The 57,671-nt window shown below is 68.6% G+C and carries 48 protein-coding genes (1 of these 48 only partly in view); 24 read left to right on the top strand and 24 right to left on the bottom strand.

Annotation, left to right across the window (positions count from 1 at the left end; genetic code table 11):
* On the bottom strand, positions 1-628 hold the 5' portion of the coding sequence (locus MARPU_RS17465) for a hypothetical protein (protein WP_005224431.1). It extends 71 nt beyond the left edge of the window; only the first 628 of its 699 coding nucleotides appear in the window; its start codon is at positions 626-628; the stop codon falls past the left edge of the window.
* Between the two features lie 170 nt (positions 629-798).
* Between MARPU_RS17465 and MARPU_RS04215 the strand changes: the two genes are divergently transcribed.
* Entirely contained in the window at positions 799-2,280 is a 1,482-nt protein-coding gene (locus MARPU_RS04215) for a lipopolysaccharide biosynthesis protein (protein ID WP_005224430.1), read from the top strand.
* 31 nt (positions 2,281-2,311) lie between these two features.
* On the opposite strand, the gene MARPU_RS04210 is transcribed toward MARPU_RS04215, so the two are convergent.
* Positions 2,312-2,938, bottom strand: coding sequence for a DUF2076 domain-containing protein (locus tag MARPU_RS04210; RefSeq protein ID WP_005224429.1), 627 nt, complete (start codon positions 2,936-2,938; stop codon positions 2,312-2,314).
* Positions 2,939-3,093: 155 nt separating this feature from the next.
* On the opposite strand from MARPU_RS04210, the gene nhaR reads away from it, so the two are divergent.
* Together nhaR and MARPU_RS04200 are read left to right on the top strand one after the other, a co-directional pair.
* The gene (gene nhaR / locus MARPU_RS04205; protein ID WP_005224428.1) at positions 3,094-4,011 is read left to right on the top strand and encodes a transcriptional activator NhaR; all 918 of its coding nucleotides are present in this window, start codon (positions 3,094-3,096) and stop codon (positions 4,009-4,011) included.
* Positions 4,012-4,546: 535 nt separating this feature from the next.
* Positions 4,547-4,978, top strand: a complete 432-nt coding sequence (locus tag MARPU_RS04200) for an FUN14 domain-containing protein (RefSeq protein ID WP_005224427.1) — start codon at positions 4,547-4,549, stop codon at positions 4,976-4,978.
* A gap of 44 nt (positions 4,979-5,022) precedes the next feature.
* Here the strand turns inward: MARPU_RS04200 and MARPU_RS04195 are convergent, their stop codons facing one another.
* The 6 genes from MARPU_RS04195 to MARPU_RS04170 form a co-directional block, all read right to left on the bottom strand.
* Positions 5,023-6,069 (bottom strand): SAM-dependent methyltransferase, encoded by a 1,047-nt coding sequence (locus MARPU_RS04195; RefSeq protein ID WP_005224426.1) that lies wholly within the window; start codon positions 6,067-6,069, stop codon positions 5,023-5,025.
* Between the two features lie 81 nt (positions 6,070-6,150).
* A complete protein-coding gene (locus MARPU_RS04190) occupies positions 6,151-6,729 on the bottom strand; it encodes an L-threonylcarbamoyladenylate synthase (RefSeq protein WP_005224425.1) in 579 nt (192 codons plus the stop codon).
* Complete coding sequence (gene topA, locus MARPU_RS04185) at positions 6,726-9,029, bottom strand: type I DNA topoisomerase (RefSeq protein ID WP_005224424.1); 2,304 nt, start codon at positions 9,027-9,029, stop codon at positions 6,726-6,728. Before topA ends, MARPU_RS04190 begins: the two co-directional genes overlap by 4 nt.
* Positions 9,030-9,295: 266 nt before the next feature.
* A complete protein-coding gene (locus MARPU_RS04180) occupies positions 9,296-9,784 on the bottom strand; it encodes a DUF494 family protein (RefSeq protein ID WP_005224423.1) in 489 nt (162 codons plus the stop codon).
* A gap of 94 nt (positions 9,785-9,878) precedes the next feature.
* Complete coding sequence (gene dprA, locus MARPU_RS04175) at positions 9,879-11,018, bottom strand: DNA-processing protein DprA (RefSeq protein WP_005224422.1); 1,140 nt, start codon at positions 11,016-11,018, stop codon at positions 9,879-9,881.
* An 11-nt stretch (positions 11,019-11,029) separates the two neighbouring features.
* Positions 11,030-12,241 (bottom strand): LysM peptidoglycan-binding domain-containing protein, encoded by a 1,212-nt coding sequence (locus tag MARPU_RS04170; protein WP_005224421.1) that lies wholly within the window; start codon positions 12,239-12,241, stop codon positions 11,030-11,032.
* A gap of 121 nt (positions 12,242-12,362) precedes the next feature.
* Between MARPU_RS04170 and def the strand changes: the two genes are divergently transcribed.
* From def to MARPU_RS04130, 8 genes are all read left to right on the top strand, one after another.
* Entirely contained in the window at positions 12,363-12,899 is a 537-nt protein-coding gene (gene def / locus MARPU_RS04165; RefSeq protein ID WP_005224420.1) for a peptide deformylase, read from the top strand.
* Positions 12,900-12,955: 56 nt separating this feature from the next.
* The gene (gene fmt, locus MARPU_RS04160; protein ID WP_005224419.1) at positions 12,956-13,894 is read left to right on the top strand and encodes a methionyl-tRNA formyltransferase; all 939 of its coding nucleotides are present in this window, start codon (positions 12,956-12,958) and stop codon (positions 13,892-13,894) included.
* Positions 13,887-15,230, top strand: coding sequence for a 16S rRNA (cytosine(967)-C(5))-methyltransferase RsmB (rsmB, locus tag MARPU_RS04155; RefSeq protein ID WP_005224418.1), 1,344 nt, complete (start codon positions 13,887-13,889; stop codon positions 15,228-15,230). Before fmt ends, rsmB begins: the two co-directional genes overlap by 8 nt.
* Positions 15,227-15,802 (top strand): DUF4390 domain-containing protein, encoded by a 576-nt coding sequence (locus tag MARPU_RS04150; protein WP_005224417.1) that lies wholly within the window; start codon positions 15,227-15,229, stop codon positions 15,800-15,802. The genes rsmB and MARPU_RS04150 overlap by 4 nt, the downstream gene beginning before the upstream one ends.
* Positions 15,784-17,991, top strand: coding sequence for a sensor histidine kinase (locus MARPU_RS04145; RefSeq protein ID WP_005224416.1), 2,208 nt, complete (start codon positions 15,784-15,786; stop codon positions 17,989-17,991). Before MARPU_RS04150 ends, MARPU_RS04145 begins: the two co-directional genes overlap by 19 nt.
* The gene (locus MARPU_RS04140) at positions 17,988-19,355 is read left to right on the top strand and encodes a sigma-54-dependent transcriptional regulator (RefSeq protein WP_005224415.1); all 1,368 of its coding nucleotides are present in this window, start codon (positions 17,988-17,990) and stop codon (positions 19,353-19,355) included. Before MARPU_RS04145 ends, MARPU_RS04140 begins: the two co-directional genes overlap by 4 nt.
* 232 nt (positions 19,356-19,587) lie before the next feature.
* Positions 19,588-20,961, top strand: a complete 1,374-nt coding sequence (gene trkA / locus MARPU_RS04135) for a Trk system potassium transporter TrkA (RefSeq protein ID WP_005224414.1) — start codon at positions 19,588-19,590, stop codon at positions 20,959-20,961.
* Positions 20,962-20,968: 7 nt separating this feature from the next.
* Positions 20,969-22,420, top strand: a complete 1,452-nt coding sequence (locus MARPU_RS04130) for a TrkH family potassium uptake protein (RefSeq protein WP_025275099.1) — start codon at positions 20,969-20,971, stop codon at positions 22,418-22,420.
* A 3-nt stretch (positions 22,421-22,423) separates the two neighbouring features.
* On the opposite strand, the gene MARPU_RS16500 is transcribed toward MARPU_RS04130, so the two are convergent.
* Positions 22,424-25,006, bottom strand: coding sequence for a PAS domain S-box protein (locus MARPU_RS16500; RefSeq protein WP_005224412.1), 2,583 nt, complete (start codon positions 25,004-25,006; stop codon positions 22,424-22,426).
* Positions 25,007-25,336: 330 nt separating this feature from the next.
* Here MARPU_RS16500 and MARPU_RS04120 point away from each other — a divergent pair, with 330 nt between their 5' ends.
* The 3 genes from MARPU_RS04120 (at position 25,337) to MARPU_RS04110 (ending at position 30,371) form a co-directional block, all read left to right on the top strand.
* A complete protein-coding gene (locus MARPU_RS04120; protein ID WP_005224411.1) occupies positions 25,337-26,983 on the top strand; it encodes a methyl-accepting chemotaxis protein in 1,647 nt (548 codons plus the stop codon).
* Positions 26,984-27,050: 67 nt separating this feature from the next.
* Positions 27,051-27,491, top strand: coding sequence for a response regulator (locus MARPU_RS04115; RefSeq protein WP_005224410.1), 441 nt, complete (start codon positions 27,051-27,053; stop codon positions 27,489-27,491).
* A gap of 6 nt (positions 27,492-27,497) precedes the next feature.
* Entirely contained in the window at positions 27,498-30,371 is a 2,874-nt protein-coding gene (locus MARPU_RS04110) for an EAL domain-containing protein (RefSeq protein ID WP_005224409.1), read from the top strand.
* Positions 30,372-30,386: 15 nt separating this feature from the next.
* On the opposite strand, the gene mobB is transcribed toward MARPU_RS04110, so the two are convergent.
* Entirely contained in the window at positions 30,387-30,920 is a 534-nt protein-coding gene (mobB, locus tag MARPU_RS04105) for a molybdopterin-guanine dinucleotide biosynthesis protein B (RefSeq protein ID WP_005224408.1), read from the bottom strand.
* A 165-nt stretch (positions 30,921-31,085) separates the two neighbouring features.
* On the opposite strand from mobB, the gene ettA reads away from it, so the two are divergent.
* The 3 genes from ettA (at position 31,086) to MARPU_RS04090 (ending at position 34,410) form a co-directional block, all read left to right on the top strand.
* Positions 31,086-32,753, top strand: a complete 1,668-nt coding sequence (gene ettA, locus MARPU_RS04100; RefSeq protein WP_025275097.1) for an energy-dependent translational throttle protein EttA — start codon at positions 31,086-31,088, stop codon at positions 32,751-32,753.
* Positions 32,754-32,851: 98 nt separating this feature from the next.
* Positions 32,852-33,730 (top strand): ATP-binding protein, encoded by an 879-nt coding sequence (locus MARPU_RS04095; RefSeq protein WP_005224406.1) that lies wholly within the window; start codon positions 32,852-32,854, stop codon positions 33,728-33,730.
* 68 nt (positions 33,731-33,798) lie between these two features.
* The gene (locus MARPU_RS04090) at positions 33,799-34,410 is read left to right on the top strand and encodes a hypothetical protein (protein ID WP_005224405.1); all 612 of its coding nucleotides are present in this window, start codon (positions 33,799-33,801) and stop codon (positions 34,408-34,410) included.
* Between the two features lie 46 nt (positions 34,411-34,456).
* On the opposite strand, the gene MARPU_RS04085 is transcribed toward MARPU_RS04090, so the two are convergent.
* Genes MARPU_RS04085 through MARPU_RS04075 form a run of 3 tightly spaced genes read right to left on the bottom strand, consistent with a single transcriptional unit; the run spans position 34,457 to position 37,152 of the window.
* On the bottom strand, positions 34,457-35,467 hold the full coding sequence (locus MARPU_RS04085) for a S49 family peptidase (protein ID WP_005224404.1): 1,011 nt from the start codon (positions 35,465-35,467) through the stop codon (positions 34,457-34,459).
* A gap of 21 nt (positions 35,468-35,488) precedes the next feature.
* Positions 35,489-36,154: an HAD-IA family hydrolase gene (locus MARPU_RS04080; protein WP_005224403.1), complete on the bottom strand. Its 666-nt coding sequence runs from the start codon at positions 36,152-36,154 to the stop codon at positions 35,489-35,491.
* Positions 36,151-37,152: an RluA family pseudouridine synthase gene (locus MARPU_RS04075; protein ID WP_005224402.1), complete on the bottom strand. Its 1,002-nt coding sequence runs from the start codon at positions 37,150-37,152 to the stop codon at positions 36,151-36,153. Before MARPU_RS04075 ends, MARPU_RS04080 begins: the two co-directional genes overlap by 4 nt.
* 582 nt (positions 37,153-37,734) lie before the next feature.
* On the opposite strand from MARPU_RS04075, the gene rne reads away from it, so the two are divergent.
* The 4 genes from rne to MARPU_RS04055 all read left to right on the top strand — a co-directional run bounded on the left by rne (position 37,735) and on the right by MARPU_RS04055 (position 44,050).
* The gene (gene rne / locus MARPU_RS16990) at positions 37,735-40,761 is read left to right on the top strand and encodes a ribonuclease E (RefSeq protein ID WP_005224401.1); all 3,027 of its coding nucleotides are present in this window, start codon (positions 37,735-37,737) and stop codon (positions 40,759-40,761) included.
* A 145-nt stretch (positions 40,762-40,906) separates the two neighbouring features.
* Complete coding sequence (locus MARPU_RS04065) at positions 40,907-42,136, top strand: sulfotransferase (RefSeq protein WP_005224400.1); 1,230 nt, start codon at positions 40,907-40,909, stop codon at positions 42,134-42,136.
* Positions 42,130-43,296, top strand: a complete 1,167-nt coding sequence (locus MARPU_RS04060; protein WP_005224399.1) for a glycosyltransferase — start codon at positions 42,130-42,132, stop codon at positions 43,294-43,296. Before MARPU_RS04065 ends, MARPU_RS04060 begins: the two co-directional genes overlap by 7 nt.
* A gap of 37 nt (positions 43,297-43,333) precedes the next feature.
* Entirely contained in the window at positions 43,334-44,050 is a 717-nt protein-coding gene (locus MARPU_RS04055) for a DUF2334 domain-containing protein (RefSeq protein WP_005224398.1), read from the top strand.
* Here MARPU_RS04055 and MARPU_RS04050 read toward each other — a convergent pair.
* Both MARPU_RS04050 and MARPU_RS04045 read right to left on the bottom strand, forming a co-directional pair.
* Positions 44,031-44,519, bottom strand: a complete 489-nt coding sequence (locus MARPU_RS04050; RefSeq protein WP_005224397.1) for a low molecular weight protein-tyrosine-phosphatase — start codon at positions 44,517-44,519, stop codon at positions 44,031-44,033. The two genes, MARPU_RS04055 and MARPU_RS04050, sit on opposite strands and share 20 nt — an antisense overlap.
* A gap of 61 nt (positions 44,520-44,580) precedes the next feature.
* Entirely contained in the window at positions 44,581-44,964 is a 384-nt protein-coding gene (locus tag MARPU_RS04045; RefSeq protein WP_005224396.1) for a hypothetical protein, read from the bottom strand.
* Positions 44,965-45,128: 164 nt separating this feature from the next.
* Between MARPU_RS04045 and MARPU_RS04040 the strand changes: the two genes are divergently transcribed.
* Complete coding sequence (locus MARPU_RS04040) at positions 45,129-45,449, top strand: hypothetical protein (protein ID WP_005224395.1); 321 nt, start codon at positions 45,129-45,131, stop codon at positions 45,447-45,449.
* Positions 45,450-45,459: 10 nt separating this feature from the next.
* On the opposite strand, the gene kdsB is transcribed toward MARPU_RS04040, so the two are convergent.
* The 6 genes from kdsB to MARPU_RS04010 all read right to left on the bottom strand — a co-directional run bounded on the left by kdsB (position 45,460) and on the right by MARPU_RS04010 (position 52,705).
* Entirely contained in the window at positions 45,460-46,230 is a 771-nt protein-coding gene (gene kdsB, locus MARPU_RS04035; protein ID WP_005224394.1) for a 3-deoxy-manno-octulosonate cytidylyltransferase, read from the bottom strand.
* Positions 46,223-47,215 carry a tetraacyldisaccharide 4'-kinase gene (gene lpxK, locus MARPU_RS04030; protein ID WP_005224393.1) on the bottom strand — a complete coding sequence of 331 codons (993 nt, stop codon included), beginning with the start codon at positions 47,213-47,215 and terminating at the stop codon, positions 46,223-46,225. Before lpxK ends, kdsB begins: the two co-directional genes overlap by 8 nt.
* Entirely contained in the window at positions 47,215-48,996 is a 1,782-nt protein-coding gene (msbA, locus tag MARPU_RS04025) for a lipid A export permease/ATP-binding protein MsbA (RefSeq protein ID WP_005224392.1), read from the bottom strand. The genes lpxK and msbA overlap by 1 nt, the downstream gene beginning before the upstream one ends.
* Positions 48,993-49,421: an ExbD/TolR family protein gene (locus MARPU_RS04020; RefSeq protein WP_005224391.1), complete on the bottom strand. Its 429-nt coding sequence runs from the start codon at positions 49,419-49,421 to the stop codon at positions 48,993-48,995. The genes msbA and MARPU_RS04020 overlap by 4 nt, the downstream gene beginning before the upstream one ends.
* Positions 49,418-50,047, bottom strand: coding sequence for a MotA/TolQ/ExbB proton channel family protein (locus MARPU_RS04015; RefSeq protein WP_005224390.1), 630 nt, complete (start codon positions 50,045-50,047; stop codon positions 49,418-49,420). The genes MARPU_RS04020 and MARPU_RS04015 overlap by 4 nt, the downstream gene beginning before the upstream one ends.
* 237 nt (positions 50,048-50,284) lie before the next feature.
* Positions 50,285-52,705 (bottom strand): DNA internalization-related competence protein ComEC/Rec2, encoded by a 2,421-nt coding sequence (locus MARPU_RS04010; protein ID WP_232229495.1) that lies wholly within the window; start codon positions 52,703-52,705, stop codon positions 50,285-50,287.
* A 123-nt stretch (positions 52,706-52,828) separates the two neighbouring features.
* Between MARPU_RS04010 and MARPU_RS04005 the strand changes: the two genes are divergently transcribed.
* Entirely contained in the window at positions 52,829-53,347 is a 519-nt protein-coding gene (locus MARPU_RS04005) for a DUF2062 domain-containing protein (RefSeq protein WP_005224388.1), read from the top strand.
* On the opposite strand, the gene lolD is transcribed toward MARPU_RS04005, so the two are convergent.
* Positions 53,302-54,000 carry a lipoprotein-releasing ABC transporter ATP-binding protein LolD gene (gene lolD / locus MARPU_RS04000; protein WP_005224387.1) on the bottom strand — a complete coding sequence of 233 codons (699 nt, stop codon included), beginning with the start codon at positions 53,998-54,000 and terminating at the stop codon, positions 53,302-53,304. The genes MARPU_RS04005 and lolD overlap by 46 nt on opposite strands.
* Positions 53,993-55,243 (bottom strand): lipoprotein-releasing ABC transporter permease subunit, encoded by a 1,251-nt coding sequence (locus tag MARPU_RS03995; protein WP_005224386.1) that lies wholly within the window; start codon positions 55,241-55,243, stop codon positions 53,993-53,995. The genes lolD and MARPU_RS03995 overlap by 8 nt, the downstream gene beginning before the upstream one ends.
* Before the next feature lie 740 nt (positions 55,244-55,983).
* On the opposite strand from MARPU_RS03995, the gene MARPU_RS03990 reads away from it, so the two are divergent.
* Complete coding sequence (locus MARPU_RS03990; protein WP_005224385.1) at positions 55,984-57,018, top strand: agmatine deiminase family protein; 1,035 nt, start codon at positions 55,984-55,986, stop codon at positions 57,016-57,018.
* A 10-nt stretch (positions 57,019-57,028) separates the two neighbouring features.
* Here the strand turns inward: MARPU_RS03990 and MARPU_RS03985 are convergent, their stop codons facing one another.
* Positions 57,029-57,610: a putative molybdenum carrier protein gene (locus MARPU_RS03985; RefSeq protein ID WP_005224384.1), complete on the bottom strand. Its 582-nt coding sequence runs from the start codon at positions 57,608-57,610 to the stop codon at positions 57,029-57,031.
* Between the last annotated feature and the right edge of the window lie 61 nt (positions 57,611-57,671).

The following is a 57,671-nucleotide window of genomic DNA, read 5'->3' as shown; positions in this document are numbered from 1 at the left end:
ACCCGCGCACTCCGAGCGCGAAACAGACCGCGCCGAACAGGGTCAGGGACTGCTCGGTCCAGTGCAGCGACACCGGCTTGGTTTCGGTCATGGCCAGCGAGGGCAGGATCAATATCACCGCCAGATCGATCGCAAGCAGCAACCCTACGCCCCAGTGTCGCAACCGCAGCGCGCTCGTCAGCAACAGAGCGCTCAGCATCAGCTTACCGATCGAGGCCAGCGCCAGCAGCGGCAGGAACCAGCCACGCGCCATCCCCAACAGCTCGACCCGCGCCACGGCGACAGCAGCAATCAGCGTCACGATCCCCAGGGCCAGGCGCCAGGGGTGGCGTAATGGTGGTCGCACCGTCGACCACAGCGCCACTGCCAACAACGCGAACCCCGGCCCCAGCAGGGGAAAGAGCGCCGCGGCCAGCCAGGGGATGTCCATCCCCTGGGTCACCACCAACAGCTTCCAGCTCGCCTTGACCACTCCCGCAGCAAAGACCAGCACGGCACCGAGCCGGGCCATGGCCAGCTGCGTGTCGTCGCGGTCGCGGACATAGCCGGTCAGCCACCACAGGGCCAGACCGGTGACGGCCACCGGCAGCAGGTTGTAGAGCGCAAGGGCGAGAGAGAAATCGTACATCCAGGTATCCACCGCTTGAAATCATGGTTATTGCACCATGATCCGGCCTCGATCGCACCGTTCAGGATTCACGAAAACCAACAGGGATCCAGACAGCAGCCCCTGACATCGCGGACCAACGACAGGGTTTAGAATATGCGCCCTGCCCGCACAAGCCGAGAGCATCGATCTTGAACCCACTGAAACGACTCGCCTCGCAGACCGCCATCTACGGCGTCAGCAGCGTCCTCGGGCGCTTCCTCAACTATCTGCTGGTGCCATTGCTGACCTACAGCTTCGCGCCCCAGTCCTACGGCGTGGTCGCCGAATTCTACGCCTACATGGGCTTTCTCGCAGTGGTGCTCACCTTCGGGCTGGAGACCGGCTACTTCCGCTTCCGCAACAGCGACGCCTGGGCACCCGAGCGGGTCTACGGCACCGTGGTGCAGACCTTGCTCGTCGGCAACCTGCTGTTCCTGCTCGGCGCGCTGCTGGCGAGCGAGCCGCTGGCGGCGCTGCTGCGCCACCCCGAACACCCCGAGTACATCTGGTGGTGCGCGGCCATCCTCACCACCGACGCGCTCGGCGCGGCGGCCTTTGCGCGACTGCGCGCCGAGGAGCGCGCGGCGCGCTTCGCCGCGATCAAGCTGCTCGAGATCGGCGCCAACATCGGGCTGACGGTGTTCTTCGTCGGTCTCTGCCGTCCCGCCTTCGAGCAGGATCCCAACTCGTTCCTGGGGGCGCTGTGGGACCCGGCGATCGGCATCGGCTACGTCTTCATCGCCAACCTCATTGCCAGCCTGATCAAGCTCGGGTTGCTTGCACCACAGCTGCGCGACGGTCTCGGCGGCTTCCAGGGGACCTTGTTCCGCAGTCTGATCCGCTACTCGGCGCCGATGGTGGTGATCGGGCTGGCGGGGATCGTCAACGAGATGCTCGATCGCGCCGCGCTCAAGTACCTGCTGCCCTATGACGACGCCACCAACCTCGCCCAGCTCGGCATCTACAGCGCCTGCTACAAGCTCTCGATCCTGATGGCGCTGTTCATCCAGGCCTTTCGCTATGCCGGCGAACCCTTTTTCTTCGCCTATGCCCGCGAGCGCGACGCCCGCGCGGTCTACGCCCTGGTGCTCAACTGGTTCGTGATCTGTTGCGTGCTCATCTTCCTCGTGGTGTCGCTGTTCCTGGAGCTGTTCGGTCTCTTCGTCGGCCCCGAATACCGGGCGGGACTCGACGTGGTGCCGATCCTGCTGATCGCCGGCATGCTGCTCGGGGTCTATGTCAACCTCTCGATCTGGTACAAGCTCACCGACCGTACCCTGCTTGGCGCCGGGGTGTCACTGATCGGCGCCGCGATCACGGTGGTGCTGCTGTGGTGGTGGGTACCGATCCACGGCTATGTCGGCGCGGCCTGGGCGCACCTGGTGTGTTATGCGAGCATGGTGGTGCTGTCCTACCTGCTCGGACGCCGTTATTACCCGGTGCCCTACGAGATCGGACGGGTACTCGGCTATCTCGCCCTCGGCATCGGACTTTATCTACTCGCGCAATGGCTGACGACGAAGGCGAACGGGTCGTCGCTGACGGTGGGCGGGGCCGCCCTGGTGGGATTCATCGCGGTGGTGGCGGCGACCGACGGTCGCCGCCTGCTGCGCCGGTCGGTGCGGGGCTGACGGCCCCCGGCACCGACCGGCGCGGACGGCCTCAGAACTCCTCGCCGCCGAAGTCACCGAAGTCGCCGAAGCCCTCGTCCTCGGGCATCGCCTCCATCGGATCCTGCATCATCTCCGGCTCGGCCGGCATCTCCGGCTCAGCGGGGAGGTCGGCGGCCTCGGCATCGTCGGCGAACATGCCGGCGATGGCGTTACCGAGCAACACGCCGCCGGCCACGCCCATGGCGGTCTGCGCCGCACCGGCGAGGAAGCCACCGCCGCCACCGGCCTGACCCTGCTGGAAGGGCGCGGCCCCCGGTCCCTGGGGCTGCGCGCCACGCCCGGCACCCCAGCCACTACCGCTCGAGCGCCGCGCCTGCTGCTGCGGGGCCTGCTGCTGCGAACCGGCACCGAACAGACCGCCAAGGAAACCACCACCGCCCTGCTGCGGACGCTCGGCGAGCTGCTTCTCGAGATCTTCGACCCGCCCCTGCAGGTTCTTCAGCGCGTGCTCTTGCACCAGCACCGCCTGGGCCATCAGATAGGGGGCTGCCGGCTGACGGGAAATCATGTCATGGATCAGCTTCTCCGCCTCGGGGTCACGCTGACCGGACTGGGTCTCGGCCTGCTGCAGGCGCTGGAACAGCCCTTCGATTGCGGTTTGGTCCTGTGCATTCATCTTGCGGATTACCTCATGATGTTCGTTCGGTGGTCACGCACCGTCGCGCGACGATACCTTCCACTGTCAGTGACAACAGAGTGTAAGACAAGGTTTCGATCAATATAATTCGAATCTTTTCTAGATCTGATATCGAAAAAAACGAACAAAAGGCGATGCGTGGCAGTAACTACAACCATCTCTATTATTTCTGGATGGTCGCCAAGGAGGGTGGCGTAGTCCGCGCCGCCGAGGCGCTGCATCTCACCCCGCAGACCATCAGCGGCCAGCTACGGGTGCTCGAGGACCAGCTCGGCACCCGGCTGTTCGACCGTCGCGGACGCGGGCTGACGCTAACCGAAACCGGCCGCCTGGCCTTCAACTTTGCCGACGAGATCTTCCGCCTCGGCGCGGAGATGGAGGAAGCATTGCAGGGGCGGACCAGCGGCCGACCGCTGCAGTTCACCGTCGGGGTGGTCGACGTGGTACCGAAGATGGTCGCCTACCGGCTGCTCGAGCCCGCGCTGCACCTCGCCGAGCCAGTGCGCATCCACTGTCGCGAGGGCAAGCTCGAGGCCCTGCTCGCCGACATCGCGGTGCACAAACTCGACATGGTGCTCGCCGACACCCCATTGGCCGGGGCGCTCAATGTCCGCGCCTTCAACCACCCGCTCGGCGAGTGCGGCATCACCTTCTTCGCCGCCCCGGCACTGGCCAAGCGTTATCGCACGGGCTTCCCGCAATCGCTGCACCAGGCGCCGATGCTGATCCCGGCGCTCAACACCGCGCTGCGCGGCGCGCTGATGCAGTGGCTCGACCAGCTCGACATCCGTCCACGGGTCGTCGGCGAGTTCGAGGACCGAGCGCTGATGCAGGCCTTCGGCCAGGCCGGGGTCGGGGTCTTCGTCTCGCCCAGCGTGATCGCCGAGGAGACCCGGCGTCAGCACGGGGTCGAGACGATCGGCGCGACCGAGGCGGTGCGCGAACGCTACTACGCGATCTCCGCCGAGCGCCGCCTGCGCCACCCCGCTGTCGTCGCCGTCAGCCAGGCCGCGCGACTGGAACTCTTCCAGGCGGAGACCGAGGGCGGCTGAGGCCAGCGGCCAAAAGGTTGAACCGCAAAGGTTGAACCGCAAAGTCACAAAGGACGCCAAGGGGAGGAAAGTCTTCAGCCCCGAGTGAGAGCAAAGCACAGCGTACCCACCGGAGGTGAGCGGCGAGGTTCGTCGGTAGGCGTCGACGTCGATGTCGCCGCCAACCCGGCACACGACCGTCCTTTCCTTCGCGCCCTTTGCGGCTTTCATGTCGCACCACAAAGTCGCAAAGGACGCCAAGGGGGAGAAAAGTCTTCAGCCCCGAGTGAGAGCAAAGCACAGCGTGCGCACCGGAGGTGAGCGGCGAGGTTCGTCCGTAGGCGGCGACGTCGATGTTACCGCCAACCCGGCATACCGCTGTTCTCTCCTTCGCGATCTTGGCGGCTTTGCGGTTCGACGCTCTCCAGCGATCTGGCGGCTGGCAGCTGGCAGCTGGCAGCTGGCAGCTGATCGCCGGAGGCCACCGACTGGCAGCCGACCACCGTTCCCCGGATAATGTTTCGGTTTCCGCTGACCGCATTGACCGAGACCCCGCATGTCCGACCCGACCCGTTCGTCCCGCACTGGCCGCCTGCGCGTGCTCCCCTTGCTGCCACTGCTCTGGGGGGCCGGGAACGCTCGGGCGCAGCCCCCGACCGAGCAGTTCGGCACCGAGGCCGGCGAGCTGTTCGACCAGAGCTTCTTTCTCACCCTGGGCTTTTCTTTCATGGTCGGGCTGGCGCTCGGCTTCGCGCTCAAATTCGCCTTCAAGGTGGCACTGGTGGTAGGCGGAGTGATCCTGATCGCCCTGGTCGGGCTGCAGTCGATCGGCGTGGTGGAGATCAACTGGGCCGGACTCGAGGGGCACTACGACACCTGGAGCGCCTGGACCCGTGCGCATACACAGGCGCTCTTCGATCTGCTCGCAGCCAACCTCTCGGGCACGGCGGCCTTCCTCGCCGGGCTCGCCGCCGGACTCAAGCTCTGAGGCAGCGCTCTCCCGCCCGCGCCCGAGCGTGACGATTCAGGGTCTCACGCCGGGCGCTCGAACAGATAGTGCCCGACGTACCACTCCTGACCATCGCGGAAGGCGAACAGCTCGGCGCAGGCCATGAAGAACAGTCGCCAGCGCCGCCACCACAGCGGCGCATCCGCCGTCCCGTAGGTCTGCTCGAGCAGCGGCCAGACTCGCTCGCGCGCGCCATCCATGCGCGCCAGCCAGGCCTCCAGGGTGTGGGCATAGTGCAGCCCGTTCCAGCGCCAGCGATCGATCAGGCGCAGCCGGTCCTGAAAGTACAGCGGCAGGTCGTCGCTCGGCATCAACCCGCCGGCGAAGAAGTAATGGGTCATCCAGTCGCTCGGGCCGTCGTCCTCGAAGAAGTAGGGATGATGGCGGTGACAGAAGATGTGCATCAGCATCCGTCCGCCCGGCTGTAGCCAATCGTGGATGCGTCCGAGCAGCCGACGGTGGTTGCGCATATGCTCGAACATCTCCAGCGAGACCACGCGGTCATAGCGCCCGTCGGGCTGGAAGTCGTTCATGTCGGCGGTGACCACCTCGAGCCCGTCGAGCCCGAGCCGGTCGCGCTCGGCCTCGATGAAGCGGCGTTGGGCATGAGAGTTGGAGACGGCGGTGATACGACAGCCCGGCAGGCGCTCGGCCAGATAGAGGCTGAAGGCGCCCCAGCCGCAGCCGAGTTCGAGTACGCGCTGACCATCACGGATATCGGCGCGCTCCAGGGTCGCCGCGAGCGCGACCTCCTCGGCCCGCTCGAGCCGGTCGACACCCTCGGGCCAGTAGCAGCAGCTGTACTTGCGCCGCGGTCCGAGCACGGTGGCGAAGAAGGCCGCCGGCAGCTCGTAATGCTGCTCGTTGGCGCGTTGCGGCACCTCGGCGATGGCCGAGTCATCCATCCTCGCGATCAGCGCCCGCTGTTGCGCCAGGGCCGCCTCGCAATCATCCCACGGCAGGCTCGCCAGGCGCTGACGCAGCAGCGCGCGAATACCGCCGCGCGTCACCCCATCCGGCACCAGCCCCTGCTCGACCCAACGAATCGCCGTCGCTGTGGCACTGAACATCCACGCCTCCCCACCCGAAGTCTTCCGACCATCTCGGTGAGATATCGGCGTGAGCGCCGAACAACAAGCCCTGTCGGCGGATCAACCGCGCAGGACGCGACCGCTGGCGGCATCGCGAATCACCGATGGACGATCAGCGCCACCACAGGCGCCATGGAGGAGGTGGTCGGGGCCGTCGCCGGCGAGCGCCAGGCGCAGCGAGCGTGCGGTTCGGGCCGGCGGTCGGTCGGCACGATTGGCGCTGGTCGAGACGATGGCGCCACCATAGGCACGACACAGCGCCGCGGCCAGCGGATGGGCGGTGACCCGCACCGCCAGGGTGGAGAAGCGACCGGTGAGCCAGTCGGGGGTGCTCGGGCGCGCCGGCAGCAACCAGGTGTTGGGCCCGGGCCAGCTCGCCCGGACCTTAGCCATGCGCGTGGCCTCGAGCGACTCGACATAGGGCGCGAGCTGGGCGTAGTCGGCGGCGATCAGGATCAGCCCCTTGGCCGGGTCACGCTGCTTGATCTCGAGGATGCGAGAGACCGCCCCGCGGTCGCGCGGATCGCAGCCGAGCCCGTAGACGGCCTCGGTGGGATAGCCCACCACCGCCCCGGCACGCAGCCAGGCGGCAGCGAGCCGCACCCGATGACGCTGGGCAGGGACAAGCGCCGCGCTCACCCGCCCTCGTCCCCGCCGCCGGACTGCTCGACCGGGGCACGATAGCCGCACTCTTTCTGCGGACAGACCTTGGAGGCGCCCTTGGTCTTGGTCACCTTGAGGGTGAGTATCGGCCAGCCACAGCGCGGACAGGGCTCGTCGAGCGGCTGGTCCCAGACCGCATAGTCGCACTTGGGATAGGTCGAGCAGGAGTAGAAGATCTTGCCACGGCGCGATTTCTTCTTCTGCAGAGTCCCCTTGCCGCACTTGGGACAGGGCACGCCGGTATCCTCGGGCTTCTCCAGCGGCTCGATATGACGGCACTTGGGATAGGCGCTGCAGCCGATGAACTTACCGTAGCGCCCACGCTTGATCTCCAGCGGCGAGCCGCACTCGGGACAACTGCGCCCCTCGACCACCTCGGGGGCCTCGGTCTCGCTCTGGTCGGGATTGAGGTCGCGGGTATAGTCGCAGTCCGGGTAGTTGGTACAGCCGATGAAACGGCCATTGCGCCCGAGCCGGATCGAGAGCTGACCACCGCACTTGGGACAGACCTCGTCGATGCGCTCCTGAGTGACGTCGCTGCGCTTGACGTTGGCCTGGGTGTGATCGACCTGCTCCTTGAAGGGCTGCCAGAAACGTTCGAGCAGCGGAATCCAATCGACCTCGCCGCGCGAGATGGCGTCGAGGTCATCCTCGAGCCGGGCGGTGAAGTCGTAGTCGACATAGGAGGTGAAGTACTCGGTGAGGAAGCGGTTGACCACCCGACCGACGTCGGTCGGCAGGAAGCGCTTCTTGTCGAGCACCACGTACTCACGATCCTGCAGGGTGGAGATGATGGTGGCATAGGTCGAGGGACGACCGATGCCGAACTCCTCCAGCGCCTTGACCAGCGAGGCCTCGGTGTAGCGCGGCGGCGGCTCGGTGAAGTGCTGTTCGGGACGGATCGCGAGCAGGTTCACCCGGTCGCCCTCCTGCATCTCCGGGAGCATTCGTTCCTCGTCGTCGTCGCCGCCCTTGGCGTCGTCGCGCCCTTCGAGATAGACCCGCATGAAGCCCGGCTCGGCCACCATCGAGCCGGTGGCGCGGAACAGGTTGCCGTCCCCGGCGCTGAGATCGACCGCCACCTGGTTGATCAGCGCATGGGCCATCTGGCAGGCCAGGGTGCGCTTCCAGATCAGTTCGTAGAGACGCTGTTGTTCTTGGTTGAGGTGCGCCTTGAGCGAGGCCGGGTCGCGCAGCACCGAGGTCGGGCGCACCGCCTCGTGGGCCTCCTGGGCGTTCTTCGACTTGGTCTTGAAAAAGCGCGGCTGCGGCGGCAGGTGATCGGCGCCATAGCGATCGGCGACGCACTGACGGATCTCCTCGAGCGCCTCCTGGGCGAGGTTGACCGAGTCGGTACGCATGTAGGTAATCAGACCGACGGCACCGGCGCCGACGTCGACACCCTCGTAGAGCTGCTGAGCCACGCGCATGGTGCGCTGGGCGGTGAAGCCGAGCTTGCGCGCGGCCTCCTGCTGCAGGGTGGATGTGGTGAAGGGCGGCGCCGGGTGACGCTTGCGCTGCTTGCGCTTGACCGACTCGACCACCAGGGTGCCGGCGGCGGCCTGCTCGAGCTGCTGGCGTACCGCCTCGGCGCGCTCGCCGTCGGTGATCGAGAACTGTTCGAGTTTGGCCCCTTCGAGCTGGATCAGCTTGGCGACAAAGCGCTTGGCGTCCTTGTCGGCGTCGGCCTCGATGCTCCAGTACTCCTGGCGCTCGAAGCGCTCGATCTCGGCCTCACGCTCGCAGATCAGGCGCAGCGCCGGGCTCTGCACCCGTCCCGCTGAGAGACCCCGACGGATCTTCTTCCACAGCAAGGGGGACAGATTGAAGCCGACCAGATAATCGAGCGCACGCCGGGCCTGCTGCGCATTGACCATGTCGAGCGAGAGTTCGCGCGGATTGGCCACCGCCTCCTGCACCGCGCGCTTGGTGATCTCGTTGAACACCACCCGGTGCACCGCCCGTTCGCCGAGCTGGCGACGCCCCTTGAGCAGTTCAAAGAGATGCCAGGAGATCGCCTCGCCCTCGCGATCGGGGTCAGTGGCCAGATACAGCGCCTCGGCCCCCTTGAGCTTCTTGGCGATGGTCTGGACGTGTTTCTCGTTGCGCTCGATCACCTGGTACTTCATCGCGAAGCCGTGCTCGGGATCGACCGCCCCCTCCTTGGGCACCAGATCGCGGACATGGCCGTAGGAGGCGACCACGTCGAAGTCCGGGCCGAGGTATTTCTTGATGGTCTTTGCCTTCGCAGGTGATTCGACGATAACGAGATTCATCTGTGGTCTTGGTCGGCCATGTGGGTGTGACTGAAGCCTGCCGGGACAGCGGTCATTGGGTCAAGGCGGTGGACGTGACGCCGGCACCGCCACGCGAGAGCACGACGGGACGGCGCAAACGGACACGGGCGGCGCGGAGATCCACCGACGCAGGGACCAGGTCCGGCGCGGAATGCGGGCAGTTTAGCGGTGCGCTCGGAGTCCCCACAAGGGGCCAGAGCGCACGCACCGATCGGCACCGGGCCCGCCCCGGTGCGCGGCGCGTCTCAGTGCAGGTAGGCCTGCCCCCCGTCGTAGACCATCTCCTCCATCTGACTGAAGGCGTCCTCCTGACCGGGTCGGTTCAGCAAGACCAGCAAGACGACCCACTTGACCTCATCGGCCGTCACCTGCGACAGATGAGTCGCCAACAACCGGTCGATCACCAGCTCCCGGCCGAGCGGATCGAGGATTCCGTTCTGCTCCAGCGCCAGCAGGAAACCACGTGCCTCGGCACTGAGCTTGGCACACTCCCGCTCGGCATAGACACGAAGCGAATCGGCGGCGTACCCCAGATCCTGCGGGACATACTGCGGGGCCTCGACCTCGTCGGCCAACTCGTCGAGCCAGCGCAGCGCCTGCTCGATCTCGTCGCTGTTGAAGCCCGCCTCGGAGAGTTCATCCTCAAGCACATGCGGGTCGATGGGGGCGCGCTCCCCACCGTCCATATAATTCTCGTAGAGATAGATCAGAACATCGACCATGTTTTCGAACATCAGCCAACCTCGTGGGCGGCGCCAGCCGGGCGACTGGCGGAAAGCGGCGCCAGGATGCGCCCAGGGGATCGTCACTGGCCTCGCGACGCGTCGCTTACACCGACGGCGGCGCGTCACCGCGCGCGGCGCCGTCGCGACGACAATAGCGACCACCCGGCAGCGATGATACATGAGCGTCCAGTTCCAGGACCAACAAGGTCGAGAGGATCTGCTGCGCCGCCAACCCGGTGCGGGCACTCAGCTCGTCGGGGGCGACCGGGTCGCGCCCCATCGCCTCGAGCACCCGCGCTGCGGTGTCATCGAGCCCCGGCGGCAGCAAGTCGGGCGAGGTCGATGCCTCGCGCGGTTGTTCGAGCAAGGCGCGCAATTGCGGCGCAAGCTCGGCGAGCACCTCGCGCGCATCCTCGAGCAATCGCGCGCCATCGCGGATCAGTGCGTGACAGCCGCGCGCCAACGGATTGCGCACCGAACCGGGCACCGCGAACACCTCTCGCCCCTGCTCGAGAGCGAGTCGCGCGGTGATCAAGGAGCCGCTCTTGAGCGCCGCTTCGGTGACCAGTACGCCCAGCGACAGACCACTGATCAGACGGTTGCGTCTGGGGAAGTTGCGCGCCAGCGGCTCGACCCCGGGCGGGAACTCGCTGACCAGGGCGCCGTTGTCGGCGATGCGATGGGCCAGCTCGCGATGCGCGGCCGGATAGACCCGATCGGGGCCGGTGCCGAGCACCGCGATGGTGCGCCCGCGCTCGAGCGCGCCGAGATGGGCGGCGGCATCGACCCCGGAGGCCAACCCACTGGTCACCACCAGCCCGTATCCGGCCAGCTCGCGAGCGAAGGCATGGGTGAGTTCGGCGCCGCCCGGGGTCGGGTTGCGACTGCCGACGATGGCGATCTGGGGTTCGGCGAGCAGCGCCGGATCGCCACGCACATAGAGCAGCGGCGGGGCGTCGTCGAGCTGGGCGAGGCGCGGCGGGTAGCGCGGATCATTGCCGGTGAGCACCCAGGCCCCCGGCTGCTCGGCCCAGCGCAGCACCCGCTCGATCGGCTCGCGCGCCGGATTGGCGAGCGCCACGACCGTCTCCGGGCGCAGTCCGGCGGCGGTGAGTTGGCGCGCGGGCTGGGCGAGGATCGCCGCAGGATCGCCGTAGCGTTCGAGCAACTGGGCGGCAGTCCGTGGACCGATCCCCGGGGCATTGACCAGGGTCAGCCAGGACTCGAGCGCCTCGTGCGTCACCGCGACCCCGTTCAGGCCGGCGGCGGGGCGACCCGGTCACCGACCGCCATGGCGCGGTAGGCCTCGAGTACCAGCGCAAAGCTAACCCTATCGAAGACGCGGAATACCATCACCACGCCAGCCCGTTCATAGGGTCGGAGATAGGTGTCGCGGTCACGACGCATGTCGGCGTGCAGCGGCATGCCGTCCTCTCCGGGCGGATCGGCGCGCCACCCCTCGAAGGAGAAATCGCCGAACCAGAACTCGCTGTCGAGCGGCGAGTCATCGCGCCAGTTCCAATCGAAGCCACCCCGACGCACTTGGTCGGGCGCAGTCTCGCCGCCGATGAAGACCTCGAGCACATGACCGGCCTTGATACCGTCACGCTCCCCCTTGTTCAGGATCACGACATCGAACTGACCGATCTGCGACACCCCCTTGAGCACCGAGAGGATGCGACCACGGACCCCGGCGGGACCCGGCTCGGGGTAGAAATTCTCGAGCGAGCGCTCCTGCTCGGCCGGGATCACCCGGTCGCCGATGCCGACCTCGCGCTCGGCGCGGGCGATGCGCAGTTTGGCCGGATCGCCGACACGCTCGAGCGCGGCGGTGGCGACGAACTCGACCTCGTAGCCGAGCAGTTCATTGGTGTCAGGGTCACGCAGCGCCTTACCCGGACGCACCACCTGGTAGCGCGCGGAGTCGGCCCGCGCGAGCCGACGCACGTAGATCGAGTCGAAAGTGCCGACGACGAGGTGCTCGTCGGGGAAACCGACCACATAGGCCGCGCGCTCGACCTGATCGGAGTCGGCCACCAGCGGCTGGGTGAGGAAGGGTGCGATCGAGGCGACCGGGATCACCGGCACCGCATCCTCGAGCGAGGTCACGCGGGCCTGGGGCGAGCGCTTGACCACGCGCATCCCGTCCCGGTAGCCGAGGGTCCGGTCGCCGCCACCGCGGGTCAGCTGCAACTGCGGCTCGCCGTCGACCTCGACGAGTTCGAGCAGGTCGCCGGGGTAGATCAGGTCGGGATTGGCGATCCCGGGGTTGGCGCGCCACAGCGCATGCCAGCGCCAGGGGTCGCGAAGGAAGCGCCCGGCGATACCCCACAGGGTGTCGCCCGAGCGCACTACGTAGCGACCGGGGGCATCTGGGGCGAGAGCCACCTCGGCGCGTGTCGGCGCAGGGACAAGGAGCACGAGCAGCAGCGGTGCCAGCACACGAAGCGAGCAGGGAGCGCGCATGGACCCTCCGTGACGGTCGAAACGGGATTCACCCGCCCCCAATACGGGGTATAGTATTGATTCCGATAGTAGCGCAGTCCAGGCGCCCCCTTCCACTCGCGGACCCGACACTCAACGAACCATGGCCATGCTCGAAATCCTCACCTTTCCCGATCCCCGGCTGCGCAAGGCGGCAAAACCGGTCGACCAGGTCGACGATGCCGTGCGTCGGCTGATCGACGACATGCTCGAGACCATGTACGCTGCCCCGGGAATCGGACTCGCCGCGACCCAGGTCAATGTTCACAAGCGCATCGTGGTGATCGACATCTCCGAGGATCATGACCAGCCGCTGTGTCTGATCAACCCGGAGATCCTCGAGCGCGAGGGCGAAGAGCAGATGGAAGAAGGCTGTCTGTCGGTCCCCGGATTCTACGAATCGGTCACCCGTGCCGAACGGGTACAGGTCAAGGCGCTCGACCGCGACGGCAAGCCCTTCACCCTCGAGACCGACGGTCTGCTGGCGGTGTGCATCCAGCACGAACTCGACCACCTCAACGGCAAGCTGTTCGTCGACCACATCTCCTCGCTCAAGCGCCAGCGTATCCGCCGCAAGCTCGAGAAAGTCAGCAAGCGTCATCACGGTGTCGTCGACACGGCGCACCGGACCGCGATCTGATGCCACCGTCTCCCGCTGTCACCTCGACATCAACCCAGACCCAGACCGACTCTCCCATGCGTGCACTGCGAATCATCTTCGCCGGGACGCCCGATTTCGCCTGCCCGAGCCTCGCCGCGCTGATCGCCGCAGGCCACCAGGTGGTCGGCGTCTACACCCAACCCGATCGTCCCGCCGGACGCGGCCGCAAACTCCAGGCCAGCCCGGTCAAGCAGCTCGCGCTCGAACACGCGATCCCCGTCCATCAGCCCCAGAGCCTCAAGCGCGATCCCGAAGCGGTGGCCGAACTGGCCGCGCTCGAGGCCGACCTGATGGTCGTGGTCGCCTACGGCCTGTTGTTGCCCCAGACGGTGCTCGACGCGCCGCGCCTGGGCTGCGTCAACGTCCACGCCTCGCTGCTGCCGCGCTGGCGCGGCGCGGCGCCGATCCAGCGCGCGGTGCTCGCCGGCGACCCCACCAGTGGGGTCTGCATCATGCAGATGGAGGCCGGACTCGACACCGGTCCGGTCTATCACCGCCTCGACACCCCGCTCGCCGCCGACGAGACCGGCGGCAGTCTTCACGACCGGCTCGCCGAACTCGGCGCGCGCGCCCTGGTCGAGGCCCTGCCCGGGATCGCCGATGGCACGCGTCCCGCAGAGGCGCAGGACGACGAGGCGGCGACCTATGCCCACAAGCTCACCAAGGACGAGGCGCTGATCGACTGGAGCGCCCCGGCCGTGGCGATCGAGCGCCAGGTGCGCGCCTTCGACCCCTGGCCGGTCGCCCATACCCGGCTCGACGACGAGCAGCTCAGGGTCTGGGGCGCCCGCGCGCTGGATGAGGCCACCACGGCCGAACCCGGTCGCGTCGTCGGCGCCGACAAGCACGGCATCCGGGTCGCCACCGGCGAGGGCCTGCTCTGCATCACCCGCCTCCAGCCCTCCGGCAAGCGCCCGATGGAGGCCGCCGCCTTCATCAACGCCCGCAATCTCGAGGGTGTCCTGCTTGGCTGATCCCCGCCCCGCCCCCCGCCCCGACGGCAGCGGCGCCGCTGCACGCGCCACCGCCGCGCGCGCGCTGCACCAGGTCCGTGATCGCGGTCAGTCGCTCACCCGGGTGCTGCAACGGCTACGCCTGCCGGCCCAGGCCGCCGATCGCGCCCTGGTCCAGGAGATGACCTATGGCGCACTGCGCACCCTGCCACGGCTCGAGGCACTCGCCGGACAGCTGCTGCATCGTCCGCTGCCCAAGCGCGAGGCCGAACTCCAGGCGCTGATCCTGATCGGGCTCTATCAGCTCACCGCGATGAAGACCCCACCGCACGCCGCGGTCGCGGCCACGGTCGAGGCCACCCGCCAACTCTCGCGACCGGGCAAGGCCGGGCTGGTCAACGCCCTGCTGCGCCGCTTCCTGCGCGAGCGCGAGACCCTGCTCGCGGCGATCGAGCACAACCCCCGGGTACGCTGGCCGGTGCCCGAGTGGCTGCGCGAGCAGCTGCGCCGCGACTGGCCCGACGACTGGGAGCGGATCATCGCCGCCAGCGACACCCGCGCGCCGATGACCCTGCGGGTCAATCCGCTGCGCGGCACCCGCGCCGACTATCTCGCCGAACTCGCCGCCGAAGGGATCGATGCCGCACCCGCCGCCGGCTGCCCGCACGGGCTGACCCTCGCTCACGCACGCCCGACCGAACGCCTGCCGGGCTTCGTCGAGGGACGGGTGTCGGTACAGGACGCCGGTGCCCAGCTCGCCGCCGAACTGCTCGAGGCCGCGCCTGGGACGCGGGTACTCGACGCCTGCGCCGCGCCCGGCGGCAAGAGCGCGGCGATCCTCGAGCGCGCCGGCGGCGAGCTGGCGCTGACCGCACTCGACGTCGACGGCGAGCGGCTGCAGTCGGTCGCCGCGCTGCTCGACCGGCTCGGTCTGCGCGCGACCCTGGTCGAAGCAGACGCCGCCCGCCCCGAGGGCGACTGGGCCGCGCCAGGCTTCGAGCGCATCCTCCTCGACGTGCCCTGCTCGGCCACCGGGGTGATCCGTCGCCACCCCGACATCAAATGGCTGCGACGCGCCGAGGACATCGCCGCGCTCTGCGACCAGCAGCGCGCCATCCTCGAGGCGATCTGGCCGCTGCTCGCCCCCGGCGGCCGACTGCTCTACGCCACCTGCTCGCTGCTCGGCGACGAGAACCATCGCCAGGTCGCCGCCTTCCTCGAGCGCCACCCCGAGGCCCACGAGTGCCCGCTGCCCGGCGCGCCCGGCGTCGCCCGACCCCATGGTCGTCAGCTGCTGCCCAGCAGCGGCGGCAGCGACGGCTTCTATTACGCCCTGCTCGAGAAGCCGGCCTCATGAGGGCACGGCGTCTGCGAACCTCGTCGACGGCATTCGTCCTCGGTGTCCTGCTCGCCTGGATCTCGCTGGCGGTCGCCGGCGATGACTTCCGGGTACAGCGCCTCGACACCCGACTCGACGAGGAGCGTGGCTATCTCCTCGGCGCCGAGATCGACTACGGCTTCAGCACCGAGGCGCTCGAGGCGCTCGACAACGGCGTACCGCTGACGGTGCTGATCCACATCCAGGTCCGCCGCAGCGGCGCCTGGCTGTGGGAGGACAGCCTCACCGACCTGCAGCTGCGCCGCGTCATCCGCTACAAGCCGCTCTCCGAGCGCTATCAGGTCTATACCCTGCCCGATACCGGAGGGCGCAGCTTCGTCTCGCGCGAGGCGGCGCTGCGCGCGCTCGGCGACCTCGTCGACCTGCGCCTGCTCGGCGCCGCGAGGCTCACCCCCGACAACGACTACGAGGTGCAGCTGCGCACCACCCTGGAGATCGAGGCGCTACCGCTGCCGCTGCGCCCGATGGCCTACCTCAAACCGGCCTGGAAACTCTCGAGCGGGTGGACCAAATGGCCACTGCAACCGTGAGCCGGTTACGCGGACTCGGGCTCGGCACCCTGCCGGTGGCGACCCTGATCGCCGCGCTGTTCGTGGTGCTGGTGCTGATGCGCGACTCGGTGGCCAACTCCGAAGCGCTCAGCCGGGCCTTCGTACCGCTGCTCTTCGTGGTGCTCGCCGGGCTCGGGGTGCTGGCGCTGCTGGTCGGCTTCAACGTCGTCCGTCTGGTCCGGCGCTATCGCCAGCAGGCCGCCGGGTCGCGGCTGACGGCGCGGATCGTGGCGCTGTTCGCGGTGCTCTCGCTGCTGCCGGTGGGCACCGTCTATTACTTCTCCCTGGGTTTCCTGCTGCGTGGCATCGACAGCTGGTTCGATGTCGAGATCGGCCAGGCGATGGAAGACGCCCTGGTGCTCAACCAGGCCTCGCTCGACCTCAACCAGCGGGTACTGAGCAAGTACACCGAACAGCTGCTGGTGAGCATCGAGGACCGCTCCTCGACGGCGATCGCGCTGAGCCTCGACAGCCTGCGCCGCCAGGCCGGGGCGATCGAGCTGACCGTCTACGGCGGCAACGGCCAGGTGCTGGCCAACGCCAGCGAGGACCCGACCAAGCTGGTACCCAACCACGCCGAGCGCGAGATCCAGCAGAGCGTGCGCGCGGGCAATAACTATGTCGGACTCGACTCGGTGCCGGGCGCCGATCTGGTCGTACGGGTGCTGGTCAACGACCCGCTCGGGCGACCGATGCAGATGCAGGCGATCTTCCCCACCTCGGCGCGCATCGGCGAACTCTCCGACCAGCTCGAGGCGGCCTACAACCGCTATACCGAACTGGCCTATCTGCGCAACTCGCTCAAGTTGAGCTTCTCGCTGACGCTCTCGCTGGTGCTGCTGTTCAGCCTGATGGCGGCGCTGATCGTCGCCTTCCACACCGCGCGACGGCTGGTCGCCCCGGTGGCCGACATCGCCCGCGCCACCCGCGCCATCGCCGAGGGTGACTACGGCCAGCAGATCCCGCTGCCACGTCACGACGACGAGCTGGCCTTCCTGGTCGCCTCCTTCAACGCCATGTCGCGGCGCATCGCCCGCGCCCGCGACGCGGCCGAGCGCAGCCAGCAGGCCGTCGAGACCCAGCGCAACTATCTCGAGACGGTGCTCGGTCGGCTCTCCTCCGGGGTCGCGGCGCTCGATGCCGAGCACCGTCTGCGCACCGCCAACCCGGCCGCGCGCGCGATCCTCGATCTCGAGATCGACGAGGCCTCGGCGGTGGATCTCGACCAGATCGCCGCGCATCATCCCTGGCTCACCCCATGGACCGACACCGTGCGCCAGCAGGTCGCGAGCGGCCAGACCTGGCGCGCCGAGGTACAACTGCAGCGCCAGGAGGGCAGCCAGACGCTGATGTGTCGCGGCAGCCCCCTGCCCGGCGGCGATGACGAGGCCCCCGGACACGTGGTGGTGTTCGACGACATCACCTCGCTGATCACCGCCCAGCGCGAGGCGGCCTGGGGCGAGGTGGCGCGACGCCTGGCGCACGAGATCAAGAACCCGCTGACCCCCATCCAGCTCTCCGCCGAGCGGCTGCGTCACAAGCTGCTGCGCAAGGCCGAGGAGGCCGACGCCCGGGTCATCGACCGCGCCACCCACACCATCATCCAGCAGGTCGAGGCGATGAAGGCGATGGTCAACGACTTCTCGGACTACGCCCGCTCGCCGCAGCTGCGCCCCGAGGCGCTGGTGTTCGACCGTCTGGTGCGCGAGGTGCTGGATCTCTATCGCAGCGCCGGGGCCGGCGCACTGCAGGTCGCGCTCGGCGCCGACGAACATCAGATCAACGGTGATGCGCTGCGCTTGCGTCAGGTACTGCACAACCTGATCAAGAATGCCCAGGAGGCGCTCGAGGGAGTCCCCGACGGTCGTATCCGCGTCGCCACCGGAGTGGACGAGACGGGCGAGCAGCATGGCGTCTGGCTCGAGATCAGCGACAACGGTCCAGGCTTCGAGCCCCACCTGATGGAGCGACTGTTCGAGCCCTATGTCACCACCAAGGCCAAGGGCACCGGACTGGGGCTGGCGATCGTCAAGAGGATAATCGAGGAACACGGCGGTATCATCGTCGTCGAAAACACCGGTTCCGGCGCTCGGATCGAGATCCGACTGCCCGTCTGGCAGCCCCCCGGCCGGGACACTCAAGCGCGAGGAACACACACAGAGACATGAGTGCAACCCATATCTTGGTCGTGGACGACGAGCCCGACATCCGCGGCCTGGTCCAGGACATTCTCGAGGACGAGGGCTACACCGTGGCCGGCGCCGAGAATGGCGAGGCGGCCCGGCATGCGCTGCGCGACCGTCGCCCCGACCTGATCCTGCTCGACATCTGGATGCCCGACCTCGACGGCATCACCCTGCTCAAGGAGTGGGCCGAGGAGGACTCGCTGCCCTGTCCGGTGATCATGATGTCCGGGCACGGCACCGTCGAGACCGCCGTCGAGGCCACCCGCCTCGGCGCCTACGACTTCCTCGAGAAGCCGCTGTCGATGGCCAAGCTGCTGCTCACCGTCGAGCGCGCGCTCGAGGCCGACAAGCTCCATCAGGAGAACATCGGACTCAAGCGTCGCACCCCATTGGTGCACGAGCCGGTCGGGCGCAGCGCGGCGATGCTGCGCCTGCGCGAACAGGTCAAGCGCATCGCCCAACACGACACCTGGGTGCTGATCACCGGCGACGCCGGCTGCGGTCGCGAGACCTTCGCCCGCTATCTGCACTCGCAGAGCGCGCGGCGCGAACGTCCCTTCGTCGATCTCAGCGTCTCCACCCTGGCCGGCGGCAACGCCGCGCGCGAGCTGTTCGGCACCGAGGAGGGCGAACACATCCACTACGGCAGCCTGGAGAAGGCCGCCGGCGGCACCCTGTTGCTCGACGAGGTCGCCGACATGGAACTCGACGCCCAGGCCAAGCTCCTCGGCGCGCTCGACAGCGGCTCCTTCCTGCGTATCGGCGGCAGCGAGCCGGTGCGCATCGACGTGCGCATCGTCGCCGTGACTCAGCGCAACCTCGAGGAAGAGGTCCAGGCCGGGCGCTTCCGCGAAGACCTCTTCTATCACCTCAACGTGGTGCCACTGCACATCCCGCCGCTGCGCGAGCACGCCGAGGACGTCCCCGACCTGCTCAACTTCTATCTCGACTACTTCGCCACCCACGAGAAACTGCCCTATCGGCGCTTCAGCGTCGGCGCGCAGAACTTCCTGCGCAACTACACCTGGCCGGGCAACGTGCGCGAGCTGAAGAACCTGGTGCAACGGGTGCTGATCCTCGGTGCCGGCGACGAGATCAGTCAGAAGGAGGTCGAGAGCGCGCTCGGCGCGCCACCGCCGGTGCAGGCCCAGGCGCTCGAGGGACTGGTCTCCTTCGACCAGCCGCTGCGTCAGGCGCGCGAGCAGTTCGAGAAGGCCTATCTCGACTACCAGCTCGAGAAACACGGCGGCAACGTCAGCAAGATGGCCAAGGAGGCGGGGATGGAACGCACCCATCTCTACCGCAAGCTGCGCTCGCTCGGCATCGAGATCAAGGAGCGGCGATGAGGATCGAGCGGCCAGCGGCCAGCGACCAGCCACCAGTTGCCAGCCACCAGCGCTCGGCCACCAGCCGCGGATCGGCGGCGCGCCCGCCACGGCGCCAGGGATCGACAGACCGCTGGAAGCTGGAGACTGGTAGCCGGCGACTGGAAACCGGCGACTGGAAGCTGGTGACTGGAGGCTGGCGACTGGCGACTGACCGCTGGCCACTGGCGACCGCCCGAGGGCCAAGCGCGGCATGAAGATCATCATCCTCGGCGCCGGCCAGGTCGGCACCTCGGTGGCGGCCAACCTGGTCAGCGAGGCCAACGACATCACCGTGGTCGATCACAACCCGGCGCTGCTGCGCGAGCTGCAGGACCGTTTCGACCTGCGCACCATCTACGGTCACGGCGCCCACCCCGACGTGCTGGCGCGCGCCGGCGCCGAGGACGCCGACATGATCATCGCGGTGACCAACAGCGACGAGACCAACATGGTCGCCTGTCAGGTCGCCTACACCCTGTTCCACACCCCGACCAAGATCGCCCGGGTACGCGCCCAGAGCTTTCTCGACCAGCCACGGCTGTTCGGCACCGACGCGCTGCCGATCGATGTCGCCATCAGCCCCGAGGCGCTGGTCACCGATTACATCATCCGTCTGATCGAGAACCCCGGCACCCTACAGGTGCTCGACTTCGCCGGCGGGCGCATCCGTCTGGTGGCGGTCAAGGCCTACTACGGCGGTCCGCTGGTCGGTCAGGAGCTACGTACCCTGCACCAGCGCATGCCCAACATCGAGGCGCGGGTGGCGGCGATCTATCGCCAGGATCGCGCCATCCAACCCGAGGGCGACACCGTCATCGAGGTCGACGATGAGGTCTTCTTCGTCGCCGCACCCGAGCACATCCGTGCGGTGATGGGTGAGCTGCGCCGGCTCGACAAGACCTACCGACGGATGATCATCGCCGGCGGCGGCAACATCGGCACGCGGCTGGCCGGCGCGCTCGAGCGCAGCTTCCGGGTGAAGATCATCGAGCGTGGACTGAAGCGCTGCAAGCACATCGCCGAGGACCTGGAGAAGACCATCGTGCTCCACGGCGACGCCGCCGATCAGGACCTGCTGCTCGAGGAGAACATCGAGAGCACCGACGTGTTCTGCGCGGTGACCGACGACGACGAGGCCAACATCCTCTCGGCGATGCTCGCCAAGCGCCTCGGCGCGCGCAAGGTGATGGCGCTGATCAACCGCCCCTCCTATGTCGACCTGGTGCAGTCGGGAGCCATCGATGTCGCCATCTCGCCGCAGCAGGCGACCATCGGCAGCCTGCTCAAGCACGTGCGCCGCGGCGACGTGGTGATGGTGCACTCGCTGCGCCGCGGCGCGGCCGAGGCGATCGAGGCCATCGCCCACGGCGACGAGACCTCGAGCAAGGTGGTCGGACGCACCATCGCCGAGATCCGTCTGCCCAAGGGCGCGAGCATCGGCGCCCTGGTGCGCGGCGACCAGGTGCTGATCGCCCATCACGACACCCGGATCCAGTCCGAGGACCACGTCATCCTCTTCCTCCAGGACAAGCGCCGCATCCCCGAGGTCGAGCGTCTGTTCCAGGTCGGCGTCACCTTCCTCTAGCGCCATGATGAAGTTCGCCGCAGTACAGAAGGTATTGGGCCTGCTGCTGGCGGTGTTCAGCTTCGCCATGCTGCCACCGGTGGTGGTGGAGCTGATCTATGCCGACGGCGAGGCCTGGCCCTTCCTGGTCGCCTTCGCCATCCTGCTCAGCGCCGGATTGCTGATCTTTCTCCCGGTGATGCGCTATCAGGCGGTGCTGCGGCTGCGCGACGGCTTTCTGGTGGTGGTGCTGTTCTGGACCACCCTGGGGCTGGCCGGCGCCCTGCCCTTCCTGCTCGCCCCCGACCCGGAGCTGTCGCCGACCGACGCGGTGTTCGAGTCGATCTCGGGGCTGACCACCACCGGCGCGACCGTGATCGTCGGACTCGACGCGCTGCCCAAGTCGATCCTCTTCTATCGCCAGCAGCTGCAGTGGCTCGGCGGCATGGGGATCATCGTACTGGCCGTCGCGGTGCTGCCGATGCTCGGCATCGGTGGCATGCAGCTCTATCGCGCCGAGATGCCGGGACCGATGAAGGACTCCAAGCTCACCCCGCGCATCACCGAGACGGCCAAGGCGCTGTGGTACATCTATCTGTGGATGACGGTGGCCTGCGCACTGGCCTACTGGGGCGCGGGCATGACGCTGTTCGATGCCATCGGTCACGCCTTCTCGACCGTGGCCATCGGCGGTTTCTCGACCCATGACCTCAGCATGGGTCACTTTGACAGCACCCTGATCGAGATGATCGCGGTGGTGTTCATGCTGTTGGCGGGGATGAACTTCGCGCTGCACTTCGTGGCGGTACACCGCCACAGCCTCGGGGTCTATCTCCACGACAGCGAGTGGCGCTTCTATCTGCTGATCATGGTGACGGTGACCGCCATCGCCACGATCGCGCTCTATCGCACCGACACCTTCATCACCTGGGACGACGCCTTCACCAAGGGGTTGTTCCAGGCCGTCTCGATCGGCACCACCACCGGCTTCGCCACCGCCGAGTTCTATTTCTGGCCGCCCTTCCTGCAGATCCTGCTGCTGTTCACCAGCTTCGTCGGCGGCTGCGCCGGCTCCACCGGCGGCGGCATCAAGGTCATCCGCTTCCTGCTGCTGATCAAGCAGGGCGTGCGCGAGATCGGTCGCCTGATCCACCCCAACGCGCAGATCCCGGTACGCATCGGCGGCAAGAGCATCGATCACCGGGTGGTCGATGCCGTATGGGGCTTCTTCTCGCTCTATGTCGCCTGCTTCGTGCTGATGTATCTGATGCTCGCGGCCACCGGACTCGACCTGCTGACCTCCTTCTCGGCGGTCGCCGCCTGTATCAACAACCTCGGTCCAGGGCTGGCCATGGTCGGCCCGCACTTCGCCGACATCTACGACCCGGCCAAGTGGATCCTGTGCTTTGCCATGCTGCTCGGCCGGCTCGAGATCTTCACCCTGCTGGTGCTGCTCACCCCCACCTTCTGGCAGCGCTGAGGCTCAACCGGCGGTGCGCAGCTCGAGTCCGGCGAGGGTGAAGCAGAAGCGCGCCCCCTGCCCGGGCCCCGGTGATTCGGCCCAGATCCGCCCGCCGTGGACCTCGACGATGCGCTGCACCAGGGCCAGACCGATGCCGGTCCCGTCGCCCTCGAGGTCGAGGCGCTCGAACAGCCCGAAGACCTTGTGCAGATGGCGCGGATCGATCCCCTTGCCGTTGTCGGCAATGACCACCACCAGCGCGTCGTCCAATCTCTCGAGTCCGATCTCGATACGCGGCGCCGACTGATCGCCCATGAACTTGACCGCATTGTCGATCAGGTTGAGGAAGACCTCGGTCAGGCGGGGGCGATCGCCCAGGATCCATGCCGGCGCATCGCTCACCGTCACCTCGACGCCGCGCTCGACGATGCGTCCGGCGACCAACTCGAGCACCTCATCGACCACCTCGCGCAGACTGAACTCGGTCGGATCGTTGACCAGCCGACCGATGCGTGACAACTCCAGCAGCTCATCGAGCAAGCGCGTCATCCGCTCCGAGGCATTGCGCACGAACCCCAGGTCCTTGGCGATGCGCGCCTCGTCGCCGGCGGCGATGTCGCGCTCGAGAAAGCCGAGGAAGGTACGGATGGTCACCAGCGGGCTCTTGAGATCGTGCGAGACGGTATAGGTGAAGCGGGTCAACTCGTCGGTGCGCTGACGCAGCTCGGCCTCGCGCTCGGTGCGCTCGGTGACATCGACCGCAACCCCGATCACCGACACCCCGCTGTCGGTACCGGGATCGCGCACCGGGTTGAAGTAGGTCTCGAACACCTGTCGACCGAGTGCGGCGGTGAACTGTACCTTGTCGCCGCCGATCGCCTGGGCGATGTGCGTCTCGACCCCGGTGTCGGCACCGAGAAAACCGGCCACCGACTGCCCGACCAGGGCGCCGGGCTCGAGCCCCAGCGACTCCAGGCCGCTGCCCTCGCAGAGCCGGAAGACGCCGTCGGCGTCGAACTCGAAGATCATCACCGGGGTATTGCTCACCACCGAGCGGAAGCGCGCCTCGCTCAGGCGCAGCGCCCGCTCGGCCTCCTTGAGTTCGGTGATGTCACGGATGATCTCGAGCGCGCCGAACACCCGTCCCTCGGCATCGCGCAGTGGCGCCGCCTTACCCCAGACATGGGCCCCGCGTCCGCCGAAGACCCGCGGCAGATAGACCTGGGTCAGCAGTACGTCGCCGTCACGATGGACATAGTCGTAGCAACGCAGGATGTCCTCGCGCGCCTCGGGCGGGGCGAAGACCAGATCGATCAGCATCGGTCGCGACTCACCATAGAAGGCCGTCGCATAGGCGCGCCCTCCCTTGCCCAGCACCTGCTCCCTGGGCACCCCGGACATCTGCTCGATGGCCCGGTTCCAGATGGTCACCACGCCTTCGGCATCGATCGCGAAGAGCGCATCGGGCAAGGTGTCGATCAGGGTGTCGAGATATTCCTGCGACTCCTCGAGTGCGCGCCTCGCGGCCACCCGCTCGGTGATGTCGCGCCCGATGCAGCTGTAGTAAGGCTCGCCATCGACGACGAAATGACTGGCGAGGATCTCCACCGGGAAGCGAGAACCATCACCACGCTGATGGATGGTCTCGAGTCGAATCGACGGCTCATCGAGCAGTCGCCTGAACAGCTCCTGCAGCCGCTCCTGCGGGAACAGCGGATCGATGTCCGGCACCGACATGGTCAACAGCTGCGCGCGGCTCAGGCCGAGCGTCTCATGCATGCTTTCATTGACATAGACGAAGCGCGCCTCGGCATCGAGCAGGAAGACCTCGTCACCCGAACGCTCCAGGGCGAAGTGCGCCAGTCGCCGCTGACGCTCCGCCTGCTGACGCGCACTGAGGTCGCGCAGCATACCGGCCACCAGCTCGGGCGCCCCGATCGGGCTGGGCAGGGCGAAGATGGTCGCGTCGGCGAGGAACTCGCTGCCATCGAGTCGGCGCTGGCGCAGCTCGCCACGCCAGCCACCGGCGAGCGCCTCGGGCAGCAGCGCCTCGAGCACCGCGAGGCCGTCCTCCGGCCAGAACTGCCCCCCGGCGCGACCGATCATGTCGCGCGACTCCGGGTCACAGCCAAACAGCAGATGGGCGGCACGATTGGCATAGATCACCTCCAGCCGTTCGAGCCTGGCGACCACGATGGCGTCGGAGGCCGAGTCGGCGACCGATTCCAGCAGCTGTGCCCGACTGCCTCCCTCGACACCTTGGTGCGCTGATGCAGACGGCAGCGGCTCGAACATCAGGGTGCAGCAGCGCATCCGGCCCGCCTCATCGAGCACCGGCACCAGGTGTGTGCGCAACCACCGCTCACCGGCTCCACCGCAACGCAGCCGCAGCTCGCCACGCCAGGGCCGCGACGCCGTCAGCAAGTCCCAGGACGGTGGCGGATCGAGCAGGGCATCGAGCCTCTCACCGAGCAGCGTCTCCTGCGACAGGCCGAGCGATGTGCTCCAGTCGGCATCGACCTGACAGATCCGTCCCTCCTCGTCGATCACCACCGCGCCGACACCGGCATCCATGCAGCACGCAGGACCGGGTCCGTTATCCATGACATCCACCTCGCTGGAGACAACAGGCCCACGATGACACACCTCGACCACGCGGGTGTCGACATCCCGCCGACGCGACATCAGGTCGATCAAGGGCCGTGCGCAGGGCCTGGGGGGTTGGTGAAGCTGTCGACATCCGTCGACGATTTCCCGAGCGCTCACGATTGATTAAGGCGCCACCTGCGTCCATTCATAAGGCAGGGCACGAGACGACGACCGTGTCGCCGGGTGAGTGAGCCGACGACCGCGACGCCTTGCAGCGCCCCCACCGATCACCCGGATACCGACGACAAAGCATAGCAACGCGCACAAGACGACAGAGGTGCTGGCATGAAGCTGATGCGGACACTCACCATCAAACAGCGTCTATGGCTGCTCTCGGCCCTGGTACTGTTCGGGATCGTCGCCGGGGTCGCGCTCGCACTGTTCGAGGTGAGGTCGATCCTGGTTCAGGAGAAGTTCACCCAGGTGCAGAAACTAGTCGAGACCGCGCAAAGCGTCGTCAGACACTATCAGGGCCTCGCCGAGGCCGGTGAACTTTCCCGCGCCGAGGCCGAGCGCGACGCGCTCGAGGCCCTGCGCACGATGCGCTATGACGACACCAACTACTTCTGGGTGCGTGATCGCCGCGGTTTCATGCTGATGCACCCGATCAAGCCCGAGCTGGTCGGCAACGACGGACGCCAGCAGACCGACGCCAACGGCAAGCGCTTTGTCGTCGAACTGCTCGAACAGGTCGAGCGCGATGGCAGCGGCTCGGTCCACTACGTCTGGCCCAAGCCCGGCTCCGATCGCCCCGAACCCAAGCTCGCCTTCGCCCAGCGTGAGTCGACCTGGAACTGGATCGTCTCCAGCGGGATCTACATCGACGACGTCGACACCGCCTTCTGGCGTCATGCCAGGCTGATGGGTGGGCTGGGTACGGCCATGCTGCTCCTGGTGATGGCCCTGATCGCGCTGACCTCGCGCTCGATCATCCGCCCGATCGGCGAGGCGGCCCAGGCGATGCACCGGATCGCCAAGGGCGACGGCGACCTCACCCAGCGTCTCGATACCAGCGGGCGCGACGAGATCACCGACATGGCGGTGGGCTTCAACGAGTTCGCCGACAAGACCGAGCGCACCATCGGCGCGGTCGCCCGCGCCACCGAACAGATCGCCGCCGCCGCCGAGCAACTCTCGACCATCACCCAATCGAACAACGACGGCATCGAACGCCAGCGTGGCGCGATCCAACAGGTGGCCACCGCGGTCACCGAGATGACCACGACCATCAAGGAGATCGCCAAGAGCGCCGAGGACGCCGCCACCTCGGCCTTCAGCGCCGACGAGAGCGCCCGCCAGGGGGGCGAGACGGTCGACGGGGTGCAGGCGTCCAATCAGACGCTCACCCAGGAGATCGCCCAGGCCGCCGACGCGGTACGCCGCTTCAGCGAGGAGAGCGTCTCGATCGGCGGCGTGCTCGACGTGATCCGCGCCATCGCCGAGCAGACCAACCTGCTCGCGCTCAACGCCGCGATCGAGGCGGCGCGCGCCGGTGAGCAGGGCCGTGGCTTCGCGGTGGTCGCAGACGAGGTCCACACCCTCGCCAGCCGCACCCAGACCTCGACCACCGAGATCCAGCAGATGATCCAGAATCTGCGCGCGGTCGCCCAGGAGGCGGTCACCGCCATCGACCGCGGCGAGCATCTCACCCGCGAGACCCTGGAGCGGGCCGGTCAGGCGCACGAGGCGATCGCCAAGATCGGCGACGCCATCACCACCATTCGCGACATGAACACCCATGTCGCCAGCGCCGCCGAGGAGCAGGCGGCGGCGGCCTCAGAGATCGATCGCAGCGTGATCAAGATCTCCGACTTCTCGGAGGAGTCGGCCGGCAATGCCCAACACACCGCCGCCGCCAGCCAGGAGCTGGCGCAGCTAGGCGAGACGCTGCGCCAGCTCATCGGTCAGTTCAGATTTGGCACCAACGGCTGAGCGGCACTACAGTAGCGGCGCGAGCGGGTCGGCGACCGAGCCAGCACACGCCGCAACGGAGAAGGTCATGCAAGAACAGACACTCTCGGTGCTGTTGGTCGAGGACGACCCGGCCCACGCCGAGATCACCCGCCGCGGACTCGAGTCCAATGCACTACCGGCCCGGCTGGAGCATGTCGAGGACGGTCAGGCCGCGCTCGACTACCTGTTCCGTCAGGGCCGCTTCAGCGACCCCGAGAGCAGCCCACGTCCCAACCTCATCCTCCTCGATCTGCGTCTGCCCAAGGTCGAGGGACTCGAGGTGCTGCGTCGGATCAAGGCCGACGATCAGCTGCGCCGCATCCCGGTGGTGGTCCTGACCACCTCGGCGGCTGACCCCGATGTCCACGGTGCCTATTCCAATCAGGCCAGCAGCTATCTGGTGAAGCCGGCCGACTACGAGGCCTTCGCCCGGCTGTTCGACTCGCTCGGGCACTACTGGCTGGCCTGGAACCGTTATCCCGGTTGACACCCCATGCCCCGAACACCGATCTCCGTGTTGATCGTCGAGGACGACCCGGCGCACGCCGAGGCGGTCGCGCGCGCGCTCGAGGACAGTGAGCACTTCGCCGACCCACGCCTGGCTCAGACCCTAGCCGAGGCATTGCAAGCGATCGAGAAACAGCCACCGGACGCGGTGGTGGCCGACCTCAACCTGGTCGACGGCAAGGCCTATGAGCTGCTTCCCGGCGCCCATCAGAACATTCGCTACCCGGTGCTGGTGATGACCAGCCAGGGCGACGAACAGATGGCGGTGCAGGCGATGAAGGCCGGCGCCCTCGACTATGTGGTCAAGTCGCCCGAGACCTTCACTCAGATGCCCCGTCTGCTCGAACGGGCGCTGCGTGAATACGGCCACATCACCGAGCGCGCCCGCGCCCAGGAGGCGCTGTGCGCCTCGGAGCGGCGCATGACCGACATCATCAACTTCCTCCCCGACGCGACCTTCGCCGTCGACACCCAGGGGCGGGTGATCGTCTGGAACCTCGCCGTCGAGCGCATGACCGGGATCCCCCGCGAACAGATCATCGGCCAGGGCGAGCAGGCCTACGCCATGGCCTTCTACGGCGAGCGCCGCGCGCTGCTGGTCGATCTCATCCTTGCCCCCGACGCCCCCCCCCCCGATCACTATCACAACCTCCAGCGCCTGGAGGGCGACCAGCTCACCGCCGAGGTCTTCAACAGCCATCTCGGCCAGGGTCAGGGGGTCTATCTGCGCTCGGTGGCCTCGCCACTGCGCGACGGCGCGGGCGGCATCGCCGGCGCCATCGAATCGGTGCGCGACATCACCGAGCCCAAGCGCGCGCAGCAGGAGCTGCTGCGCGCCTACGGCGAGAGCCGCGCCATCACCGAGGCGGTACACGACACCCTCTACATGGTCGATCTCGAAGGCCGGCTGCTGTGGTGGAACAAGCGCGTCGAGGCCGAGACCGGATACGCCGGCGATGCGCTGCGTCAGCTGCCACTCACGCGCCTGTTCATCGACGCCGACGCCCCCAGGCTCGAACGCGCGATCAGCGCCGCTCTCACCCAGGGTTACTGCGAGATCGAAGGACGTGCCCGCACCATCAACGGTATCCGCAACTACCGCTACAACGGCGTTCCGGTGCGCGACAAACACGGCGAGGTGATCGGTATCGCCGGCGTCGGCCAGGACATCACCGAACGGCTACGCGACCAGGAGCGATTGCGGCTGGCCGCCGCGGTGCTCGACAACACCCATGAAGGGATCATGGTCTCGAACGCCCAGGGCGATCGGCTGGTCGCGGTCAACCAGGCATTCACCGAGATCAGCGGCTACGGCGAGGACGAGGCACTGGGGCGCGCCCCGAACCTGCTGAAATCGGGCCGACACGGCCGCCAGTTCTACCAGGCGATGTGGGCCTCGATCCTGCAGACCGGACACTGGCAGGGCGAGATCTGGAACCGGCGGCGCAACGGCGAGGTATTCCCCGCCTGGCTCACCATCAGCCGGGTACGCGACGAGCGTGGCGATACCAGCAACTATGTCGGCATCTTCTCCGACATCAGTCAGGTCAAGCAATCCGAGGCCCGGCTCGAGCACCTGGCACACTATGACGCGCTCACCGACCTGCCCAACCGACTACTGTTGCTCTCGCGCCTGGAGCACGCCATCCACCGCGCCAAGCGTGAGCGCAGCAAGGTCGCGGTGTTGTTCATCGACCTCGATCGTTTCAAGAACGTCAACGACAGCCTCGGCCACCCGGTCGGCGACGAACTGCTGCAAGCGGTCGCCGCACGACTGCGGGTACGTATCCGCAGCGAGGACACCCTGGCGCGCCTCGGTGGCGACGAGTTCGTGCTGCTGCTCGAGTCGATCGAACGTCCCGACGAGGCCGGCAACCTCGCCCAGCAACTCATCGACCTGATGGCCGAGCCCTTCGGTCTCACCGGCGGGCGCGAGATCTATCTCGGCGCGAGTATCGGTATCAGTCTCTATCCCGACAACGGCACCGACACCACCCAGCTGCTGCGCAACGCCGACACCGTGATGTACCAGGCCAAGGCGCAGGGCCGCAACACCTATCGCTACTACACCGAATCGCTCACCCGCGCCGCCAACGCCCGGCTCTCGCTCGAGTCACGCCTCAGGCGCGCGCTCGAGCGCGAGGAGCTGGTACTCCACTACCAGCCTCAGGTCGACATGCGCACCACCCGGCTCACCGGGATCGAGGCGCTGGTGCGGTGGGAGGACCCGGCCGAGGGGCTGATCCCGCCCGACCGCTTCATCCCCCTGGCCGAGGAGACCGGGCTGATCATCCCGCTCGGCGCCTGGGTGCTGGCCAGCGCCTGTCGCCAGCTCCAGGACTGGATCGATGGTGGCGCCCCGCCGCTGACCCTGGCGGTCAACATCTCCAGTCACCAGTTCGCCCAGCCCGATCTGGCGCTCCATGTCGATCGCGAACTGACCGCCTCCGGTCTCTCCCCCGAACGCCTGGAGCTGGAGCTTACCGAGAGCACCATCATGCAGCACAACCGACGCGGGATGGAGATCCTCGAGGCGCTGCGCGCGCTCGGCATCGCGCTCTCGATCGACGACTTCGGCACCGGTTACTCGTCGCTGGCCTATCTCAAACGGCTGCCGATCGACAAGCTCAAGATCGACAAGAGCTTCGTCCAGGGCATCCCCGAGGATCGCAACGATGCCGAGATCGCCGCGACCATCATCGCCATGGCGCGCAACCTCAACCTGCGGGTGCTCGCCGAGGGCGTCGAGACCGAGGCCCAGCGCGACTTCCTCCATCAGGCCGGCTGCGACGCCTACCAGGGCTATCTGTTCAGCCGCCCGCTACCGGCCGCCGAGTTCGCGCGTCAGTACCTGCGCTGAGCCGACCTGCCCCATTCACCGCTCCCCCAGCCCGGCCAACCACTCGAGCACGAACCCGGCGATTGCCTCCGGGTCGTCGAGCGCGAGCCGAGGCGGCGCCGGGGCCGCCAGTGCTGGCCGGTCGGTGGCCACGGCGATGATCGCCGGGTCCTCGGGATAGAGCGGCGCGAGCCCGAGTGCGCTGCGATGGACCTCGATCTTGGCATAATCGGCGTGCTTGAAGCCCTCGACCAGCACCAGGTCGAGCCGCCCCGGATCAAGCCGCGCGAGCAGGGTGTCGAGATCGGGATCGGCATCCGCCTCCGGGGTCTCGACCATCAGCGCCCAGCGCCGGCGCGAAGCCACCAGCACCTGCTCGGCGCCGGCCGCGCGCAGCTCGAAGCTGTCCTTGCCGGGATGATCGACGTCGAAGCGGTGATGGGCGTGCTTGAGACAGCCCACCCGCAGCCCGCGTGCACGCAGCAGCGGCAACAGCCGACACAGCAGGGTGGTCTTGCCGCTGCCGCTGGGGGCGACGAAGCCGAGTACCGGCGGGGTTGCTACTGCCATCGCGTTCACTCCTCGGGACAGCGGTCGCGAGCGGTCGTCCGCGCTTGGACTTTTCCCGGGTGCCAGCGCAGAATGAATGCCTCGGCCGGGGCGCAACACCTCGGCCCGGGCGCCCCACCGCGCCCGGACCATCACCCGATTCTCGACAACGACCGCAAGGACCTCATGGCTCAGTACATTTACACGATGAACCGGGTCGGCAAGATCGTGCCGCCCAAGCGTACCATCCTGCGCGACATCTCCCTGTCCTTCTTCCCCGGCGCCAAGATCGGCGTGCTCGGCCTCAACGGCGCGGGCAAATCGACCCTGCTCAAGATCATGGCCGGGCTCGACACCGAGATCGAGGGCGAGGCGCGTCCGCAGCCGGGGACCAAGGTCGGCTACCTGCCCCAGGAGCCCCAGCTCGATCCCGACAAGGACGTGCGCGGCAACGTCGAGGAGGCACTCGCCCACATCAAGGAGGCGAGCGAGCGTCTCGAGGCGGTCTATGCCGCCTATGCCGAGCCCGATGCCGACTTCGACGCCCTCGCCCAGGAGCAGGCCGAACTCGAGAACCTGCTCGAGGCCAGCGGCGGTCACAACCTCGACCACACCCTCGAGGTCGCCGCCGAGGCGCTGCGCCTGCCGCCCTGGGAGGCCGACGTCACCAAGCTCTCCGGCGGCGAGCGCCGCCGCGTGGCGCTGTGCCGGCTGTTGCTGTCGAGCCCCGACATGCTGCTGCTCGACGAGCCGACCAACCACCTCGACGCCGAATCGATCGCCTGGCTCGAGCGCTTCCTCCACGACTACCCCGGCACCGTGGTCGCGGTCACCCACGACCGCTACTTCCTCGACAACGTCGCCGGCTGGATCCTCGAACTCGACCGCGGTCACGGCATCCCCTGGGAGGGCAACTACTCGAGCTGGCTGGAGCAGAAGGAGAAGCGTCTGGAGCTCGAGCAGAAGCAGGAGCAGGCGCGCATCAAGACCATGAAGCAGGAGCTCGAGTGGGTGCGCAGCAACCCCAAGGGGCGTCACGCCAAGAGCAAGGCGCGTCTGGCCCGCTTCGAGGAGCTGCAGTCGCAGGAGTTCCAGTCGCGCAACGAGACCAACGAGATCTACATCCCGCCGGGCCCGCGTCTCGGCGACCTGGTGGTCGAGGCCGAGGGCCTGCGCAAGGGCTACGGCGACCGGCTGCTCTACGACAACCTCTCGTTCAACCTGCCCAAGGGCGGCATCGTCGGCGTGATCGGTCCCAACGGCGCGGGCAAGACCACGCTGTTTCGCATCCTCACCGGCCAGGAGCAGGCCGACTCGGGCACCCTGCGCGTCGGCGAGACCGTCGACATCGCCTGCGTCGACCAGAGCCGCGACACCCTCGACGACAGCAAGACGGTGTGGGAGGAGATCTCCAACGGCGCCGACAACATCGTCGTCGGTCGCTACGAGATGCCCTCGCGCGCCTACTGCAGCCGCTTCAACTTCAAGGGCACCGACCAGCAGAAGCGTATCGGCAACCTCTCCGGCGGTGAGCGCAACCGCGTCCACCTGGCCAAGCTGCTCAAGCGCGGCGGCAACCTGCTGCTGCTCGACGAGCCGACCAACGATCTCGACGTCGAGACCCTGCGCGCGCTCGAAGAGGCGCTGCTCACCTTCCCCGGCTGCGCCGTGGTGATCAGCCACGACCGCTGGTTCCTCGACCGTATCGCCACCCACATTCTCGCCTTCGAGGGTGACTCCCAGGTGACCTGGTTCGAGGGCAACTACGCCGACTACGAGGCCGACCGGCACCGCCGACTCGGCACCGATGCCGACCAGCCCCACCGCATCAAGTACCGCAAGCTCTCGGCCTGACCCGCCCCGGCGCCGTCACGGCGGCGCCGGTCGTCCGGGCAGATCCGACCCCGGGCGCCCGTCCACCCCGGCGGGCGTCGCACACCCCAGGAATGCCCATGTCCGAACTCGAACACCTCTTCGCCCGCGCCGAGACCCTGATCGACCGTCTCGAGCGGGTGCTCGTCCCCCATACCCCGCCCCCCGACTGGTCCGCCCACGCCTTCCTCTGGCGCCGGCGCAGCGACCACGGCGGCGAGCTGCAGGCACTGCCCGCGCCGCACCGCCTCGACCTCGACGACCTGCTCTGCCTGGAGCGACAGAAGCAGGAGATCCTGCGCAACACCGAACAGTTCCTCGCCGGGCGCAGCGCCAACAATGTGCTGCTGTGGGGCTCGCGCGGCACTGGCAAGTCGTCGCTGGTCAAGGCCGTGTTCAATGCGCTGCACGAACAGGGCCTGCGGTTGATCGAGGTCGACCGCGACGACCTGCTGCAGCTGCCCGACATCCTCGCCTTGATCCGCGATCGCCCCGAGCGCTTCATCCTGTTCTGCGACGACCTCTCCTTCGAACCCGGCGAGTCGAGCTACAAGGCGCTCAAGGCCGCGCTCGACGGCTCGATCGCCGCCACCCCCGAAAACCTGCTGATCTACGCCACCTCCAACCGCCGCCACCTGCTGCCCGAGTTCCACTCCGAGAACCGCGAGGCGCGGGTGGTCGACGGCGAGCTGCACCAGGGCGAATCGGTCGAGGAGAAGATCTCGCTGTCCGATCGCTTCGGACTGTGGGTCTCCTTCCACCCCTTCAGCCAGACGCAGTACCTGGCGGTGGTGCGCCACTGGCTGGAACGGCTGGAGCACACTGGGTTGAACGAGGACTGGCCCGAGATCGAGCGCGGCGCGCTGCAATGGGCACTGCGCCGCGGCTCGCGCAGCGGGCGCACCGCCTGGCAGTTCGCGCGCGACTGGGCCGGGCGAGTGCGAACACGCGAAAGCTGACGGAGGGGTGCCGACGACACGGGTTCGGGGGATAATCGCGTGGCGAAACACGCTATGGAGACCATCGCATGAAACAAACCAGCCCGCTGTACGCCGCCCTCCTCGTCCTCGGTCTGCCGCTGACCGCGAGCGCCGCCAGCGATCCGGTGATCGAGCAGCTCGAAGCGGCCGAGACGGCCTACGAGGACGGTGCCCTGCGCGGCGCCATCGGTCACCTCGAAGCGGCCATCGCCGAGGTCCAGGAGAAGATCAGCGCGGGCCTGCTCGAACTGCTGCCCGAGCCGCTCTCGGGCTGGCAGGCCGACGAGGCGGTGGCCGAGTCCGGCGGCATGGCGAGCATGATCACCGGCACCCACCTGAGCCGTCGCTACTATCGCGAGGACGGCAGCGACGTGACGCTCAGCCTGATGGCCGACTCGCCGATGATGCCGATGCTGACCATGGCGCTGTCGATGCCGATGATGATGCAGGGCAACCCCGACCTCAAACCCTATGCACTCGCCGGCCATCGCGGCATGGCCGAACACGCCTCCGGCACGCGCGACTACGAGATCACCCTGATGGTCGGCAGCCGTCTGGTGGTCCAGGCCCAGGGGACGGGACTGGATGACAAGGGCGCGCTCGAGGACTATCTCAAGCAGCTCGACTTCGATGCGATCGAGGAGGCGCTGGGCAACTGATCGCGGTCTGCCCCGGCGATGCGCGGTGCGCGTCGCCGGGGTGGTCTCAGCGCAGCACCCCGGCGTCGAGCCCGCCGAACAGGGCGCCGAGCGCCCCGGCCATGCCGCCACCGAGCCGCTCGGCGAAGGAGTCGAGCAGGTCGCGCTTCTGGGTGTAGTCGACCACGGTCTCGGTACCGAGCTGCTCGCGCGCCACCGTCCCGGCGCTCGCCAGACCATCGATCAGGCCCAGCTCGAGGGCCTGCTCGCCACTCCAGAACAGCCCGCTGAACAGCTCCTCGCCGCCCTGCAGACGATCACCACGGCCCTCCCGGACCTCGGCGATGAACTGCTGGTGCAGGGTATCGAGCACGCCCTGGATGAAGACGCGCTGCGACTCGGGCAGCGGCGAGAAGGGATCGAGGATGCCCTTGTTGGCACCGGCGGTGAGCAGCCGGCGCTCGATACCGAGGTCGACGAGCAGGCGATCGAGCCCGAAGCTGCCGATGCGCACCCCGATCGAGCCGACCAGGCTGGCCTTGTCGGCATAGATGGCATCGGCGCCGACGGCGATGTAATAGCCCCCCGAGGCGCAGAGATCGGCGGCCACGGCGTACACCGGCAGATCCTCGCCATCGTGGGCCTCGCGATATTTCGCCTTGAGCCGAGCGATCTCGTCGTTGATGTAACCGGCTTGCACCGGGCTGCCGCCGGGGCTGTTGATGCGCAGGATCACCCCCTCGACCTTGTCGTTGTCGAAGGCCTTGCGCAGCGCCCCGACCACCCGATCGGCGCTGGCATCGCTGTCGGCGGCGATCACCCCGTCGATCTCGATCAGCGCCGCGTGCGGCTCGGTCAGCTCCATGCGCCGATCCCAGTCGCGCACCGAGGCGGCCACCACCAGCCCCACCAGATAGAGCAGGATCAACAGCTTGAGCACCAGCCCCCAGCGCCGCGTGCGGCGGCGCTCGCGCATGTAGTCGAGCGCCAGATGGTTGATCAGCGCCCGCTCCCAGCCAGGTTGATCGGGGTCGGGCATCGGCGGCTTGCGCCAGCGTTTCCAGAATCGCCACTGCATGGTCTCGGTCTCCGTCCTGCTTCAGATCTCGCTCGTCGCGCGCGCGGCCAGCCACCCCGGGATCGCGCTCACGGCATCCAGACAGTCCAGCGGCTGGTGCGCGAGCAGTCGCTCCGGGGGGTGTACCCCGTAGCTCACCGCCAGCCCCGCCACCCCGGCGTTGCGCGCCATCTGCATGTCGAACTCGGTATCACCGATCATCAGCGTCTCCTCGGCGGCGGCGCCCAGCTCCTCCATCAGCTCGAAGAGCATCTGCGGGTGGGGCTTGGAGAAGGTCTCGTCGGCGCAGCGGGTGGCATGGAAGAACTCGCCCAGCCCGGTCTCGCGCAGCGCCTTGTCAAGCCCGGCGCGACTCTTGCCGGTGGCCACCGCCAGCCGACAGCCGCGCTCGGTCAGCGTCGAGAGCACCTCGGCGGCGCCCGCGAACAGCGCCGAGGCGTTCGGCGTGGCACCGAGGAAGCGACGCCGATAGGCGAGGATCAGCGCCTCATAGACCTCGGGCTCGGCCCCCGGCAGCAGCTCCCGCGTGCCCCGCTCCAGGCTCAGCCCGATGATCTCGCGCGCCGCCTCGCGCGGTGGCGGCTGCAGGCCCAGCTCGACGAAGGCACGCTGCATGCAATCGACGATATGGGCCTCGGAATCCATCAGGGTGCCGTCCCAGTCGAACACGATCAGCTCGAAACTCACGCGGTCTCCTCCAGTGCGTCCAGCAACCGCTGCAGCGTCTCCGGCAGCGGCGCCTCGACGTGCAACGGCCGACTCATGTATTCGGCGCGAAAACTCAGCGCTGCGGCGTGCAGGAACAATCGATCGAGCCCGAGCGCCTTGAGTTCCCGGTTCCAGTCATCGTCACCGTATTTGGGGTCGCCGGCGAGCGGCGCGCCGAGATGGGCGGCATGGACGCGGATCTGATGGGTGCGACCGGTGACCAGGGTGGCCTCGACCAGGGTCGCCACCCGTGACCCGGCACGCAAGCGCCGCAGCCGGCGAAAGCGGGTACGCGAGGCCTTGCCCTCGACCGGGTCGACGCTGACCATGCGCTCGCCGCCGCGCAGCACGTTCTTGCGCAGCGGCGCGTCGACGGTCATCTCGGCGCGCGGCAGCTCGCCGCCGATCAGCGCCAGATAGCGCTTCTCGATACCGTCCTCGCGCATCATCCGGTGCAGCTCGCGCAGCGCGCTGCGCCGCTTGGTCACCACCAGGCAACCGGAGGTGTCGCGATCGAGCCGGTGCACCAGCTCAAGCTCGCGCCCGGGATGAAGCTGGCGCAGCGACTCGATCAACCCGAAGCTCAATCCGCTGCCGCCGTGCACCGCCAGCCCCGAGGGCTTGTCGATCACCAGCAGCCGGTTGTCCTCGTAGAGCACCGCGCCCTCAAGCCGCGCCAGCCAGCCCTCGGGTGCGCGCGCCGGGGCGCGCTGCTCGGGCAGACGCAGCGGCGGGATGCGCACCATGTCCCCGGCGCGCAGCCGATGGCTGGCCTTGACCCGCCCCTTGTTCACCCGCACCTCTCCACGACGGAGTATGCGATAGAGATGGCTGCGCGGAACGCCCTTGATGAAACGGAGCAGGAAGTTATCGATACGCTGTCCGTCGGACTCGGCATCGACGCGGACCAGACGCGGCCCGGTATCCGCACCGCCCTTAGCGGACGCGGGATCTGGATGGGGATCTGGTGGACTCAAAGGGGATAGCCTTGCCTTGTTGGCTCAATTGATGCTAATAGTCTTCGCTGCTACCATGAATCGCTTGCGCTGGCCTGTGGAATATCGATCATTCCCGGAGCGGCGAGCGCAGCCGAAGGTTGGTCCGCGCCCACTCGAAACCGGCCGGGACGACGCCTTCGCGCCGGAAGCCGTCTTACGACATCTTAGCCACGCCTGCCCGAGGGCAGCATTGGGTATCGCGCGCGGACTCGAGCAGCGAGCAATCGCGCATTCTACACCCTCTGCGTTCCGCGCGCCGTGCGCCAAGGCAGGCCAACGCATCCGGCACCACCCTCGCCGCTCCGAACACCGCCCCCTCCGCAGGGACGGGGACAAGAACCTGCGGGCGCCCGCCAGCGCCCGTCAACGATAGTTCATGCGCGCGTGCCCGTTCCGGGTCCCGTCTGGAGGCGACCGAACGGACAGTGCTGATGCCGTCGGATCCTTGCTCACCGTGGGACGAACGGCAACGCGCCGAGCCGCCCCCAGGTCAGCCACCGGGGGTCCGCGGCGAACCGTCCCCCACGACGGGACACGCGCCGTGGTGAGAGAAGGAACAACATGAAAAGAATGCTGATCAACGCAACTCAGCCGGAAGAGTTGCGCGTCGCGACCGTCGACGGTCAACTGCTCTACAACCTCGACATCGAATCCCCCGGCCGGGAACTGAAGAAGGCCAACATCTACAAGGGCACCATCACCCGCGTCGAGCCCAGCCTCGAGGCCGCCTTCGTCGACTACGGCGCCGAGCGCCACGGCTTCCTCCCCCTCAAAGAGATCGCCCGCGCCTACTTCGAGCCCGACTCGGTCAAGCCCGGCTCGCGCATCAACATCAAGGAGGCGGTGCGCGAGGGCCGCGAGGTGGTGGTCCAGATCGACAAGGAGGAGCGCGGCAACAAGGGTGCGGCGCTCACCACCTTTATCTCGCTGGCCGGGCGCTATCTGGTGCTGATGCCCAACAACCCGCGCGCCGGTGGGGTGTCGCGTCGCATCGAGGGCCAGGACCGCAGCGAGTTGCGCGACGCCATGAGCCAGCTCGAGATCCCCGAGGACATGGGGCTGATCGTGCGCACCGCCGGCGTCGGCAAGAGCGTCGAGGAACTGCAATGGGATCTCGACTACCTGCTGCAGCTGTGGAAGGCGATCGAAACCTCCGGCGAGCAGCGCAAGGCGCCCTTCCTGATCTATCAGGAGAGCGATGTCATCATCCGCTCGATCCGCGACTATCTGCGCGCCGACATCGGCGAGATCGTCATCGACGACCCCGCCGTCTACGAGCGCGCCGAGACCTTCATCCGTCAGGTGATGCCGCAGAACATCAAGAAGCTGCGCCGCTACGACGACGAGGTGCCGCTGTTCACCCGCTACCAGATCGAGACCCAGATCGAGTCGGCCTTCCAGCGTGAGGTGCGCCTGCCCTCGGGCGGCTCGATCGTGATCGACCACGGCGAGGCGCTCACCGCCATCGACATCAACTCGGCGCGCGCCACCAAGGGCGCCGACATCGAGGAGACGGCGCTCAACACCAACCTCGAGGCGGCCGACGAGATCGCTCGCCAGCTGCGCCTGCGCGACCTCGGCGGCTTGTTCGTGATCGACTTCATCGACATGACCCCGCCGAAGAACCAGCGCGAGGTCGAGAACCGGCTGCGCGAGGCGCTCAAGCAGGACCGCGCCCGCGTCCAGGTGGCGCGGATTTCGCGCTTCGGCCTGCTGGAGATGTCGCGCCAGCGGCTGCGTCCCTCGCTCGGCGAATCGAGCCAGCAGGTGTGCCCGCGCTGCAAGGGCCAGGGCACCATCCGCGGAGTCGATTCGCTGGGCCTGTCGATCCTCCGCGTGATCGAGGAGGAGGCGATGAAGGACAACACCCAGCGCATCCTCGCTCACCTGCCGGTCAGCGTCGCCACCTTCCTGCTCAACGAGAAGCGTCGCACCATCGTCGACATCGAGCAGCGCCAGGAGGTCGAGATCCTGCTGGTCCCGAACGAGCACCTGCTCACCCCCGATTACCAGATCGAGCGCATCCGCACCCAGGACGTCACCAAGCAGGACGAGGGTCGGCAGAGCTACGAGATCGCCGCGGCCCCGCCCGAGCCGGAGGCCGAGTCGCGTTATACCCGCCTGACCACGCCGCCGCGTATCGAGGAGCCGGCGGTCAAGCAGGTCGCCCCCACCACCCCGGCGCCGCAGCAGCGCCCGACCCCGCAGCGGACCACGCCCAAGACCCCGGTCGGACTCCAGGAGCCCGAGCGCAGCGAACCCGAGAGCCTGCTCAAGCGGATCTGGACCGGGTTGTTCGCACCACGCCAGATCGAGGCACCGGCGAGCCCCCGGAGCGAACCATCGCGCCAATCCGAGCGTGGTCACGCCAAGCCCCGCAGCGAGGGTGAGGGCGGCAAGTCCCGCGAGCGCAAGCGCACCGCCGCGGAGGGGCGCGGCGGCGAGGGCGAAGAGGGCGGCCGCGGCGCGCGCAACGGCGAGGGTCGCAACCGCCGCAGCAGCACACGCAACCGCCCCCGTCGCAACGAGAACGGCGGCCGCACCGCCAAGGGCAAGGGAGGCGACGAGCGCACCCGCGAGCCACAGCAACGTCAGGGCGGCGAACCCACGCCGCCGCGCGGCGAGACCGACGCGGCCCTGGAGCACTCCAAGCGTGCCCCAGAGGTCAAGGCGGAACAGCCGGCACCGGAGACGACCAAGGGCAACGGCGAGAACACCACGCCACAGCAGGATGGCGGCGGCGACCGGCCGCGCTCGCCCCGGCGCCGGCGTGGCGGGCGCAATCGCCGCCGCAGCAACCCGGCCAACGGCGGCGTCGAGCAGTCCAACGGCAACGAGCGCGAGCGTACATCGGACGAGTCACAGGTCGAACAGAACGCAACGGCGGAGGCATCGTCCCCCGAGACCCGGCACAGTCCTCAGGCGCTCCTGCCGCCCCCCCAGACAGGCGCCGAGGCCAAGCAGTCGGACCGGAACAGGTCGGCCACGCGGCCGAAGTCGGAGCCGAGCAGAAACCCATCGAACGCCGAGACCGCCAAGCCGGAGGGCGCCAAGGACAAGCCGCGCGCCGAGACCGCCAAGCCGGAAGGCGTCAAGGACAAGCCGAGCACCGAGACCGCCAAGCCGGAGGGCGCCAAGGGCAAGCCGAGCACCGAGACCGCCAAGCCGGAGGGCGCCAAGGGCAAGCCGAGCACCGAGACCGCCAAGCCGGAGGGCGTCAAGGACAAGCCGAGCACCGAAACAGCCAAGCCGGAGAGCACCAAGGAGCAGTCGAGCACCGAGACCGCCAGGTCGCAGGCCGCCGAGGACAAGCAGGGCACCGCGGCGACCAAGCCGAAGGCCGCCGAGACTCACCCTGCGCCGAGCGCGAGATCAGAGCGCGGCGAGCACAAGAGCGCCGCGACGACCAACTCCGAACCGACCCGCGACGGGCAGCCGGCCTCGCCCCCCGAGCCGAGGTCACAGACGATCCCCGGCGCGGCCTCCAAACCCGCCACCGAGCAGCCGGCACCAGCGCCGGAGCGCGCGCCGCGGTCTGCAGCCGCCGTCGAGAGCGAGAAACGGATCACGCAGGAAGACGGCGACTGAGGTCGCGACCGTCACCTCGCGCGTGCTAGGGTCCGCCCTGCTGCGGTTACCCTGAACCCGTGCGGGTCGTCATCGGCGACCCGCACGCATGCACCACCGGAGCCCGCAGGCGCACTCGTGGCGGCGCTCGGGCTGAGGACGGACGATGCTCAGACTCTTCATCTCCAGCCAGCTGCACCTTCTCGGGCTCGCCCTGCGTGCCCTCGTCCCCAGACGCGGCGCCGGCTGGGCGGGTTATGTCCGCCCCCTGCTGATGCTCGTCTTCGTGCCGCTGTTCGCCCTGATCCAGCTGATCCACTGGCTCGGCCTGGCGCTCGACGAACTGCTCTACCCCGACTATCGCCGGGTCCAGATCCGCGAGCCACTGTTCATCCTCGGGGTGCCACGCAGCGGCACCACCCATCTCCACCGAGTGCTGGCCGAGGATCCCGGTGTCACCACCTTCACCACCTGGGAGTGCCTGTTCGCGCTCTCGATCAGCGCGCGCCGCTTCTGGCTCGGGCTCGGTCGTCTCGACGCCCGGCTCGGCGCCCCGCTCGCCCGGCTGTTGCGCCGGATCGAGCGCTACGCCTTCGGCGCCCTGGACGCGGTCCACAGCATGCGCCTCGATGATCCCGAGGAAGACTATTTCGCGCTGCTGCCGGCGCTCGCCTGCTTCATCCTCGTCCTGCCCTTCCCCGACTCGCGCCGACTGTGGCAGATGGGCAGCTTCGACCGCGACATGCCCGAGCCGCTGCGCAGCCGGCTCCTCGAGCACTACCATCGTTGTCTGCAGCGCCATCTCTATGTCCACGGCACGGACAAGCGACTGCTGTCGAAGAATGCCGCCTTCGCCCCGCTCGCCGAGGCGCTGCGCGCGCGCTATCCCGACGCCCGCTTCGTGGTCTGTCTGCGCGCCCCGCAGGAGACCCTGCCCTCGCAACTGAGTTCGATCGCCGGCGGCGCCAAGCTGTTCGGCATCGGCGCCGTCGAGCCCGCGTTCGAGCGCCGCATGACCGAACAACTCGGCTTCTACTACCACAATCTCGAGCGAGTCCTTGCCGACGTCCCGCGCGAGCGCTGTGCCTGGGTGAGCATGGAGCAGCTGCGCGAGCGACTCGGTCCGAGCATCGAGACCATCTACAGTCAGCTCGGACTCACCCTCGAGGCCGACTACCGCGCCCGACTCCAGGCGCGTCAGCGCCATGCCCGCAGCTATCGCAGCGCGCACCAGTACAGCCTCACGCAGTTCGGGCTCGACCCCGAGCGCATCGAGCACGACCTCGGCGCCTGCTATCGTCGCCTGCGCGCACGCGTCATCGATGATCGGGACGCGCCGCCATCGGCCGCGCCCCCGACGCCCCCGCAAACCACGGAAGCCGCGCTGCCATGTTGAGCACCCCGCGCCCTGACCAGGTCACCGCGCACGCCGACCCGATCGACGCCTCGGGGCTACGCGTGGCCATCCTCTCCGACGCCGCGCCCGAGCGTAACGGGGTCGGCGCCTACTATCGCGACCTCGCCGATCACCTGCGCGCCGCCGGCGCCCGGGTCGAGTTGATCGCGCCACGCTATCGCCGTGGCAACTGGCACGGCGGGCTGACCTTCCCGCTCCCCGGCGACCCCACCCAGAAGCTGCTGCTGCCCTCCTGGCCACTGGTCAGCGGCCGACTGCGCCGACTGCGCCCCAACGCCATCGTCGTCCCCACCCCCGGCCCCTTCGGCATGCTCGGCATGCACCTGGCCGGGCGGCGCGATATCGCCCTGGTAGTCGGCTTCCACACCCACTTCGAGGCACTCACCGATCTCTTCCCCGAGTGGAGTGGCCTGCGCGCGCGCGTGGCCAACGCCTATCTCGGCACCTGTCACCGCATGCTGTTCCGCCGCAGCCAGCTGGTGCTCGCCAACTCACACGAGATGGTCGAGGTGGCGCGACGCATCGGCGCCGACCGCGCCGCGCTGATGGCCACGCCGATCGCCAAGCGCTTTCTCGACTGTCCGCCTCGGCCGATCGCGCCCCATCTCGGTCGGGTGCTGTTCGCCGGCCGACTGGCCCCGGAGAAGAACCTTGAGAGTATCGTCGAGGCCGCACAACGGCTCCCCGAGATCGAATTCCTGGTCGCCGGCGACGGCCCGTTGCGCCCCTGGCTCGAGCAACGCTGCGCCGAACGCTCCAATCTCAAACACCTCGGCTGGGTACGGCGCGGCCAGATCATGGACCTGCTCGACTCGGTCAACGCCCTGGTGTTGCCCTCCCGGGTCGAGTCCTTCGGTACCATCGCGCTCGAGGCGATGGCACGCGCCCGCATCGTGGTGGTTTCCTCCGCATGCGGTATCCTCAGCTGGCAACTGCTCGGGCGCGGGCTGCACGCCATCGGCGAGGACGAGACGCTCGCCGACACCCTGACACGGGTGCGCGCGCTCGATCCGGCCCTGCGCGAGCGCAAGGCGCACCTGGCGCGCGCGGCGGCGATCGAAATCAACCGTCGCAACCTTCAACACTGGCTATCGGTACTCTCGGGCGATCATGGACACTGCGTCGACATGCGCGACTGACGACACCCCCAGAACCCTGGTCTCGGTGCATGATGTGATGCCCGAGACCCTCCCCCGGGTCGAGCGGCTGCTCGCCCTGCTCGAGGCCGAGCGGGTCTATCCGGTCACCCTGCTGGTGATCCCCGGCGGCGCCTGGGATCGCACCGCCCTCGCGCGGCTACGCCAGTGGCAGCAACGCGGCCACGAGCTGGCCGGACACGGCTGGCACCATCGCGTTGGGCGCTACGGCGGCTGGTATCACCGCCTGCACGCGCGCCTCATCTCGCGTGACGTCGCCGAGCACCTGGCGCTCGATGCCGAGGGCATCGGCGCGCTGATCAGTCGCTGTCACGCCTGGTTCGGCGATCAGGGACTGGACGCGCCCGAACTCTATGTGCCGCCGGCCTGGGCGATGGGCCGGATCGCGCGCTCGGCGCTCGCCGAGCTGCCCTTCGAGCGCTACGAGTACCTCTCCGGGGTGCTCTCGGCCGAGAGCGGACTGTTCGCGCCGGTGCCGATGCTCGGCTACGAGGCCGACACCGCGGCGCGCGCCCGCGCGGTCCGGCTGTGGAACCGCATCAACCGCAGCCGCGCGCGCGCCCGGGGATGGCTGCGCATCGGCATCCACCCCCAGGATCTCGAACTGCGTCTGGCCGAATCTCTGCGCCAGGACCTGCGAGGCTACCGTCATCACAGCCGCTATGCCGCGCTCACCGAGCGCCGCCCGGACCACGACGAGGGTGACGGCGCCGGGGTCACAGAAAACGTGCGTTGAGATCCTCGAGCAGACCACGCGCGGCCGCCTCGACCATGTCGAAGACCTGATCGAAGCCGCGCCGGCCACCATAGTAGGGATCGGGCACCTCGCGCTGCGGATAGTCCGGGGCGAAGTCCATGAACAACCCCAGGCGCGACTCCAGCCCGGGCGGGCAGAGCGCGGCGAGGTGCGCGTAGTTGTCCTGATCCATCGCCAGCACATAGTCGAAGCGCTCGAAATCATCGGCCTCGACACACCGTGCGCGCAGATCGCGGATGTCGATGCCACGGGCGCGCGCCGTGTCGCTGGCGCGCTGGTCCGGGCGCTCCCCGGCGTGATAGGCATGGGTGCCGGCCGAGTCGATCTCGACCAGCTGCTCGAGGCCACGGGCGCGCAGCAGTTGACGGAACACCCCGTGGGCGGTCGGCGAGCGACAGATGTTGCCCATGCAGACGAACAGAACCCTGGCCTTGGTCTCGCGTTTCACTTCGCTACTCCCTCCATCGCTGGCTGACACGCCCCGATCATAGCAGCGCCCGGCGCCGGACTCAGTCGCCGGCGCGCTCGCGCCTGAGCCGCTGCGCCTCGCGCTGGCGTGCCTGCGCGGCGCTCTGACGCTCGATCCGCAACCGCCAACTGCCACCGTCGCGCGCCGGGGCGTCAGGGGACGGGGAGGCGGCACGCGACTCACGCCGCAGCGACTGCCAGGCGCGCCGCTCGTCCTGGCGCTGCTCGAGCAGCCGCGTGCCCGTCTGCCGGGTCGGCGCCGGGCGGCGGCCGGCGGGCACGCGAGCAGCGCCCTCGAGTCGCAACCAACCGCCGGCACCAGCAGCCTCCGCGGCACCGACCGCGGCGGCATCGGCCCCGACCACGGGCATGGCAAGCGCCCAGATGAAGACGGTGACGAAGGTACGGATGATCGGTGCACTCATGGTCTCGACCTCCAGCGGTCTGTCCGCGTGATTGACCCGCAAGGTCAGGTGCTGGAGTCCGCGACTGGAAAGCTCAACCCGGTGGCGCCATCATCGAGCACAGGGACAGACGCGGCACGGAGGCCGAGACGACGGCGACAGGCTACACCCACCCGGGAGGCGCGATGCACACCAGACCCACGACCCCACAGGGCCGGCACGACCGCGAGGCGCTGCTACACCAGGTCCGCACGCTGCTCGGGCGCCGCTGTCGACTGCGCGGCGCCTCCTGGCGACTGATCGACCTGCTCCCCGGCGAGGAGCTGCTGATCCTCGAGTCGGACGACGAACACGCCGCCGAGATCCAGGCCGACCAGTACGGCCGTCCGCGCCAGCGACGCAACACCCTGCTGCAGGTGCCGCTGTTCGACCGTCACCGCTGCCCCTCGGCACCGCTGCGCGAACTGCTCGACACCCTCACCCCGACCCTCGCACGGCGCCACTGACGGCAACGCTTCAGTCGTCGGCGCTCATCCACGCCTCGGCACGCCCCAGGTCCTCGCGGGTATCGACCCCGGGGCCGGGGGTACGCTCGGCGATGCCGACATGGATGCGCTCGCCGTGCCACAACACGCGCAGCTGCTCGAGCGACTCGGCGACCTCGAGCGGCGCCGGTGGCCAGGCGAGATAGCGCTCGAGGAACCCGGCGCGATAGGCATAGAGCCCGATGTGACGGAGGAAGGTCACCGACTCGGGCAGGCTCGCGCGGCTGCCGAGGAACTCGTCGCGATGCCAGGGCAGCGGCGCGCGCGAGAAGTAGAGCGCGAAGCCCTCGGCATCGGTCACCACCTTGACCACGTGCGGATCGAACAGCGCCTCGACCCGCCGGATCGGCGAGGCCAGGGTCGCCATCCCCGCCCCTGGGCACCCGGCCAGGTCGCTCGCCACCTGGTCGATCAGCGCCGCCGGCATGCAGGGCTCATCGCCCTGCAGGTTGACCACCACGGTGTCGGCCTCCCAACCACGCGCGGCGATCACCTCGGCCACCCGCTCGGTGCCGCTACGGTGCTCCGTCGCGGTCAGCTGGGTCGTGGCATCGAGTCCGGCGCAGGCCTCGAGGATGCGCGCGTCATCACTCGCCACCACCACCTCGTCGGTGCCGCTGGCGCAGGCCCGCGCCACCACGTGCCGGATCATCGGCTCCCCGGCGATCTCCAGCAGCGGCTTGCCCGGCAGCCTGGAGGAACCGTAACGCGCCGGAATCACCACCTTGAAACCCTTAGCCATGCCTCTTCACCCTTGCCAGTCGAGTCAACAGCCCCGCCAGCGAGTCGGCATCGAACTCGGCCTCGACGGGGACGTACCAGTGATCACCGCCACCGAACCGGGCGCACTTGACGGCGTCCTTCTCGGTCATCAGCACCGGCCCCGCGGGCCAGGCCGCGACCTCGGCGGCGGTGAAGTCGTGATGATCGGGATAGGGGCGGCGGTCGAGTACCAGACCATGCGCCTCGAGCATGGCGAAGAAGCGGTCGGGATTGCCGATCCCCGCCACCGCGCACACCCGCCGCCCCCGGAACGCGCTCAACGGGCGGGCGCGACCGGAGCCGTCGAGCGCCTGTGCCGCGCCCGGCACCAGTCGCATCCGCCCCGCCCCCGGCGGCGCCTCGCCGCCGTTGTAGAGCACCAGGTCGACCGCCTCGAGCCGGCGCGGCGACTCGCGCAACGGCCCGGCAGGCAGGCAGCGCCGGTTTCCCAGCCCACGCCGGCCATCGACCACGGCGATCTCGACGTCGCGCGCCAGCCGGTAGTGCTGTAGCCCGTCGTCGGTAAGCAGCAGGTCGCAGTCGCAACGATCAAGCGCGAGGCGCCCCGCCGCCACCCGGTCGGCGCCGACCACCACCGGGCAGCCGGCGTGACGCGCGAGCAGCAGCGGCTCGTCGCCGACCTCCTCGGGGTCATCACTCGGCGCGACCCGGCGCACCCCGTCCGCGCGTCGGCCATAGCCGCGGGTGAGGATCGCCGGTCGCCTGCCCTGCTCGCGCAGCAGTCGGGCCAGGGCGATCACCGCCGGGGTCTTGCCGGTACCGCCGACGCTGAGGTTGCCGACCACCACCACCGGCACCGGCAACCGTGTGCTCGCCAGCCAGCCGCGCCGAAAACCCAGCCGCCGCAGCGTGGCGAGCGCGCAATAGAGCACGCCGAGGGGCGCGAGCAGCACGCCGAGCCAGTGCCGGGCGTACCAGACGCGGGCCGGGTCGATCCAGCGCATCAGCCCTCGGCCACGAGACCGTCGTGGAACTGCAGCCGATGCAGCCGCGCGTAATAGCCGTTGCGCTCGAGCAGCGCCTGATGGCTGCCCTGCTCGACGATCCGCCCGGCATCGAGCACGAGGATGCGGTCGGCGCGCTCGATGGTCGAGAGCCGGTGGGCGATCATCAGCGTGGTGCGCGCCTCCATCAGCTCCTGGAGTGCGGCCTGGATGTGGCGCTCGGCCTCGGTGTCGAGCGCCGAGGTCGCCTCGTCGAGGATGAGGATGGGGGCGTCCTTGAGCATCGCGCGGGCGATCGCCAGACGCTGGCGCTGACCGCCGGAGAGCAGCACGCCACGATCCCCCACCACGGTGTCGAAGCCCTGCGGCAGGGCGCGGATGAACTCCAGCGCGTGCGCACTCTCGGCGACCTGTTCGAGCCGCTCGCGGCTCGGCGGCTCGGGCTGGCCATAGGCGATGTTGTTGGCGATGGTGTCGTTGAACAGCACCACGTCCTGGGTGACCAGCGAGATCTGACGGCGCAACGAGCCCAGGGTGAGGTCGCGGATCGGCGTGCCATCGATCAGGATCTCGCCCTCGCTGGGGTCGTAGAAGCGCGGCAACAGGCTGGCGATGGTGCTCTTGCCGCTGCCCGAGCGCCCGACCAGGGCGATCTTCTCGCCCGAGGCGACGCTCAGCTCCAGCTCGCGGATCGCCGGCGGCTTGTCGGGGCTGTAGCGATGGGTGACGCCGCGATACTCGATGCGTCCGGCGACCCGCTCGACCTCGCCGCGCCCACGATCGTCCTCCTCCTCTGCGTCGAGCAGCTCGAACAGGCTCTCGGCGGCGATGATGCCGCGCTGCAGATGGGCGTTGACCGAGGTCAGACGCTTGACCGGCGGCAGCAGCAGCGCCATGGCGACGATGAAGGACATGAAGGTGCCGACCGAGATGTTGTCCTGCAGCCCCTGCATGGTCGAGAGATAGACGATCACCGCGATCGCCATCGCCGAGATCAGCTGCACCAGCGGCACACTCGCCGCCTCGGTGGCGATCATCTTCATCTGCAGCGAACGGGTCTTCTCGTTGATCGCGCCGAAGTGACGCGCCTCGCGCGCCTGACCGCCGAAGGCCTTGACCACCCGATGACCGTCGATCACCTCCTGGGCGACATGGGTGAGCTCACCGACGCGGTCCTGGATGCGCTTGCTGTGACGGCGGAAGCGCTTGGTCGCGTACTTGATGGCACCGGCCATCAACGGACCGATGAGCAGGAAGATCACCGACAGCTCGGCGTCGAGATAGAGCATGTAGGCCATCAGCCCGAGCACGGTGAAGCCGTCGCGCACCAGGGTGGTGACCGCCGAGGTCGCGGCGGTGGCGACGTTCTCGACGTTGTAGGTGAGCTTGGCGAGCAGATGGCCCGAGCCGGTGTTGTCGAAATAGCGCGTCGGTGCGCGCAGCAGGTGCTCGAACATCTCCTGGCGGAGATCGGCCACCACCCGCCGTCCGACCCAGCTCAGACAGTAGTTGTTGACGAAGCCGGCGATACCGCGCCCGAGAAAGAGCGCGACCAGCAGCAGGGGCATCATCCGCACCACGGTCTCGTCGCGTTCGACGAAGCTGCCGTCGATCAGCGGCTGCATCATCGCCGCGAACAGTGGCTCGGTGATCGCAAAGGCGAGCATGCCGACGATGGCGACGGAGAACATCCGCCAGTAGGGGCGGACGTAGCCGAGCAGGCGGCGATAGATGGCGCTCGCCGCAGCGGGCGCCGGGGATGGTGTCTGCGGGTCGCTCATGGCGCCTCCCCGTTGCGGGTCGCGGCGAAGGCGACCTGATTGAGTCCTTGGCGCGCGGTGGCATCAAGCGCGGTCATCACCGCCTGGTGTGGGGTGCGGGCATCGGCCTGGATCAGCACCGGCGCGCTGTCGCGCCCGGCGAGCGCGGCGGCGATCGCCCGCCCCAGGGTCGCGGCATCATCGCCGAGCACCCGCTCCTCACCGAGGAAGAACACCCCCTCGGCGTCGATCACGATGGTCAGGGTCTCGGGCGGCTCCTCGGCCGATGCCGCCACCCCCTCGGCCTCGGGCAGCTGCACCCGCAGCCGCGCCTCGTCCTTGAAGCTGGTCGAGACCATGAAGAAGATCAGCAGCAGGAAGACCACGTCGATCAAGGGCGTCAGGTTAATGTCGATCGGGGCCTTGCGCTGGGGTCTGAGGTTCATGCCCCGGCCTCCACGGTGTCCTCGCGCTCGCCCTTGATCACCTCGATCAGACGCAGCGACAACTCCTCCATGTCGACCACCAGACGCGAGACCCGGTTGTCGTAAAAGCGATGGAACATCAGCGTCGGGATCGCCACCGAGAGCCCGGCGGCGGTGGTGATCAGCGCCTCGGAGATGCCCCCGGCGAGCACCCCGGGATTGCCCACCCCGGCCTCCATGATCACCGCGAAGACATCGATCATACCCAGCACGGTGCCGAGCAGGCCGAGCAGCGGGGTCACCGCGGCGATGGTCCCCAGGGTGTTGAGGAAGCGCTCCAGCTCGACGACCACCTGGCGGCCGGTCTCGGCGATCGCCTCCTTCATCACCTCGCGCGAGTGCATCCGATTGGCCAGACCGGCGGCGAGCATCCGTCCCAGCGGCGAGCCGTAGCGGATCTCCTCGATCTGGCTGTCGGAGAGTTGACCGAGGCGGTAGAGCTGCCAGATCCGCGCCAGCAGCCCCGGCGGCATGATGCGGGCACGGCGCAGCATCCAGGCGCGTTCGATGACGATCGCGGTGGCGACCACGGAGCTGGCGATGATCGGCACCATCAACCAGCCGCCGGCGTACATCAGATCTAGCAAGGGCGAACTCCTCGGCGCGGACTGTGACTGAAGGCCTCGCCCCAAATGGGCCGAGACTGACCCTTCATGATACTCGAAGCCCTCGACCTCCAGCCATCGGGGCATCGGCCGCCGATACGAACCGCAAAGACCCAAAGGAGACAAAGGATTTAAGTGCGAGCGCTCTGTTGAGGCGCGATCACGAATCACTGCAAGCGCAACACGCCCTTCCCTTGGCGCTCTTTGAGTCTTTGCGGTTCAATCCGTCCGGCTGATGGCCGGCGCTCGCTCCCGACAGGTCGGCGCGGTGAGCGGGGCCGGCAGCGGCACGAACCAGGCCGCGAGGGTACGGGCGCGACCGCAGGCCCAGGGGCAGCGCGGGGCGCAGCCGGCCGCGGGGCGATGACGCCAGAGCCGATCATGACGAGCGCGCCAACCCGGCTCGATCGACAGGCCCTCGGCATCGAGACGCAGTGTCAGCGCGCCCTCGTGCGCCGTCCCTCGCGTCTCGATGTCACGCGCGATGAGGCGCGCGCACACCGTCTCGGCAGGGAAGCCGTAGTGATTGGCATAGCCCGATGCGACCAGCGCCAGCTCGGGGTCAACGGCATCGAGCAACGCCGCGCTCGATGAGCTGGCGCTGCCGTGATGGGCGAGCACCAGCACGCGACTGCGCAGGGCCGCGCCATGGCGCGCGACGAGTTGGCGCTCGACTGCGGCGCCGATGTCGCCGGTGAGCAGCACCGAGATATCCCCGACCTCGATGCGCAGCACACAGGAGGCGTCGTTGCCCGAACCGCCCCCGGTCACTGGGTACAGGAAGCGAAAGCGCACCCCCGACCACACCCAGCCCTGCCCCGCCCGACAGCGCCCGACGCCGGCGAGGCCGAGCGCAGCCGGCTCGCCCGAATCGACACGCCTGACCTCCACGCCGCGGCGCAGTCCCGCCAGCCCGCCGGCATGGTCACGGTCGGCATGGCTGATCACCAGCCGGTCGACCCGCTCGACGCCCTGGGCGCGCAACAGCGGCACCAGCACCGCGCTGCCGGTCTCGAAGCCACTGGCGAACCCTGGGCCGGTGTCATAGACCAGGGTGTGCTCATGGGTGCGCGCCACCACCGCCAGCCCCTGACCGACATCGACCAGGGTCAGCCACAATGCGCCCGGCGGTGGCGGCTGCGGGCGCACCAGCGCCAGCGCCGCCAGCCCCACCAGACCCAGCCAGCGCCCCGGCAGCCCGCGCGGGGCGAGCAACAGCGCGACGCCCAAGGTCGCGGCCAACCACACCCAGGGCGGACGCGCCGCCAGCGCGAAGGCCGACCACGGCTGGTCGGCAATCCAGCCAAGACCATCGAGCCCCTGCTCGAGCAGCCAGGCGACGGCGCGCAGCGGTGCAGCCAGCCCGGGCAGCAGGCTCAACACCGCAGCGACCAGCAACAGCGGCAGCAGCAGCGAGAACAGCGGCACCGCCACCAAATTGACCAGGGGCGCGACCAGCGAGGCACGGGCGAACAGCAACAACAGCAAGGGCAACAGTCCGATGCTCACCGCCCACTGCACCTGTCCCCAGCGCCGCCACGGCGTGCGGCTCGGCAGGCGTCCGGTGAGCGCCAACAGGATCGCCGCGACCGCACCGAAGGAGAGCCAGAACCCGGCCCCGAGCGGGGCCAGCGGATCGAGCGCGATCACCCCGGCGAGCGCCATCACGAACCCCTGCCAGGGGCGCAATGGCCGCCGCCAGAACAGCGCGCCGAGCACCACCGCAAGCATGATCAGTGCGCGCTGGGTGGAGATCGCGAAGCCGGCGAGCGCGGCATAGCCGAGCGCCGCGCTCGCCGCGAACAGTGCACCGGCGCGGGGCGCGGCGAGCCACAGGGTCAGGTGCCGACTGCGCGACCACAGCAGGCGCCCCAGCCAGAACACCGCGGGCGCGATCACCGCCACATGCAGCCCGGAGATCGCCAGCAGGTGATTGGTCCCAGTACGGGTGAGCACCTCCCAGTCGCGCGGCGTGAGGGCATCGCGCAACCCCAGGGTGAGCGCCTGCACCGCACCGAGCGCCGGGCGCTCGCCGAGGGTTGCCGCGAGATGATCGGCAAGCCGCTGACGCAGCCGCGCCAGCCGATAGCCAGACGGAGCGGGATCGAGCAGCCGCGGCGGCTCGCCGGCGCGCAGGTTGCCGGTCGCCACCACCCGCCGCGCGAACAGCCAGCGCTCGTAGTCGAAACCACCCGGGTTGGCATAGCCGTGCACAGGTTTGAGCCGGACCGGCAACCGCCAGCGCTGACCGGGACTGAGCAGCGGGGCGTCACGATACCAAGACAGGCTGACCCGGCCGGTGAAATCGACCGACTCGCCGGCATGGGAGGCGTGCTCGACCAGGAAGGTGAAGCGTGTGAGATGACCTCGTCTCACCGGCAGCGCATCGACCCGCCCCTCGACCACCAGGGGCGCGCGCACCAGTTCATCGGGCAGCGGATGACAGACCAGGGAGGAGAGCGACCACAGCGACCAGCAGAGACCGAGCAGCGCGGCACTGACCAGACGGACCCGTGGACGTCGCCACCCCGGCGACAGCACCAGCGCCGTCACCACCAACCAACCCGGCGGCGGCAGCACCGGCAGCAGCAGCGCCGCCAGGGCGCCGAGGACGAAGGCGAGCGCTGCGGCGATCAGCACCACAGACCGGCGGTCAGGGAGACAATCCGCACACCACGCCACCCGTCTGACCTATACTTGGCGCCTGCGTCGCCCCCTGGGACCAGTCGGACTCTCCGCGTGAAGAAATCGCTGAAACGGGTCATGCCGGACCCCCGGAAGATCCTGGAAAATCGGCAGCTCGGTATCTTCGGAAAGCTACTGCAGGACCCCAATCTCTGGCATCTCAACCGACGTTCGGTCTCGGGCGCCGTCGCAGTCGGCCTGTTCGTGATGTACCTACCGCCGCTCGGCCACCTGTTCATGGCCGCAGGGCTGGCGATTGCCGCCAGGGTCAACCTGCCGATCTCGGTGACCCTGATCTGGATCTCCAACCCGATCACCATCCCGCCGATGTTCTACGGCGCCTATGTGCTCGGCTGCTGGCTGCTCGACCAACCGGTGGTCGGCTTCGACATGCACTTCTGGATCGACTGGCGCAACTGGCTAGCGGTGCTCGCGCCGCTGCTGCTCGGCTCACTGGTCTGCGCCACGCTGTGCTCGGTGGCCGGTTATCTCACCATTCAGGCGCTGTGGCGCTGGAAGCTGATGCGCGAGATCCAGCGCCGGCGCGCCCGCTACCGGGCCGCGACCAGCGCGCCCTCGTCGAGCCGCCAGCGCTGATCCATCCGCGCGGCAAGTTCGGGGTCGTGGGTGACGATCACCAGCGCGGTGCCGATGTCGCGATTGAGTTCGAGCATCAGCTCGTAGACGGCGGCGGCGGTGTTGCGGTCGAGGTTCCCGGTCGGCTCGTCGGCGAGCAGACAGTCGGGCTCGGTGACCAGGGCGCGGGCCACCGCCGCGCGCTGGCGTTCACCACCGGAGAGTTCAGCCGGGCGATGGGCGCCACGGTGCGCCAGTCCGACCTGAGCGAGCAGGTTGAGCGCGCGCTCGCGCGCCAGGCGTGGGCGCATGCCGCCGATCAGCAACGGCATGGCGACGTTCTCGAGCGCGGTGAACTCGGGCAACAGGTGGTGGAACTGGTAGACGAAGCCGAGATGACGGTTGCGCAATCGTCCCACCCGCGCCTCGGAAAGTCCGACGATGTCCTGACCACGCCAGCACACCCGACCGGTGCTCGGCCGGTCGAGCCCGCCGAGACAGTGCAGCAGGGTGCTCTTGCCCGAGCCCGAGGCACCGACGATCGCCACCCGCTCACCGGCGCCGACGCGGAAGTCGACCCCGCGCAACACCTCGACCTCGGCGGGTCCCTGGCGGAAGGTCTTGGTCAGGGCGGTAGTCTCGAGCACCGCCTCCGGTGTCCGTGGATCACTCATAGCGCAGCGCCTCCGCCGGGTCGGTCCGTGCCGCGCGCCAGGCCGGATAGAGCGTTGCCAATACCGACATCGCGAAGGCCGCGCCACCGACTCGCAGCACGTCGACGAGCTGCACGTCCGAGGGCAGCGCGCTGATGTAGTAGATCGAGGGATCGAGGAAATGCACCCCGAACACGCCCTCGATCCAGGCCACCACAGGTTCGACATTGAGCGCCAGCACCACACCGGCGACCACCCCGACCAGGGTGCCGATCAACCCGATCGCGGTGCCCTGCACCATGAACACCCCCATCACCCGCGCCGGCGAGGCACCGAGGGTGCGCAGCACCGCGATGTCGGACTGCTTGTCGGTGACCACCATCACCAGGGTCGAGACGATGTTGAAGGCGGCCACGGCGACGATCAGAAAGAGGATGATGCTCATCATCCGTTTCTCCATCGCCAGCGCGCTGAAGAAGTTGCTGTGCACCTGGGTCCAGTCGACGACGCGATAGGCGCCACCGAGATCGTAGGCGATCTCGCGCACCAGCCGCGGCGCGGCCCACATGTCGGTGAGCTTGAGTCGCACCCCGGAGACGTTGTCGCCGAGTCCGAGCAGCCGCGCGCCGTCACGCATGTGGATGAAAGCGGCGTTGCGGTCGTAGTCGGCCATCCCCACCGAGAACACCCCGCTCACCGTGAAGCGCTTGAGTCGCGGCATCACCCCGGCCGGTGTGGCGCTCACCTGCGGGGTGACCACGGTGACCTTGTCGCCCGGCGCAACCCCCAGATAGCCGGCGAGATCGCGACCGAGGACGATGTTGAATTCACCGTCGACGAGGTCGTCGACCGAGCCGCCGATCATGTCGCGACGCAACTCGGCGACCTGGTCCTCCTCGCGCGGCAGGATCCCCCGCACCATCGCCCCGCTCACCCGCGAGCCGTTGGCGAGCATCCCCTGGACCTCGACGAAGGGCGCGGCGCCGACCACATCGGGATGCGCGCGCACCTGCTCGAGCAGCGGCCGCCAATCGTCGAGGCCGCCACCGAAGGGATCGCTCAGGGTCGCGTGCGAGGCCATGCTGAGGATGCGCTGCTGGATCTCCTTGTGGAAGCCGTTCATCACCGACAGCACCACGATCAGGGCGACGATGCCGAGCGCGATGCCCACCATCGAGATCCCCGAGATGAAGGAGATGAAGTGGTTGCGACGACGCGCACGCGTGTAGCGCAGACCGATGTAGAGTGACAGGGGATGGAACATGGGGATGGATTAAACCACAAAGCTCGCGACGACGTAGGAACAGCAGCGGCCAGCGGCCAGCGGCCAGCGGCCAGCGGCCAGCGGCCAGCGGCCAGCGGCCAGCGGCCAGCGGCCAGCGGCCAGCGGCCAGGAGATTGAACCGCAAAGCACGCAAAGGAGAGAAGAGCTTCCAGCGATCAGCCTCCAGCCGCCAGTGGTGGCCTGTCTTCGAGTGTTGGTCGGAAACGCACGCCAACCGGCCGCTGACAGCGAATGGGGAGTGGCGCTATCGTCGACGCCGACCCTCCACTGGCGGCTGGCCACTGATGGCTGGCAGCTTGAATCCCTTCGCGCCCTTCGGGCCTTTGCGGTTCAAAGCAGCTTCCAGCGATCAGCCTCCAGCCGCCAGTGGTTGCCTGTCTTCGAGTGTTGGTCGAAAACGCACGCCAACCGGCCGCTGACAGCGAATGGGGAGTGGCGCTATCGTCGACGCCGACCCTCCACTGGCGGCTGGCCGCTGATGGCTGGCAGCTTGAATCCCTTCGCGCCCTTTGCGGCTTTGCGGTTCAAACTTCCCGCGGCTGGCGGCTGGCGGCTGGCGGCTGGCGGCTGGCGCGCCGGGATTTACAAGCGGGCGTCGAATCCACACAATCCTTGCAAACATCGGCCGCGCCGGTCACGCGCCGCGGCGGCCCTCTCGCCCGTCGCCCGTCGCCCGACATGCGCGACCTGGCATCGCTTGAACAGCCGAGACACCGATCATGCGCCGACTGCCTGCCGAATGGGAACCCCAGAGCGGGGTCATGCTCACCTGGCCTCATGACGAGACCGACTGGGTGGATCAACTCGCAGCAGTCGAGACGCTCTATGCGGAGCTGGCGGCACGGATCAGTGCCTTTGAGCCGGTGCTGATCGTCTGTCGCGACCCGGACCACGCCACCGCCGTGCGCACCCGCTGCGAGCAGGCCGGCGCCGAGACCGAGCGGCTGCGCCTGGCCACCGCGCCGAGCAATGACACCTGGGCGCGCGATCACGGCCCGATCACCGTGATCACCGGTCGCGGTCGCCCCTTGTTGCTCGACTTCCGCTTCAACGGCTGGGGCGGCAAGTACCCCGCCGGACTCGACAACCGCATCACCCGCGCGGTCGCCGACCAGGGCACCTTCGGCGACTGCGAGCTGGAGAAGTGCGAGCTGGTGGTCGAGGGCGGCGCGCTCGAGACCGACGGCCGGGGTACCCTGCTCGCCGTCAGCCGCACCCTGCTCGACCCCCACCGCAACCCCGATCACCAGCGCGCCGACATCGAGCAGGCGCTGGCGATCCGGCTCGGCATCCGTCACTTCCTCTGGCTCGAGCACGGCGCGATCAGCGGCGACGACACCGACGGCCACATCGACACCCTGGTGCGCTTCTGCGCCCCCGACACCCTCTGCTACGCCCGCAGCAACGACCCCGAGGACATCGACCACCCCGAACTGGCCGCCATGGAACGCGAACTCCAGGCACTGCGCGACCCCGAGGGCCGCCCCTACCGGCTGGTACCGCTGCCGAGCCCGCGCCCGGTCTACGACGAGGACGACGAGCGGCTGCCCGCCGGCTATGCCAACTTCCTGGTGGTCAACGGCGCGGTGCTGGTCCCGGTCTACGACGACCCGGCCGACGCCGAGGCGCTGGCCGTGCTCGGCGAGTGCTTCCCCGACCGCGAGGTGATCCCGATCGACGCCCGCCCGCTGATCCGCCAGGGCGGCAGCCTGCACTGCATCACCATGCAACTGCCCGCGGGCGTGTTCGACTGATTGCCCGACCTCAACGCCCGGCGTCACGCTCGAGGGCTATGCGCCAGGCGGCGAACAGGTCCGCGAACCAGGCCCGGGCCGCGCACTCGATGCCAGGCGCACCGGACTCGCGCGGCCCGGCGCAGTTGAGCACCCGCACCCCCTCGTCCACCAGCCAGTCGAGCACCGGCGCAATTGCCGGCTCGCCCTCCAGGTCACACACCAGCACCGCCCGGCCCTGCTCGCGCGCCAGCCGCAGCGTCAGCGCGGTGCCGCCGCGCGGCGCGCCGCGACAGAGGATCAGGGTCGCGTCGCTGTCGCGCACGTTCCAGGCGGTGCGCTCGGGATAGTCCGCGCTCGGGGTCTCGCGCAGCGGATAGCGCGCGGCGATCACGCCGTCCTCGGCGCGGCGCCCGCGCGGACACCAGCCACCACAGCTCAGCCTCAACGCCAGCGCGGCATCGAGCGCGGCGCGATCGACCCCGCTCTGGCCGCCGGAGACCACCCGGGGTGCGGCGGCGAGTGCCTGGACCAGCTCGCGATCGCGCCGCGCGAAATAGCTGTCCTCCTCGCCCTGTTCCTTGCGCCTGAGTTGTTCGGGGAAACGGCTCATCGACACCACCTCGATCGGGAACACACCTAAGGACTCGCACCAAGTGTCGACAGGAACCTTG

Origin of the sequence: Marichromatium purpuratum 984, from assembly GCF_000224005.2 — a bacterium.
GTDB classification, from domain to species: Bacteria; Pseudomonadota; Gammaproteobacteria; order Chromatiales; family Chromatiaceae; genus Marichromatium; species Marichromatium purpuratum.
The sequence above is the reverse complement of the archived record's forward strand: the minus strand, read 5'-3'. Positions and strand labels throughout refer to the sequence as shown.

Coding starts and splice junctions, on each gene's coding strand:
- MARPU_RS04095 (WP_005224406.1), top strand. CDS start 32,852: ATGTCCGAACTCGAACACCTCTTCGCCCGCGCCGAGACCCTGATCGAC.
- MARPU_RS04170 (WP_005224421.1), bottom strand. CDS start 12,241: ATGCGCGCTCCCTGCTCGCTTCGTGTGCTGGCACCGCTGCTGCTCGTG.
- def (WP_005224420.1), top strand. CDS start 12,363: ATGGCCATGCTCGAAATCCTCACCTTTCCCGATCCCCGGCTGCGCAAG.
- MARPU_RS04180 (WP_005224423.1), bottom strand. CDS start 9,784: ATGTTCGAAAACATGGTCGATGTTCTGATCTATCTCTACGAGAATTAT.
- MARPU_RS04055 (WP_005224398.1), top strand. CDS start 43,334: ATGCCCGAGACCCTCCCCCGGGTCGAGCGGCTGCTCGCCCTGCTCGAG.
- MARPU_RS04090 (WP_005224405.1), top strand. CDS start 33,799: ATGAAACAAACCAGCCCGCTGTACGCCGCCCTCCTCGTCCTCGGTCTG.
- lolD (WP_005224387.1), bottom strand. CDS start 54,000: ATGAGTGATCCACGGACACCGGAGGCGGTGCTCGAGACTACCGCCCTG.
- topA (WP_005224424.1), bottom strand. CDS start 9,029: ATGAATCTCGTTATCGTCGAATCACCTGCGAAGGCAAAGACCATCAAG.
- MARPU_RS16500 (WP_005224412.1), bottom strand. CDS start 25,006: ATGGATAACGGACCCGGTCCTGCGTGCTGCATGGATGCCGGTGTCGGC.
- fmt (WP_005224419.1), top strand. CDS start 12,956: ATGCGTGCACTGCGAATCATCTTCGCCGGGACGCCCGATTTCGCCTGC.
- nhaR (WP_005224428.1), top strand. CDS start 3,094: ATGCGTGGCAGTAACTACAACCATCTCTATTATTTCTGGATGGTCGCC.
- trkA (WP_005224414.1), top strand. CDS start 19,588: ATGAAGATCATCATCCTCGGCGCCGGCCAGGTCGGCACCTCGGTGGCG.
- MARPU_RS04040 (WP_005224395.1), top strand. CDS start 45,129: ATGCACACCAGACCCACGACCCCACAGGGCCGGCACGACCGCGAGGCG.
- MARPU_RS04130 (WP_025275099.1), top strand. CDS start 20,969: ATGAAGTTCGCCGCAGTACAGAAGGTATTGGGCCTGCTGCTGGCGGTG.
- MARPU_RS04140 (WP_005224415.1), top strand. CDS start 17,988: ATGAGTGCAACCCATATCTTGGTCGTGGACGACGAGCCCGACATCCGC.
- MARPU_RS04110 (WP_005224409.1), top strand. CDS start 27,498: ATGCCCCGAACACCGATCTCCGTGTTGATCGTCGAGGACGACCCGGCG.
- MARPU_RS04150 (WP_005224417.1), top strand. CDS start 15,227: ATGAGGGCACGGCGTCTGCGAACCTCGTCGACGGCATTCGTCCTCGGT.
- lpxK (WP_005224393.1), bottom strand. CDS start 47,215: ATGCGCTGGATCGACCCGGCCCGCGTCTGGTACGCCCGGCACTGGCTC.
- MARPU_RS03995 (WP_005224386.1), bottom strand. CDS start 55,243: ATGTTCCATCCCCTGTCACTCTACATCGGTCTGCGCTACACGCGTGCG.
- MARPU_RS04020 (WP_005224391.1), bottom strand. CDS start 49,421: ATGAACCTCAGACCCCAGCGCAAGGCCCCGATCGACATTAACCTGACG.
- MARPU_RS04145 (WP_005224416.1), top strand. CDS start 15,784: ATGGCCACTGCAACCGTGAGCCGGTTACGCGGACTCGGGCTCGGCACC.
- MARPU_RS04085 (WP_005224404.1), bottom strand. CDS start 35,467: ATGCAGTGGCGATTCTGGAAACGCTGGCGCAAGCCGCCGATGCCCGAC.
- rne (WP_005224401.1), top strand. CDS start 37,735: ATGAAAAGAATGCTGATCAACGCAACTCAGCCGGAAGAGTTGCGCGTC.
- kdsB (WP_005224394.1), bottom strand. CDS start 46,230: ATGGCTAAGGGTTTCAAGGTGGTGATTCCGGCGCGTTACGGTTCCTCC.
- MARPU_RS04200 (WP_005224427.1), top strand. CDS start 4,547: ATGTCCGACCCGACCCGTTCGTCCCGCACTGGCCGCCTGCGCGTGCTC.
- MARPU_RS04210 (WP_005224429.1), bottom strand. CDS start 2,938: ATGAATGCACAGGACCAAACCGCAATCGAAGGGCTGTTCCAGCGCCTG.
- MARPU_RS04060 (WP_005224399.1), top strand. CDS start 42,130: ATGTTGAGCACCCCGCGCCCTGACCAGGTCACCGCGCACGCCGACCCG.
- MARPU_RS04005 (WP_005224388.1), top strand. CDS start 52,829: ATGCCGGACCCCCGGAAGATCCTGGAAAATCGGCAGCTCGGTATCTTC.
- MARPU_RS04065 (WP_005224400.1), top strand. CDS start 40,907: ATGCTCAGACTCTTCATCTCCAGCCAGCTGCACCTTCTCGGGCTCGCC.
- MARPU_RS03990 (WP_005224385.1), top strand. CDS start 55,984: ATGCGCCGACTGCCTGCCGAATGGGAACCCCAGAGCGGGGTCATGCTC.
- msbA (WP_005224392.1), bottom strand. CDS start 48,996: ATGAGCGACCCGCAGACACCATCCCCGGCGCCCGCTGCGGCGAGCGCC.
- MARPU_RS04045 (WP_005224396.1), bottom strand. CDS start 44,964: ATGAGTGCACCGATCATCCGTACCTTCGTCACCGTCTTCATCTGGGCG.
- ettA (WP_025275097.1), top strand. CDS start 31,086: ATGGCTCAGTACATTTACACGATGAACCGGGTCGGCAAGATCGTGCCG.
- MARPU_RS04115 (WP_005224410.1), top strand. CDS start 27,051: ATGCAAGAACAGACACTCTCGGTGCTGTTGGTCGAGGACGACCCGGCC.
- MARPU_RS03985 (WP_005224384.1), bottom strand. CDS start 57,610: ATGAGCCGTTTCCCCGAACAACTCAGGCGCAAGGAACAGGGCGAGGAG.
- MARPU_RS04195 (WP_005224426.1), bottom strand. CDS start 6,069: ATGTTCAGTGCCACAGCGACGGCGATTCGTTGGGTCGAGCAGGGGCTG.
- mobB (WP_005224408.1), bottom strand. CDS start 30,920: ATGGCAGTAGCAACCCCGCCGGTACTCGGCTTCGTCGCCCCCAGCGGC.
- MARPU_RS04120 (WP_005224411.1), top strand. CDS start 25,337: ATGAAGCTGATGCGGACACTCACCATCAAACAGCGTCTATGGCTGCTC.